Origin of the sequence: Arsukibacterium indicum (assembly GCF_019100565.1) — a bacterium.
Classification (GTDB): Bacteria; Pseudomonadota; Gammaproteobacteria; order Enterobacterales; family Alteromonadaceae; genus Alishewanella; species Alishewanella indicum.
Map to the genome: position 1 here is coordinate 1 of NZ_JAHRID010000008.1, position 57671 is coordinate 57671.

Here is a 57671-nt window from a genome sequence, read left to right on the forward strand (position 1 = left end):
TACACCGCCAGGCTCCCAATAAAGCCAAAGAGCCCACTCAGTCGAGTGGGCTTTTTGCGTTGAAGCGCCTGTCACTTACGTTATAAATACCGGTTATTTTCTAGACAAAGCAGCCGATAACGTTAACACTGTATCGACAGTCAAAAGGAGTTGCGTGTGTCACTTGCCCAGTTGTTTAAACAGAAAACCTACTCCAGCTGGTTAATTATCCTGGCTTCATGTCTGCTGTTTGCAAATTTTATATTCTTTGTTGTCGTTATTCCCTTCACAAATATCTTAGCTAATTGGCAATTGGCAGTGCTGATAAACGTCATGTCTGTAATATTTCTGGCTGGACTTTTTTTAGGTGTGCAATACCACCGCCGCTCTTTGGCTACTACAGTGTTGCAGGTTGACCATGCGATAAAAAGATTGGAAGAGCGGCTGGAATTAACACAGCGCGTTGATTTAATGCCAGATATCCGTTTAGAAAAGATTAATGATCGACTATTAAGCTATATCCGGCGCGATCACGAAGTTCGTCATCTGGTAAGAGTGCAGGGTCTGATTGATCATGAACTGGCTATTGGTAACCGGATTTTTTTTGAAAGCAAACTGCAACACTTTTTAAGTGACGCCTCCGAAGAGGGGGCCGGCGCCCTTTTTATCATTGAGGTTTCTCACCCCGGGCATGGTGTCAGTCAGCTGAAAAAGCTGGCATGCCTTAAAGCCTGTGTAGAGGTTATCAACAGTTATTGTGAACCTTATCAGGACCGGATCCTGGCCCGATTGTCTGAAAACGACCTGGTGTTGTTAATATCCGGCATATCTGAAAAGGAAATGGCTAATCTGGCCGATACACTTGTGGTTGCAATGGGCCGGGCAAACTGTTTTGCCAACTATTTAAGCGCCGACTTTGTGCATATTGGTTATGTTGCCTATCAGCGAAACCAGACAACTTATCAATTGTTGTCAGAAGCTGATATGGCACTGCGTACCGCCCAGCTTTATGGTCACAATAGTGCTTTCGGTTTCGAGGCACAGAAAAAGCCTGCGGCGAAAGGTTCGGTGTGGTGGCGCTCTGAATTAACCAAGGCCCTGGCACAGAATCGTTTCAGTCTGAGCTTTCAGCCGGTTTTTTCCTGGCAGGATCAGGAGTTACTGCAACAAGAAGTGTTGGTAAGGCTACAAAGTACTGACGGTGAAAATATTCCGGCGGCAATATTTTTACCCATGGCCCATAGTTGCGGTTTAACATTACAAATTGATCAGCACGTGTTGTTACGCTCTGCCAGACTCGGAGCACTGGAAAGCCGCAGTGCAATCAGGTGTAGTGTTAATATCAACGTCCATTCGCTGTTAAGTAAAGATTGGCAGCAATGGCTGGAGCAATTAGTAACGTCTGGTCAGCTTGACCCGTCACAGCTGGCACTGGAGCTAACCGAGCATCATCTTATCCGCTACTACGACAAATTAAAGCCGGTGCTGGATAGAATGATTAATTCCGGCTTCTCACTGGTTGTTGATCAGGTTGGTCTTACTATAGATATCCCGCCTTATGCAGATGACCTTGCGATAGAGTCAGCGAAGCTGCACCCATCGGTCGTACGAAACATCGACCAGCATTTAGAGCAACAGTTGTTTGTAAGAGGCTTGATTTCACATTTTTCAGAAAGGGGTATCAGAGTCATTGGCACCGGTGTTGAACTGGCAACAGAATGGCAGGCACTGCAAAAACTGGGTGTGGCTGGTGGGCAGGGCTTTTATTTCAGCCAACCGCTGCCGCAGATAATAACTGGTACTGTTGCTGATTAATTAATTGCCGGTAATATAAGCCGGCAAGACCTTGTAAACCACCGGTATGAAAGAAGCTTAATCTGCTACCCGCCGTAAAATCGCCCGCAGCAATCATCTGATATAGCTTATAAAGCGCTCTGCCGGTATAAACCGGTTCCAGAGCAATGTTGTGCTTAAGCGCAAACTGACAACAAAAGTCGACATGTTCAGCCGGACACCGGGCATAGCGTACATCCGGCGCGGTAGCAACGATCCGCCAGTTGGCACTTTTTTCAGCAGAGCCTGCTAATAAAGAGCTCACCCGCTCAGATAACGACGAATCGTTAACAACAGCAAGTCCCAGCGTTAATGGTATGGTCTCTGGCTTGTGATGCTGAGCACCCGCCGTAATTAAGCCGGCAAGCGTACCACCACTGGCTGTCGCGCAAGCAACAACGTTAGCCGGTCCTGCAGGCGTTGCACTAAGATCTAAACTGGCAACACCGCGGACTCCAGCTGATGAGCTGCCTCCTTCCGGGATAATCAGACAATCCGGATGGCGCTTGGCGAGTAACTGCAGATAGTCTGGTTGTTGTCGTTGCCGGTATGTCGGCCGATCAGTTGCTATCAGTTTCATTCCCCTCGCCATACAGTACTGCAAGGTAGGATTTTGCTGATCTAAGGAATCGGCCCGTACATAGGCAGTAGCGGCAATTCCAAACTGTTCTGCAGCAGCAGCGCTGGCCGCCAGATGATTGGAGAAAGCGCCACCGAATGTAACGAAGCCCTGATATTGCTGTTGCTGAATCATCTTTATATGATATTGTAATTTCATCCATTTGTTGCCAGATATCATCGGCTCAGCAGTCTTCGGGCAATACAGCCAAAGTTCAACTCTGGCGTCCGATAGCAAGGGTTCAGCAATCCTGTACCAATTGGCAGAGAAACCTGCAATGTCACGGGTTGGCAATAACATAACGCGGGATGGCAACTTTGTCGTTGAAAGTGCCAGTATTATAAACCGATATCAGGGTTGAATAGCATTAAGATGTTAGCCAGAGTTTTGCAACAAATCAGGTTTAACCACAATAGTGCAACTGGCATTGCCGTGCTGCATATTCGTGACCATGAAGTTCAGTTGCTAATGCAGCAGGCTGCAGGCAAGCCGGCAACAGTTCTGGTGCAGCCGGTAAACCAGGGCAACTGGCAGTTAGCTTTGGAGAATATGCTGGCGAAAGTTAGTAAGTCTATGGTATTGACGTTGATACTCCCGCCGTCAATGTATCAGATCATTCAATTGGAAAAGCCGGCTATTGCTGAGCAGGAGTTATTAACCGCTTTACCCTGGCAGATTAAAGATTTGACAGAAATCGCGTTGGAAGAGCTGGTTTTAGATTACATAGATTTACCGGCAGCGCCCGGTCAGGCCGATAAAATTAACGTTGTCGTTTGCGTTAAAAGTCAGTTACAAGAGCTGGTAGCCCTGGTACACAGGGATAAACTCAACTTGCAACAGATCCTGATTGAAGAGTGGCTTGTTCATGAGTTACTTGAGTATGCTGACCACGCAGCTCTGGTACTTATGCATCAGCCCAATCAGGAAGTGTTACTTCAGGTTATCCGCCAGGGGCAGCTACAGTTTTCCAGACGGGTGCGTGGGTTCAGTAAGTTGCATCAGTATTCTGAGGCAGAATTGCAACAAGGCGTTTTTGATAATTTATTACTCGAAATTCAACGCTCTATGGATTACATCGAAAGTCAGCTTAAATTGCCGCCAGTACGCAGTATCCATTTATTATGCAGTGGCTCAGACCGGACGGATTTAGTGCCGTTATTTCACCAGGCAGGTTTTAGTCAGGTACAGGCATTGCAGCTTAGATCTGAACTGCAATGGGCTACCGCTTTGGATGTTAATGAATTCTGGCCTGCTATCGCAGCAGCGGGCAGTGCCATCGGAGAGCCGTTAGCATGAAGCAGCGGATAAATTTATATCAGGCAGGTTTAAAACCGCTGCAGGAAACCTTTGCCCTCTCATCACTGTCGGCGTTGCTTGGGCTGGTAGTAACCATCAGTTTGCTGGCCTGGGCTGGCTTACAATGGCAGCAGCGCCAGCAAATGCAAATTAATAGTCAGGCAGAACAGCAACTGCAGCAACAACAGCAGCAACTTGAGCTATTCCAGCAGGCACTGTTACAGCGCCAGCCCTCACTACTTTTAGTGGCCGAGCGGGACAAGCTCAAACGGCGGGTTGAGCAGCAAATTGCCTTACAAAACTATCTGGCGGCCCAACAGGTACGTTCCGACTATGCTTTCAGTGTGGTACTGCAACAATTGACAGATGCCGATATTGCCAGTGTCTGGTTAACTCACTTTACGTTACGGCCAGGTAGCAGTGAACTGCAGGGCCTGACCCTGGCCCCGGCTTCGGTGCCGGGCTGGTTGGAAAGTCTGCGCGATTTCGGCTATTTTAAAGGCCAACGCTTTAACGAGCTGCGCTTAACGCAACAGCCTGAGCAGCAGGCTGTAAAATTCCATCTTATTGCTGAGCAGGGAGATTGAGGATGGCGAACTGGCAGCAGCTGAATCAGCGATATCAGGCTTTACAGCTCCGTGAAAAACGGCTAATTTTTTTCGGCTCAGTCATATTGGTTTTCTGGTTGCTCCTGATGTACCTGCTTGAGCCAGCCTGGCAGCAGCAACAACAATTAACCGGCCAACAACAAAAACTGCGGCTGCAACAACAGCAGATACAGCAGCAACTTGAATTATTACAGTTACAACTGGCAGTTGATATTGAACAACCTTTGCGGGATGAAATTGCCAGTCTTGGCCAGCAGCAAACTGAACTGTCGACACAGCGACGGAATCAAAGCAGTTTATTTATCGGTGCCGAACAAATGCTGGCATTGCTGCGGGAAATTCTGGCTAAGAGTCAGCAGCTGCAATTGCGGTCACTGTCAACCTCTGCTGCAGTGCCAGTAGTGCTTACCGGCCAACTGGCTGATGAAGCTCCGCTGTTGTATCAGCACAAAACCACTCTGGTGGTAAGGGGTACTTACCAGCATGTGCAGCAGTTGTTAGGTGAGCTGGAACAATTACCCTGGTTGGTACAATGGCAGCAGCTTGATTACCAGGTTACCGATTATCCGCTGGCTGATATTAGCCTTGAATTTATTACAGTGAGCGAGAATGAAAACTTTATTCAGCTTTAACGCTTTGCTGCTACTGGCATTTGCAAGCCAGGCTGATCCTACCCGGCCGGCACCCGGCTATATTGATGTTGTTAGTAGTAACGATATGGCAGCCAGTACCGCCAGTACCATGAGTTTACAGCTGATCCATAATGGTAGCCAGGGTAGAACAGCCACGATTAATGGTCATTTTCTGAAGCCCGGAGACCAGTACCAGGGCTACACCCTGACCGATATCAGCACTAACGCTGTTGTGCTGAGCCGGGGTGATGAACAACGAATTTTGCAGTTACATAATAAAACGATAAAAAATTATGATAAATAATATCCGCTTTAATATAGGTCTTGTTGGTAGTCTTTTGTTGTTAACGGCTTGCCAGGCACTGGAGCCAAACGCCGGCGCATCGGCCGCCAAAAAAGCTTTGCAACCCGCTGAACAAACTGCAAAGCCTGCACTAAGTGTACCGGCTGCAGTAACCCAGGACCTGCTAACCAGACCGCCGGCAGCCATTGCCAGTACTGAGCCCCGCTTTAATGTGGCAGCAACTGATGTAGCTCTAGCCGATTTTTTCCATTCAATTGTCCACGATACACCTTACAGCCTGGTGGTGCATCCTAGAATCAGCGGTACCATCAGCCTGCAACTGAAGCAGGTTACCCTGGCTGAAACGCTGGCAATAGTGCAGTCTTTATATGGTTTTGATATCCGGCGACAGGGCATGGTGTATCAGGTTTATCCAGCCGGTTTACGCACTGAAACAATTACGGTTAATTATTTAATGCTGCAGCGAAATGGGTTTTCTTCAATTTCGGTTAATTCGGGGGGGGTATCGCAGGATAATTCCAACCAGAACAATAATAACCGTGGTAATCAGGGGCTGGCAAACAACAATCTGCAAAATAGCCCATTTGGCAATAACAATGGCCAGTTTCAGAATAATCAGCAGCAATTCAATGGCAGCACCATCCAAAGTGAAAGCCGCACAGATTTCTGGGATGATTTAAAAGAAGCGGTAGAAGGGGTACTGGGCGGTGGTGATCAGCGCATGGTTGTAGTAAGCCCTCAGGCGGGCCTGGTAACCGTTCGAGGTATGCCGGATGAAATTGCCGCGGTTAAAGCATTTCTGGGACAGTCAGAGCAGCAGCTGCAGCGGCAGGTAGTGCTGGAAGCAAAAATTATTGAAGTGACCTTAAGTGATGAATATCAGCAGGGCATTAACTGGCAGAATGCGCTGGCCACTATTGGCTCTACCAGTTTTAACTTTACTACCTCAGGCGTGATTCCAAATAATACAATTAGTAGTAACTTAGGTGGCGTCAGCGCTATTTCTTTTAGCAATGCTGATTTTAACGGCGTCATTAATTTGCTTGAGACTCAGGGAAATGCTCAGGTGCTGTCCAGTCCGCGCGTTACGGCAATGAATAATCAAAAAGCCGTAATTAAAGTTGGCCAGGATGAGTATTTCGTTACTGACATAACCAGCAACACCACCATTGCCGGTACTGGTGCCACAACCACTTCTCCTAATATTTCATTGCAGCCATTTTTCTCTGGTATTGCGCTGGACGTTACGCCGCAGATCGATCAGAACGGCAGCGTCATTTTACATGTGCATCCTTCAGTTACTGAAACATCAGAGCAAAGCAAAACAATCCGGTTCAGTGATGAGCAAATAGTCCTGCCGCTGGCGCAAAGTAATATCCGTGAATCTGATACCATAATTAAAGCGCAGAGTGGTGAAATTGTGGTTATTGGTGGCTTGATGCAAACCGTTACCAGTGACAGTGAGTCACGCACACCAGTACTGGGAGCAATACCCTTGCTGGGCCAGCTGTTTACCAGTAAAAATAAAACCGAGCGCAAAAAAGAGCTGGTTATCCTTTTAAAACCAACGGTAGTTGGCAACGGGGTTTGGCAGCAGCAACTGCAGCAGTCAGAAAAATTAATCACTGACTGGTATCCAGAGCAATAAGCGTATGTATGCCGCCCACTTTAATCTGGCCGCAGCGCCGTTTTCACTAACCCCTGATACCCGCTTCTATGTTGGCCTGCCCCAACATGAAGCGGCCCTGGCGGTATTGAATACGGCATTAAGTGCCGGCGAGGGCTTTATTAAAGTAACCGGCGAAGTGGGCACCGGCAAAACGTTATTGTGCCGGTTACTGCTGAAGCAGGCGCCAGCCGACTGGCAGTTAGCCTATCTGCCGGATCCCAGCGTTACTCCAACCGAATTACGCTGGGCACTGGCCGCAGAGCTGGGCCTGAAATATTCAGCAAACATTGATGCCAGCCAGTTGTTGCAATTATTGCAGCGGCAACTGATCCTGTTGGCGCAAAGCGGCAAACAAATTATTTTGGTGATAGATGAAGCACAGGCGTTGCCTGACGATACCCTGGAATCACTGCGGTTACTAACCAATTTAGAAACAGAGCGCCGTAAATTATTGCAGGTGGTATTATTTGGCCAACCAGAATTAGATGACCGTCTGGCCAGTCAGCAATTCCGTCAGTTACGGCAACGTATCTCCTTTGCTTACAAACTACCGGTTATGTCAGCAGCGCAAATTCGTTATTATCTCAGGCACAGACTACAGACAGCAGGGGCCACGCCGGCGCTGTTTAATCGTTTTGCGTTACTGGCAATAAACCGGTATAGCCGGGGCATACCGAGGCTGGTTAATTTGCTTGCCCATAAAGGGCTGATGCTGGCGTATGGTGAAGGTAAAAGCAGGGTAACCGGCCGGCATATTCGGTTTGCCGCACAGGATACCGATGATACCCGTCGTGCTGCGCCGCGCTATTTGTGGTTATTAACCAGCGCCGCCTTGTTTAGTGCTGCCTGCGCTGCCTGGGTATGGCGATGAGTGTTATTAATAAAATGCTTCAGGATCTGGAGCAACGCCAGCCATCGCTTTCGACAGTAAGTGGCAGGCAAAAGGTGCCGCAGCCGGCCTCAGGCAGTAAAACAAGGTTGCTCTTGCTGACGCTGCCAGTGCTGTTAGTTTTACTTGGCGGCCTGTGGTTCAGCCAGCGTCCGCAATTGCAGGCGCAACCGGTCATTGGTGCAGACCAGCCGGCAGTCGTTACAGCTGAACCTGCTGAGCTTGCTGGCGGGCAGAGCGACCAGCAAAACAAAGCTGAGGCCGGGCCGGCTACTATTGTGGCCGCACTTTCGGCGGCATCTGCCGGGGAGCATTCTGCGACAACTCATCAGGAAGAGTTTGCTTTGGCAGAGAATGCTGTCGTTGACGTGGCGGCAGTTATCGCCAGCGAACCAGCAGCACAAAGCATGCCTGAGCTACCGAACCAGCCTGACACGTCGCAGACTCAATTGACAGCACCACCGCAGGTGTTGGTTACAGAGCAGCAGCCGGCGTTAACTGCCAGCGCCAAGCCAAAGGTTACCGTCGATAAGCAGCCACTAAGCGTCGCGGCACAGCAGCACAATATGCAATTGCGGGCCAATGCCAGCGAAGCGGCGGGCGACACCAGTGCTGCCATTGTTATCTGGCAGCAACTGGTTGCCCGGCAACCGGCTGAAGCAGCCGGTTATCTTAATCTGGCCAGGCTATGGCTGAAACAGCAGCAAGTTGTCAGTGCCAGCCAGGTATTATTGAAGGCCCGCCAGAATGGCGTTGTCAGTGCCGAGATTAATATGCAGCTGGCGCAGCTTGCTGTGCGTCAGGGCCAGTGGCAACAGGCACTGGAATTTTTATCTGATCAGTTTGAACTGGCGGCTGAGCCGGAATATTTTGGTTTTAAAGCTACCGTATTGCAGCAATTGCAGCAATACGAGGCCGCACTTGGCTGGTATCAGCGTCTGCAGCAGCTGCAACCTGATCAGGGACGCTGGAGCCTGGGTGCAGCGCTGGCCAGTGAGCAGCTTGGGCAGCCGCTGCAGGCACATCGGTATTATAAGCATGCCTGGCAGTACCGGCAGGCACTGTCGGCAAGCAGTCACAATTTTATCCAACAACGGCTAAAGGCAACAGAACCCTAGTATGCAAAAACCAAAGCTTAAAATGCGCCTGGGCGATTTGCTGGTGCACGAACACATTATCACCGAGGCTCAGCTGGAGCAGGCGCTGGCACGGCAGAAAAGCAGTGGCCGTAAATTAGGCGCCACCCTGATAGAAATGCAGTTTTTGTCAGAGCAACAGTTACTGCAGTTCCTGGCGCAGCAGTTGCAGGTACCATTTCTGGATATTGCTCAGCGTAAAATCGACCCGAAAGCGGCGCAATTACTGGCTGAAGTGCATGCCCGCCGCTTCCGGGCGCTGGTTATCGAGGACATGGGTGATTCTGTATTACTGGGCATGAACGATCCGGCTGATTTGGCTGTGCTGGATCAAATTGCTCCTTTACTGGCGCCGCGTGAAATTAAAATTGCCGTGGTGCGGGAAAGTCAGTTACTGGACGCTTTCGACTCTTTATACCGGCGCACCAAAGATATTGAAACCTTTGCTACTCAGTTAAAACAGGAACACAGCGGCGATACCGAAGATGCGTTACTGGCAGAAGAAAGCCGGGAAGAAACAGACAACACAATCGCCAAATTGCTACGCTCTATTTTTGAAGATGCGGTGCAGGTCAAGGCTTCGGATATTCATATCGAGCCTGATGAAAAAGTACTGCGGATCAGGCAGCGGGTAGATGGTATCTTGCAGGAAAGCACCCTGAATGAGGTCAGTATTGCTGCGGCATTGGTGCTGCGTTTAAAACTGATGGCCAGCCTGGATATCTCGGAAAAACGGCTGCCGCAGGACGGCCGGTTTCAGATTAACGTTAAACAGCATAAAATTGATATCCGGATGTCGACCATGCCGGTGCAATACGGCGAGTCTGTGGTAATGCGTTTGCTCGATCAATCTGCCGGCGTGCTGAAAATGGAAGACACCGGCATTCCCGGCCCCATGCTGGCAAGGCTGCGCCGCATTGTGCAAAGCCCGCATGGCATGATTCTGGTAACCGGCCCCACCGGCTCAGGTAAAACCACTACTCTGTATGGTTTGTTAAGTGAACTGAATCAGGCTGCCAGTAAAATAATCACGGTAGAAGATCCGGTAGAGTACCGGCTACCGCGGATTAATCAGGTACAGGTTAACCATAAAATTGGCCTGACGTTCAGTAATGTGCTGCGCACCACCTTACGGCAGGACCCCGACATTATAATGGTGGGGGAAATGCGCGATCAGGAAACTGCCGAAATGGGCCTGCGCGGCGCATTAACCGGCCACCTGGTGCTATCAACCCTGCACACCAATGATGCGGTATCCAGTACCCTGCGCTTAATTGACATGGGCGCCGCACCTTACCTCGTCGCCAGTGCGCTACGGGCTATTATTGCCCAGCGCCTGGTACGCCGGCTATGTGACTACTGTAAAAAACCGCATCAGCCTGACGAACTCGAGCAAACCTGGCTGCGCCATCATAAGGCAAACACTAACGCCAGCTACTGGCACGGTGCCGGTTGTCAGTCTTGTCATCATACCGGCTACAAAGGCCGGCTGGGTGTATTTGAACTACTGGTTATTAATAAACCGCTGGCTGACGCACTGCGCCGCTCAGATATTGAAGGTTTCAGTAATCTGGCCTACCACAGTGCAGACTTTGTCAGCCTGGGCAATATGGCGCTTGATTATGCCCAGCAAGGGGTAACAACCCTGGAAGAAGTGATCAGGGTATCTGAATATATGGAGACCGAACCACTGCCTGTTGAGCCGGCGGTAAATGCGTCTGACGCGGCAGAGGAAACCTAAACTATGGCCAGCTTTCAGTACAAAGCACGTGATGCCAGCGGCAATGCTGTCAGCGGCCAGCTCGAAGCCGGCAGTCAGGCTGCTGCTGCTGACATTCTGAAACAACGGCGTTATATTCCGCTCAGTATCGAGGCTGTTGCAGCGCCAGCCAGCACGGTCAGCTTTGAACTGTGGCAGGCTAAAGTCAGTTTAACCGAGCTGATTATCTTCTCGCGCCAGATGTACTCATTAATGAAGGCCGGTATCCCGATCATCCGGGCAATAAAAAGCCTGGCGGAAAGCACCAGCTCGCAGCGGTTACGCCAGGTGATGAACGACCTGGCTACGGAGCTTGAAAATGGCCGTAGTTTATCAGTGGCCATGGCTAACCATCCTAAGGTATTTAGCCGCTTAATCGTCAGTCTGGTGCATGTGGGTGAAAACACCGGCCGGTTGGATGAAGCCTTTTTACAGTTAACCTTTTACTTTGAACAGGAACTGGAAACCCGCAAGCAAATTAAGCAGGCTACCCGCTATCCGATATTTGTATTAATTGCTCTGGTTATCGCCATGGTGGTGCTGAATATTTTTGTTATTCCGCAATTTGCCAATATGTTTGCCCGCTTTAACGCCGAACTGCCCTGGTCAACTCAGCTACTGCTGGCCAGCTCAGCATTTTTTATTAATTTCTGGCCATTATTACTGGTATTAACCCTGGCAGCGGTTATCGCGCTCAGTTTTTATTTACAAACCCCTGCCGGCCGGTTGCGCTGGGGCCGCTGGAAGCTTAAAGTGCCAATTATCGGCAGCATTATAAACCGGGCCACGCTGGGGCGCTTTGCCCGCAGCTTCTCGATGATGCTAAAAGCCGGGGTGCCAATCACTACTGCACTTAGCCTGGTTGCCGAAGCGGTCGATAACGACTATCTTGGAGATAAGATCCGGGAAATGCGCCGCAGCATTGAACGGGGCGAGAGCCTGCTGCGGGTGGCACAGCAAAGCGGCATGTTTACTGATCTGGTGTTACAGATGGTCTCAGTAGGTGAAGAAACCGGCCAGATGGATGAAATGCTGACCGAAGTGGCGGGTTTTTATGAACGCGAAGTGGCGTTTGACTTAAAAAGCTTAACGGCGAAAATAGAACCAATATTAATTGTCATTGTTGCCGCAATGGTATTGTTGCTGGCATTAGGGATTTTCACCCCAATGTGGGATATGCTAAATGCCTATAAAGGTGGCCAGTAATTGACACAAAATAAGCTGATAACAATAAATAACGATATACTCAATTTAACAAGTGCCTGGGAGCAACCAATATGAAAAAACAAAATGGCTTTACGTTAATCGAACTAGTGATAGTAATTATTATTCTTGGCCTGCTGGCTGCAGTAGCTTTACCACGCTTTATTGATGTGACAGAAGAGGCTGAAAATGTGTCGATTGAAGCGGTAGCCGGCGGCTTTGCTTCAGGAGTTGGATTAACCCGGGCTCAATGGGAAGTGTCAGGTCGTCCGGCCGGCAGTGTAAATTATGACGGTGTTACTGTACTGGTCGATACAAACGGTTATCCCGCTGGCGGCGGCACAGCGACTGCGATGACAGCACCACAATGCTTAACTGTGTTAGATAGCATTCTGCAAAGCCCGCCACGCGCAACGGCTTCAACAACAGTAACGGATATTCAGGATGCCCGTTTATTTGTCCGGGTTAACACGACGCCTGCTAATCATGAGTGTGAATATTACCAGACAGCAGGACTAACAACCGCACCTACCGACTTTACTGGTCGTAATGGCTTTAGCTATACACCAGCAACCGGCCGTGTAATTACTTTTACTAATAAAAACTAGTTGAGGAATCATTTAATGAAACGTAGTCAAGCAGGTTTTACATTAATTGAACTAATTATCGTCATCGTGATTCTGGGTATTCTGGCCGTTACCGCGGCACCTAAGTTTTTAGATTTTGGTGGCGATGCCCGTCGTTCAACGTTAACTGGTGTGAAAGGCGCGTTAGAGTCTGCAGGCTCGTTAGTTTATGGTAAGGCAATTATCGCTGGCAAACATAATGAACCTACTGAGTCGCTGACCGATCCTGCAATTAATATTGTCTATGGTTACCCAGCAGCGACTCCTATTGCAATCAGAGCAGCTGCAGAACTGGCTGCTGACGAGTGGGATGTAGTTGTTAGTACAGGTGATGATGCTCCAGGTTTTGGCGCCGTGGGTACCAGTAGTGTTGTTATCTCGGCAGCAAACTCTACCCTTGGGACTACTGAAGCAACAGCATGCCATGCGGTTTACGTAGCATCAACAGGTCCAGCAGTAAAACCTGTAATTACAGTGTACGGCAACGGCTGCTAATAGCAGAACAGTTGTAATGAACAGAACCCAGCACTACCGCGGCTTTACCTTAGTAGAGCTTATTGTAGTGCTGGTAATAATAGGCGTGTTAGCAGTATCCCTGCTACCACGCTTTTTTGATGGCAGTGGTACTAACGAATACCTGTACCGCGACCAGGCTTTCAGCCTTATTCAGCGCCAGCAAATGCAGGCCATGCAATGCACCAACTGTCCTCCGGTTGGTTTTCGGGTGGGCAGTTTCAGTATTAACCCAGCCGGGGTTAATGCCTGCGACAATACCGCTACTCAATTATGTATCAGCGAACGGGACCGCAGCAGCATCCGGCTGGTGCCTGGTGCCTTTAATAACGACCTTTTTTTCAACAATCTGGGGCAGCCAATAAATGGAGCCGGCTTACGTCGTTGCAATAGTGCCTGCCGGGTTAATGTCCAGGGCAGTGTTAATCTGGCTATTTGTATAGAGTACGAAGGGTATATTCACCGATGTTAGCCTCAGCTGTGTTAATCCGCCGGCAACGGGGGGTAAGTCTGATTGAGCTGATTGTCGGCATTGTGGTGCTGGCAATAGCCCTTAGTTTAGTGACTGCCGTGCTGGGGCCGTTATATATTAAAAGTACTGATCCCTGGCATCAGGTGCGGGCGACAGAGCTCGGTCAGAGTATGCTTAATGATATTATGGCGCGCTCTTTTGACCAGCAAAGCCCGCGCAGTGGCAGCATGCTGCGCTGTGGCGAGAGCGGTGCGCCGGCCTGCACTGTACAAAATGGTGATGGCAGCTGGCCGGCCGATGCCGGTGAAAGCGCTGCTGATAACCGGCTACGCTTTAACGATGTCGATGATTTTAATAACTTTACCGTTGATGGTTCGGTATTAACCAATATTCTGGCGGAAGATCTGGCTGACGTTTATCGCAATTACCAGCTGCGGGTTAGTGTAAGCTATGCCGCGGCCGGAGAAATAGGCGGCATCAGCCTGGCTGCTGATCAGGTTAAGGTCATTACCGTAACTGTGCGCACGCCAACCGGCAGTGAGATACAGTTCAGCGCGTATAAGGGGAACTGGTAATGCCATATCCTCAATTACACCAGCAGCGCGGTTTTACCCTGATAGAGCTGACGCTTGTTATCGTACTGTTGTCGGTGCTGGCGCTTGGGGTTAGCAGCTACATTGGCCTGGGGGCAACCATGTATAGCGACGCCACGGAGCGCGAGCAGGTACTTAACCAAAGCCGCTTTGTGGCCGAGCGTTTGCAGCGTGAATTGCGAAATGCCGCCCCCAATAGCATCCGCAGCAGTGACGCTGCCTTACTGCGCTGTATTGAGTTTGCGCCTATTGTCGCCAGTGGCGTATATTTAAAAGCGCCGGTTGCCCCAGCCGCTGACAGTGAGTTGCAGCTGGCCATGCTTAACTGGCAGGGCAGCTATCTGAACCTGCCGTTTACCATTTACCCACGAGAACTGGCCGATATTTATGGGGCAACAGGCAGTACCATCTTGCTAAGCGGCAGCGAAACAGACGATGGCGATGGCAACAACGCCACCCGAACAGTGCAGCTTAGCAGCAGCCACAGCTTTCCGTTAGACTCTCCTGAAAGGCGGTTTTATCTGCTGGCAGCCAGCCCGGTAAGTTACTGCTTTAACGGCGTTGATGGCAGTATTCGCCGGTACAGCAATTACAGCTACAATGCTGCTCAGCAATTGCCGCCTGCCGGCGCTGCAGTGTTAATGGCCAGCGATGTGCAGCAGGTCCGCTTTGCCATAAATGATGCGGTATTAACGCGCAATAGTGTGGTCAATATGCTGCTGCAGTTCGGTCAGAGCCCGGCCAGTGATATGTTTTTTAACTATGAGGTGCATATTCCTAATGTCCCTTAAGCCGGCAGTGTGTAAACGTTATCAGCAAGGCAGCGCATTAGTGGTTGCAGTGTTTATTATTGTGGTAATGCTGGCTATAGTTTTAGCATTGTCGCGTATTTTGCTAAGCAGCAGTGACAGTGTCGTGTACGAAGTGCAGGGCAGTCGCGCTTTGTTTGCTGCCCAAAGCGGTATGGAGCTGGCCTTAACTGAACTGTTTCCGCGCAGTGGCGCCAGTAACTGCAGCAGCTGGACTTTTAATTTCAGTACCGCCGGCCTGACCGGCTGTCAGGCGCAGGTGCAATGTACAGCGCAGGCCATTGCCAGCGAGCAGCTTAATCAGTTGTACCTGCTGCAAAGCACCGCCAGCTGCAATGCGAATGAATTTATTACCAGTCGCAGTATTGAACTGGAGGTGCGGCAATGAAGTGGGTTCTGACCAGTATTTTACTTCTGCTAAGCAGTCAGGCACTGGCAATTAATTGTGAGGACATCTGGACCGAAGCGGTAAGAGTTAACAGCGCCACACCGGCAACGATTAATTTGCCAGCGGCACTCAATCCCGCCTTTCCTGAAGAACTGGAACCGATAGATTATTATTATTCTGGCACTTTTTCGAGTGGACCAGCCCGGGTCGCCAATTCAGCTAATCCAACGGCAAGACTTTTTATAGATGGCAGTCTGACAATCGAGTCGGGCTCCAGATTCAACAGCAGTAATCCGGCCGAAAACTTTATATTGATTGTTACCGGTAGTCTTGTGATAAGAGATAACGTTCAGATAAATGGTTTTATTCTTGCGGGTGGTGCGGTAACCATTGGTGCAGATACCATTATTAATGGCGCGGTAACCGCCAAAGGTTCAGTGTCGAATGCCGGGCTGGTCAATTTCCAACCCGAAGCAATTCCATCACTGATTGGCGGCGTAGTATGTGATTCAGTACTGCCACCTGCAGTATTGCGGGCTCATTACCCGCTGGACCAATGTTTTGATGAAAGCAGTAGTATATTGTCAGATCTGACAGGTACTTATCCTGCATCAGGCTTAAATCTGGCCCGGGCGACTGGTTTAGTTAATCAGGCCGTGCGCTTTAACGGTAATACCAACAGCCGGGCCGAGCTGCCTGCCGCTTTGCTGAACGGGTTGGAAAACTTTTCTGTTTCGGTATGGATTTATCCGGAAGCATCAACCGGTTTCCGGGAGATTATTTCAGGGTCAAATACCACTATTAACAACGAATTTGAACTTTATCTTACCCCGGAAAATACCATCCGTACTGGTATTAAGGGGTCTTACCACAGCTTCACAGCCAGCCCACCTACGATAGCGCTTAACAGCTGGCAGCATGTGGTATTTAGCCGCAGTGGTGACGAGGTATGCCTTTATCTGAATGCAGCTTTGGTTGGATGTACAACAGCCCAGAGTGGCAACATGGACATCAGCCGGCTGGCGCTTGGTGTGTGGTGGCAGGCTGCTAACAGTTTTGCCGATCCGTTTACCGGCCGGATGGACGAAGTGTTGATCTACCGCAATAAGTTAACCGGTAGTGAAATCAGCCGGATTTATACCTCGCAACGGGACGGATTTAATTACGACGGTAGCAGCAGAGCTGACAGTTGTCTGTCATGCCTGGCTGACGATTTTTCAGCTGCTGCGCTAAGTGACACCTGGGTAACGGCCCGCAGTAACGGTAGTTTTACCCCGCAGATAGTCAACGGCCGGCTGCGGATGACCCAGGCCGTAACTAATCAGGCAACATCGGCAACCTATCAGCGGCTATATCCGGCTGCAGATAATCTGGTTGTTATTGAATTCGACTACTGGGCTTATGGCGGCAGCGGCGCCGATGGTTTGGCCGTAGTATTATCTGACGCCACAGTAACACCGCAACCCGGCAGTTTTGGTGGTCCGCTTGGCTACGGTTATAAGCCCGGTATTCCGGGTTTTGCCGGCGGCTGGCTGGGTTTTGGTCTGGATGAATTTGGCAACTTCTCCAATGAGGGCGGTGCTGCCAGTAAGGGGCGGCGCCAGCAAAGCGTGGTGGTAAGGGGCTCTGGTGAAGGAACCACAGGTTACCGCTATCTTAAGGGTACCTGCAATGATGGCGCTACAAACCCGGCGGGTGGCTGCCTTACCCCGCGGGTGGATGGCAATGCGGCCAGCCCGCATCGGTACCGCTTTACCATAGATTCCAGAGCGCCCGGCACTACCATGGTATCAGTAGAGCGCGACCATGGTACCGGCTACATTACGCTGATTGCGCCTTTTGATGCCCGCAGCCAGCCGGGACAAGCTGCCACACCAGAGAATTTCTTTTTATCGCTGACCGGTTCAACCGGCGGCTCAACCAACATTCATGAGCTGGACAATATCAGTATCTGCGCCCTGCGCTCATCGCCGGTTGGCCAGCAGATTGACCACTTTGAATTTGACTACAGCGGCCAGGCGCTTACCTGCAAGCCGGAAAGGTTAACAGTGCGCGCCTGTGCCAATGCCAGTTGTAACCAGTTGGTGACCACGCCGGTGCGGGCCACGTTAAGCCCGGCTTCTGTCACTAACGGTGCCTGGGTTGGCGGCAATATCCTTAATTTCAGTGGTGGCACCACTACCGTAGATTTACGCCGGAATGTTGCCGGTAGTACCCTGATTGGTGTCAGCGGCTCAGTGCCAGCCACCCGGCCACTAAGCCAGACGTTATGCCGGGCCGGCGCCGGCCCGCTGACAACTGCGGCCTGTAATATCAATTTTGCCAGCGCCGGCCTGGTATTTAACATTCCTGATGGCGTTGCTAATCAGCCTGCAACCAATATTAAAGTATCAGCAGTGAGACAAAGTGACGTAACCCAGCAGTGTGCGCCGCAATTTTCCAATGTCAGCCGTAATATCCGGTTCTGGAGCAGCTATATTGACCCGGGACCAACTGCCCGGCCAGCATCCTTACCGTTGCAGGTTAATGGCAGTAACGTTGCGCTGGCAGAAGGCAGCGCTACCCCGTTATTACTGAATTTTGACAGCAACGGTGAAGCACTGATAAGTGTTAATTATGCCGATGCCGGCCAGGTGCAGCTTAATGCCCGCTATACCGGCAGTGCTGCCAATGAAGACGCTGGTCTGGTAATGAATGGGGCCGATCCCTTTGTCCGGCGTCCGGCTGGTTTGTGCATCCGCAATGACGGCCATTGTTCTGCCGCAGATGCCAGTTGCCCGGTATTTAAACGCGCTGCTGAGCCCTTTTCGCTAACGATCAGTGCCCACGCCTGGCAGGGCGGAAGTAGCAATATCTGTAGCAACCCGGTAACCCCGAATTTTCAGCATAACAATGTCAGCCTTAGCCACAGTCTGGTGGCACCTGCTGGCGTACCAGGCAGCACTGGCTTGCTGAGTTATTCGCATCAACGTGCTGTTAATAGCCAGACAACTGTCCAGCAAAGCGTATCTGAGGTGGGAGTGTTCCGGTTTAATACCGGGCTGGTTAATTATTTAACAATGTCTGATCCGGTTCCGGCCGCCACCGGCGAGCCCAGTGGCCGCTTTGTACCGGCCGACTTTGCACTTAGTGAAACAAGCAGCAGTGCCGCCTGCGGCAGTTTCAGTTATATGCAGCAGCCCTTTAATCTTAGCTTTACCCTGACCGCGCGAAATATGCTGGGCCAGCGAACCCGAAATTACTATGGTGATTTTGCCAAAAGTACCTTGTTACTGCAGGCAGAAAACGCCGATAACGGTGTCAATCTGAGCAGTCGTATCACCAGTAGCGGCTTTGGTAACTGGGCAGAGGGTGTGCAACTGTTCAGCACAAGCGAACTGCGTTTTGGCCGTCAGGCAGATGGTGCGCCGGACGGGCCTTTTACCGCGTTAACACTGGCACTAAAAGTTATCGACCCTGATAACAGCCTGGTGGCGAATCCGGATACCAATGTCAGTAATGTGGCTTGTGCCGGCGATAATAGTTGCAATGCCGCCACACTGATGCAGACAGACATCCGTTATGGCCGCATGCAAATGGCAAACGGCTATGGCCCTGAATATGACGACATGCCGGTTAATTTAACGGCTCAATATTGGCAGGGTAATGGCTTTAGCCGCAACACTGCGGATAGCTGCAGTGTAGTCAGCGCGGCCAATCTGAGTCTGAGCAACAGTCTGACCAGCGCAGTGGCAAGTGTGGCGACACTTAACGGCGGTAACATGCCACCAGCAGGTTTGCTGTTGCTGGCACCGGATGAGCCGGGTACCGTTGGCGCTACCTATCAGGTACCGGTCTGGCTGCAGTATGACTGGAATGATGATGGTAACTATACCGATTCACCACTGGCTGAGTTTATCTTTGGTCGCTATCGCGGCAACCCGCGGCAAATATACTGGCGCGAGCGTTTTTCACCATAATGTGAACCAACCGGACTGAGTAAGTACTGGCTTCGGCGCCAGATAGCGCAAGCTGGCTGATTAATTTCTGAAAAATGTCACAAAAGGCTATTTTCTTGGCATAGACTTACTTAGAATAGCCTGAGTAACTGATTTTAACTCCGGTAAGTTCAGTGCAGCCAGCCCGCCAATGGTGCTGCTGCTACGGAGTACTTGTTAATAGGATCTGGCGTCTACATGTTTAATAAATTGCGTGGCCTCTTTTCAAACGATTTATCTATCGATTTAGGTACAGCTAATACTCTGATTTATGTCAAGGATCAGGGCATAGTGCTGAATGAGCCATCAGTAGTGGCCATTCGGCAGGAGCGCGCCGGTGGCCCGAAAAGCGTTGCCGCGGTTGGTCATGCAGCAAAACGGATGCTGGGCCGTACCCCGGGCAATATTAAAGCTATCCGGCCAATGAAAGACGGTGTTATCGCCGATTTTTATGTCACCGAAAAAATGCTGCAGCACTTTATCCGTCAGGCACACAGTAACAGTTTTCTGCGGCCAAGCCCGCGGGTGCTGGTTTGTGTGCCCTGTGGTTCTACCCAGGTAGAGCGCCGGGCAATCCGCGAGTCAGCCCAGGGCGCTGGTGCCCGCGAGGTGTATCTGATTGACGAACCAATGGCCGCTGCCATTGGCGCTGGTTTACCAGTATCTGAAGCAACCGGCTCTATGGTGGTTGATATAGGTGGTGGTACCACGGAAGTGGCGATTATATCGCTAAATGGAGTGGTGTATTCTTCATCGGTGCGGATTGGTGGTGACAAATTTGATGATGCTATCGTCAACTACATTCGTCGCAATTACGGTATTCTGATTGGCGAAGCAACAGCGGAGCGGATTAAGACAGAGATTGGCTCAGCTTACCCGAGCGATGATGTGCTGGAGATTGAAGTGCGCGGTCGAAACCTGGCTGAAGGGGTGCCGCGCAGCTTTACCATGACCAGCAATGAAATTCTGGAAGCACTGCAAGAACCGCTTGCTGGTATTGTTAGTGCGGTAATGGTTGCGCTGGAACAGGCCCCACCTGAACTGGCTTCGGATATTTCTGAGCGCGGTATGGTATTAACCGGTGGTGGCGCCTTGCTGCGGGACCTTGACCGGCTGCTGATGGAAGAAACCGGCATTCCGGTTGTTGTAGCCGACGATCCGTTAACCTGTGTTGCCCGTGGCGGCGGTAAAGCGTTAGAAATGATTGATATGCATGGTGGTGATGTATTCAGCTATGAGTAATAGCACGCTGAGTGCAAGGAGTCGTGCTCTTACAAAACTGGTTATGTTATGAACGCTATTTTCAGCCGCGGCCCGTTGTTAGGATTACGTCTGTTGCTGGCGGTACTTTGCAGTGTCGGTTTAATGGTGGTAGATCGCTACACCGAGCGTTCTACCCAGCTTCGTAGTTTTCTCACTTCGGCTGTCAGCCCGTTGTTTTATGTCGCCAGTTTACCGGAAACCTTACTGTCCGGTGCAACCGAGCAGTTTATGTCGCACCAGCGCCTGCTGGATGAAAATGCCCGCTTAAAAGAAACCCTGCTACGCCAGAACGGCCAGCTGCAACTGCTTGGCTACTTACAGCAGGAAAACAGTAAGTTACGGGCACTGCTGGGCTCGGCGCCGCTAACCAATGGCCAGCGGCTGGTGGCTGAAGTACTGGCTGTGTATAGCCATCCGTTTAGTCATCAGGTGGTATTAAATAAAGGCAAAAATGACGGTGTTACTGAGCATCAGCCTTTAATTGATGAAAGCGGTGTAGTGGGGCAGATTGTCAGTGTCGGGCCTACCAGTAGCCGGGCTTTACTTATTTCTGATAACACTCATGCTCTGTCAGTGCGGGCCGAACGCACCGGCATTCGCACCGTGGCCGAAGGGCTTGGCCAATGGGATTTACTGCGGGTAATTCACTTGCCGCAAAGTGCCGACATCCGGGTTGGCGATCGCTTACTTACCTCCGGCCTGGACGGATTGTTTCCGGAAGGTTATCCGGTGGCCGAAGTCAGCCGGGTACAGCAGGATGAAAGCCAGCCTTTTATGACCGTATATGCCAAACCCTACGCCCAACTCGACAGAATTCGCCACGTGTTATTGCTGTGGCCAGGCACCCGGCTGGACGATGTGCTGAATGCTGAGGAGCCAAAGTAATGCGCAGAAACGGTGGTTTAGGCTTTATCTATCTGTCGCTGCTGGTCGCCCTGTTGCTTACCGTAATGCCAATGCCTCAGCAGGTAAAATTGTTCAGGCCTGACTGGGCATTGCTGGTCGTGCTTTACTGGACCATGGCCTTGCCAGGCCGGGTCAATATTCTTACCGCTTTTGTGCTGGGTTTTTTAACAGACGTGTTGATTGGCACCGTGCTGGGGGTAAACGCCCTGGCATTTTCAGTCGTTGCTTTTATTGTTGCAGTAAACCATTTAAAGATTCGGAACTTTTCGGTGATCCAGCAAGCCTTACTGATGGGTTTGTTCCTGGCGTTGTACCACTTGCTACTGTTCTGGCTTAGTCACTTTTTAACGGGCGTCTATTTTTTACCCGCTTATTTATGGCCGGTATTAACAGGTATGTTAGTCTGGCCCTGGTTATTCTGGTTGTTAAGGCGCTATCGGCGGCAATTTAAGATCCAGTAATTAACGTATTAACACGACAAAGATCCAACAACATGTATCCAGAAATTGCACTAGCTTCTGCTTCACCCCGGCGTCGTGAATTGCTGCAACAGATAGCCGTACCTTTTTCTCTGGTACAGGTTGATGTTGATGAAAGCCTGCATGATGGCGAAAGCCCTGTCGCTTATGTTAGCCGGCTGGCCCGTGCTAAAGCGCAGGCCGGCGCTGATCAAATCCACTTTGCGCTACCGGTGCTCGGTGCTGATACTATAGTGGTGGTTGACCAGCATATTTTAGGTAAGCCTGCCGATGAGGCGGATTTCAGCCGGATGATGCAATTGTTGTCTGGCCGTTGTCATCAGGTGTTGACAGCCGTGGCGCTGATTGGCCGTCACAATAGTGCCAGCTGCTGCGTTACTACTGACGTGAGTTTCCGGCAGCTGACTGCCGCAGATATTGCCGCTTACTGGCAAACTGGCGAGCCTCGGGACAAAGCCGGTGGTTATGGCATTCAGGGCCAGGGCGGTCGGTTTGTCAGCCATATTAGTGGCAGCTACAGTGCTGTGGTCGGTTTACCACTGTGCGAAACCGATCTTTTACTACGTAACTGGCAGGAGCAGGCATGAGTGCAGAACTACTGTTAAACGTTACGCCGACAGAAACCCGGGTGGCTCTGATTGAAAACGGTGTGCTGCAGGAGTTACATATAGAGCGCCAGGCCAAACTGGGGCTGGTTGGCAACATTTATGTGGGCAAAGTCAGCCGGGTATTGCCTGGCATGCAGGCAGCCTTTGTTGATATCGGCCTGGATAAAGCCGCTTTTTTGCATGCTTCTGATATTGTCCAGCATAACGAGAGTAACGAGCAGGACACCAAACCTGCCGTCAGCAAAGACATCCGGGTGCTGGTGCGTGAAGGTCAGCATCTGCTGGTACAGGTAGTGAAAGATCCACTGGGTACCAAAGGCGCCCGTTTAACCACCGATATTACCCTGCCGTCCCGTTATCTGGTATTTATGCCCGACTCCAATCATGTTGGCGTGTCGCAACGGCTGGAAACAGAAGCCGAGCGCAAACGGCTGAAAGATATTGTCACGGACTGCCTGGATGACAGCGGCGGCTTTATTGTCCGCACTGCGGCTGAAGGCGCCGGCAGCGATGAGTTGGTGCAGGACGCGAAGTTTTTAAAAAAGCTGTGGAGCAAAATTGTTAAACGCAAACAGAAAACCCGCAAAGAAGGCGTAGTGTATGAAGATTTAACCCTGTGCTACCGGATCCTGCGTGACTTTGTTGGCAGCGAGCTGGAGCGGGTGCGGATTGACTCTAAAATTACTTACCAGCAGCTCACTGCATTTTGTGAAGAATTTATGCCCCATATCTCGCCATTGCTGGAGTATTATCCCGGTGAGCGGCCTATTTTCGATATGTTTGATGTTGAAAACGAAATACAGCGGGCACTGGAGCGTAAAGTGCCGCTGAAAAGTGGCGGTTACCTGATCATTGATCAGACTGAAGCGATGACCACAATTGACGTTAATACCGGCGCCTTTGTCGGTCACCGCAATCTGGAAGAAACCATATTTAACACCAATACTGAAGCCACTCAGGCCATTGCCCGCCAACTACGGTTACGTAATCTGGGTGGCATCATTATTATCGACTTTATCGATATGCAAAGTACCGAGCATCAGCGGCGGGTTTATCACAGCCTGGAACTAGCGCTGTCGCGCGACCGGGCTAAAACAAACATTCATGGTTTCTCAGCACTTGGGCTGGTAGAAATGACCCGCAAACGCACGCGGGAAAGTCTGGAGCATATTCTGTGTTCGGAGTGTCCGGTATGCAAGGGCCGGGGTAGCTTAAAAACGGTTGAAACCGTCTGTTTTGAAATTCTGCGGGAAATTGTCCGGGTAAACCGGGCTTATGCTGCCGATAAATTTGCGGTGTATGTGTCGCCGGTGGTTAAAGATGCGCTAACCACTGATGAATTTCATAGCCTGGCAGAGTTGCAGGTATTTATTGGCAAGCAAATAACCATCTACGGTGAGCCGATGTATACGCAGGAGCAATTTGATGTGGTGATGATGTAGTGCAAAAAGCAACCCGGGTCTGCTTTTATTGTTTACACAAACTCTGGCTGTTACTGGCCATAGGCCTGGTGCTGCTTGCAACCCTGGTATCCATTTTACGGCTGGCACTGCCTTATGCCGACAGTTATAAACATCACCTGGAGCAGCTGCTGGCCGGCCAGCTCGGTACCCAGGTACAGATAGCAGAAGTCAGTGCCGGTTGGCAAAAGTTTGGCCCGGCCATGGTATTGCACCAGATGCAACTGGGCGGCGCGGGGCAGGGGGGCCAGCTTTCGATCAGTCAAACCCGGGTCCACTTTGATTTCTGGCAAAGTTTGCGCAATCTGCAGTTGCGGGCTGAACATTTCGAGCTCAGAGGCCTGCGCTATACCATTGACAGCAACAGCTTACTTAACCGGCCGCAAACCGACTTGCCACTTGATACTGCCCCTGTTATCAGCGCGCTGGAGCAACTATTCTTTCGCCAGCTAAATCATTTTACCTTACTCGACAGCGAACTGGTGTTAACGGCAGCGGGCAGCGACGATATTGTGATTGCCGTCCAAAAGCTGGACTGGCGTAATCAAGGCGAACGGCATCAGGGCATTGGTGAACTGGCGGTTGCTGATATTACCGGCAATACCCTTACATTCATTATCGATCTCTACGGGCCGACGTTAGATAAGGCTTTTGGTCAGATATTTCTGGAAAGCCGCAAACTGGATATTTTACCCTGGTTTGAACAGTCGTTGCCGGCAACCGGCCGCCTGGATCAGGCCGATATCAATTTTCAGGCCTGGGGTCGGGTTGATCAGGGTGAATTACAGCGCTTTCAGATTGAACTGGCTGACAACAGCTTAAGCTGGCAACGCGAAGAGCAGGCTCATCAGCTGAAGCTGGGGCCGGGGCAGCTATTGTGGTATCCAATCGCTGATGGCTGGTCATTGTATTCAGGGCCTTTAGTGATGTCTGACGGTCAGGCCAGCTGGCCGGATCTTACCGTGCAACTGCACCGCAACGCTGCCGGCTGGCATGGTCAGTTGCAACAGTTAAAGCTGGATGCGCTGGCGCCGCTCAGTCAGTTACTCAGTGATGAAGTTCCGCAATTAGCCAGGCTGACCACTACTCAGTTACAGGGCGACCTGACACAGGCGCAGTGGCAGTTTCAAAGCGCCGATAACTGGCAACTTCAGGGGGAGCTGGCTGGTTTAAGCAAAACCAGCAGCAGCGATATGCCAGGCTTAGCCAATCTTAATGGCCAGTTCTGGGCGGCGGCCAATGCCGCAGGGCTAACTCTTAATGGTCAGCACAGTGAACTGCAGTGGGCCAGCATGTTTACCGACCCTATTGCCTATCAGCAGTTACAGCTTTCTTTGCTGGCGCGGAAAAATGGCGCCGGGGTATGGCAAATTCAACTACCCGCCGTGCAGCTTACAGCAGATGATTTCAAGCTGACGGCCAGCATGCAATGGAGCCTGCAACCGCAACCCGAGCTGAGTTTATTCGCCACCCTTAGTGACGCCGATGCCAGTAACACCAGCCGCTATTTGCCACTGCGTTATCTGCCTGAAAAAACCCGTGAATACCTCAGTGGCGCTATTATTGATGGCAAGCTGCAACAGGCCAGTGTGCTGTGGCAGGGGGCCCCGGCTGACTATCCGTTTGCCGGTGGCCAGGGAATATTTCAGGTTGAGGCAAAGGTGAGCGATGCCCGGTTTGTATTTAATCCCGACTGGCCAGCCCTGGAGCAACTGCAAAGCCGCTTATGGTTTGAAAACGCTGCCATGAAAATCAGCACTGATAGTGCGACTATAGGCGGTATTGCGTTAAGTGGCGGTGTTACCGCTGAAATTGCTGATTTACTTGATGCAGAGTACCTGACAATCGACATTAACAGTGCATTAGAGCTAACCCAGGCCAGTGGGCTGATTGGTGCCTCACCGCTACGCGACAACTTAGGTAAGGTACTGCAACAGCTGGCACCCTCTGGCCCGGCTTTGGCTGACATTGTACTGCAAGTTGGGTTACGTGAGCCTTCGGTGCAGGCCAGTGGTAACGTTAGCCTCAATAAAGTAAGCCTTAATTTAATGGCGCCACAGCTGGCCATCCGTCAGTTAAGTGGCCGGGTTGCTTTTCGTGACAGTGAGATAACTGCCGACGATCTTACGTTCAACTGGCGCGGCTTGCCGGTTAGCGCCAGTTTAAGTGGGCAGCAACAGAATGAGCAGTACCTGTTTAATCTTAACGCCAACGCTACCAATGGCAGTAGCAACGTGGTTAATGCATTGTGGCCGTCAGCCGCTGCCCTGGCCAGTGGCGATCTCTCCTGGCAACTTGGCCTGGCATTGCAACTGCAGGACGATGATTTCAGTTACAGCTCAGCGCTCAGTGCTGATTTAACCAACACAGCCCTGCAGCTGCCGGAGCCATACCAGAAAACGGCCGCAAGTGCAGCAAAACTGCAACTGCAGGCTGAAGGGGGCAGTGAGCAGGGGCTGCTAACGTTGAACTATGCTGACCAGCTGTATTTTACTGCAGAACTGGACCACAGCAGCGGCCGGCTGCAGCGGGCAAACCTGAGCCTGGGCCCGGAAAATGCGGGGATCAATGGCCCGAATTTTACTGTGGACATCGATATCGACCGTGCCGCGTTTTTGCCCTGGCAGCAACTGCTGAACGAGCAGTTGTTCAGTGACAACCTAAACGAGAGCGCGCTTATGCCGCCGCTAAGCCGGGTACGCGGCCGGGTTGGCAAGTTGGATCTGGCTGGCACCGCCGCCTTAACCAATACGGTATTTGAGCTTGAGCCGGCAGCCGAAAGCTGGCATCTGCGTTTACACGGCACTGAAATCGCCAGTCGCTGGAATTTTAGTCGCAACTGGCAACAGCAGGGGCTGCAGGTTGAAATAGATTATTTGCACTTGCCGCTGCAGCAGCAGACTGGCAATACTGCACAGCAACATATGTTGCCGCAGCTGCAGGCAGAGTTGCTGACCATGGCACCGCTTAGTGTTAACTGCCGCGACTGCTCTGTCGGCAGCTATCGGTTTGGTAAGCTGGAACTCGCGGCACGGGGCCAGGGTGATCACTGGCAGCTAAGCAGATTTGACAGCCGGTATAAGAATAATCAGCTGACAATGCAGGGTAACTGGGTTCCCGATCAGCAACTTGGGGTAACAGAGCTTAGTGGTCGCTTTCAAAGTCCGGATCTGGGCTCTCTGGTAAACGAATTCCAGCTGACCAGCGGCATCAGCGGCAGCCGGGCCGATATTAATTTTGCGCTGAACTGGCCGGCCGCGCCAACTCAGTTTGAGCTGGCAAAGCTTAACGGTCAGCTCCAGTTTAATCTGGGTGAAGGGGCGTTAACTGAAGTCAGTGATCAGGGCGCGCGGCTGTTTTCTATTTTCAGCCTCGACTCGCTGGTACGTAAGTTACGGCTGGATTTTCGGGATGTATTTTCCAAAGGTTTCTTCTATAACAAAATGGCCGGCACATTGGCAATTCATCAGGGGGTGGTGCAAACCAGTGATACCAGCATAGATGGGGTGCCGGGCAATCTGGCCATTCAGGGCTATGCTGATTTAGTCTCTGAACAGCTGGACTACCAAATGTCGTTTTCACCTAAAGTGACCTCCAGCTTGCCGGTAATTATTGCCTGGATGGTTAACCCGGCCACTGGCCTGGCTGCACTGGCGCTGGACGAGGTATTCCAGTCAGCTGAAGTGATCTCACGGATTAACTTTACCGTTACCGGTACTTTCGGCCAGCCTGTGGTAACTGAAGTTAACCGGCACAGTACCGAAGTGCCGGTGCCAGTGCGCATCGCCCGGCCTGAAGCCGTTATCAATGACGAGGAGCAGCAACCCCGTGGCAACTAACTGGCGGTTATCGGCAATTCAGCTTACCAGTGGCCCCGAGCCGGCGGCGAACCTGGCTGCGGTCAGGCAACACTTGCAGCAATTACCGCAGGCAGAGCAGCACCTGGTGTTGCTGCCTGAATGCTTTGCTGTTTTTGGTGGTGGTGACAAGCTGCAGCTGGCCCATCAGGCAGCCATTGGTGAGGGCGCTATTCAGCGGGCATGCGCCCAACTGGCACGCCAGTTTTCGGTGTATCTGGTTGCCGGCAGCCAACCGACCACCACCGCAGATCCAAACCGTTTTGCGGCAAGTTGTCTGGTGTACAGCCCGCAAGGTGAGTTACTTGCCGATTATCAGAAACTGCATTTGTTTGATGTTAACGTGGCCGACAGTACCGGAAGTTATCGTGAATCGGCCACAACCCTGGCGGGACAAAAGATCAGTTTATGTCAGTTACCCGGCCTGAAACTGGGGCTGAGTATATGCTATGATGTGCGCTTTCCCGGCTTAATGCAGGCGTTGGCAGTGCAGGGCATGCAGCTACTGACGGTGCCATCGGCGTTTACCCGGCCCACCGGGGGCGCCCACTGGCATACGCTGCTAAAAGCCCGGGCGATAGAAAACCAGTGCTTTGTGCTGGCGGCTAATCAAACCGGCGTGCATGCTAATGGCCGTGAAACCTTTGGCCATAGCCTGATTATTGATCCCTGGGGTGAAGTGCTCGCTGACGCAGGTACAGACCCGGGTTGGGTCTCAGCGCTGGTCGATCTGAACCAATGCCGGCAACTGGGCCAGAAAATGCCGGTCCACCAGCATAATCGTTTTAACAGTGAGCTGAAATAATGAATGCAGTTGAACAGAATTTAATTACCGCCTCCGATCTCAGCATGGCAGATCTGGAGCACAGTCTTGGCTACTTATTTGGCCATCAGCTCGACTATGCCGATTTATATTTTCAATCCAGTGTGCATGAATCCTGGGTGCTGGAAGATGGCCTGGTAAAAGACGGTTCCTTTAATATCGAGCGCGGTGTCGGGGTGCGGGCCATCAGCGGTGAGAAAACCGGTTTTGCCTATGCAGACACTATTAGCGCTGCGGCGTTGCAGCAGGCTGCAGGCGCAGCACGCGGTATTGCCAGCCATGGCCAGCAGGGCCGGGTAAAGGCCTTTAGCAGAAGCGGCAACAGCAATATTTATCTGCCCTGTGAGCCACTGCAAAGCCTGAGCAATACCGAAAAAGTGGCATTGTTAAACCAGATTGAAGCCTTTATCCGCACGCTGGACAACCGGGCCGAGCAGGTAATGGTCAGCTTATCCGGCGTATATGAAGAAGTATTGGTAGCCGCCAGCGATGGTACCTTTGCGACTGATATCCGGCCACTGGTTCGGCTGAATTGTTCAGTTTTACTGGAGCAGGATGGCCGGCGTGAGCGTGGCAGTGCCGGCGGCGGTGGCCGCACCGATTATTTATATTTCAGCGAGCTGGTGAATGACCAGCCGCGCTGGCAACAGTACGCGCGCGATGCAGTAAGAATGGCCCAGATTAATTTAACCGCAATAGATGCGCCGGCAGGTACTATGCCGGTGGTGCTGGGCTCAGGCTGGCCCGGAGTATTGCTGCATGAAGCGGTAGGCCATGGCCTGGAAGGCGACTTTAACCGCAAGGGCTCGTCAACCTTCAGTGGCCGGATTGGCCAGCAGGTTGCGTCAAAGCTGTGTACTATTGTTGATGATGGCACCCTGGCCCAGCGGCGCGGCTCGCTTAATGTCGATGACGAAGGCGTGCCAAGTCAGCACAATGTGCTGATCGAAAAAGGTGTGCTGAAGGGTTATATTCAGGATAAACATAATGCCATGCTGATGGGGGTTAATCCTACCGGCAACGGCCGGCGCGAGTCTTTTGCTCATTTACCGATGCCGCGGATGACCAACACCTATATGCTGGCTGGTGAGCATGACCCTGCGGAAATTATTGCCAGCGTTAAAAAGGGCATTTATGCGCCGAATTTTGGTGGTGGCCAGGTAGACATCACCTCCGGTAAGTTTGTATTTTCGGCCTCAGAGGCCTATTTAATTGAAGACGGTAAAATCACCAGCCCGATTAAAGGCGCGACCTTAATTGGTAATGGTCCGGCTGCCATGCAGCAGGTATCGATGGTGGGCAACGATTTAGCACTGGATACCGGGGTAGGCGTTTGTGGTAAACAGGGCCAGAGCGTGCCGGTTGGTGTAGGTCAGCCAACCTTAAAACTGGACGCGATGACCGTTGGCGGCACCCAATAACTGAATAAAAATTAACAACAGGAAGCAACAATGGCTGCATTTGGTAGTGTTTTTATGCCACAGATGGCATTAACCCGTTTTGAACAGGGCGCCTGGAGCACCCCGCAAATTGTGCCGGCAGATAGTATCAGTCTGCACCCCGGTGCGCACGTATTGCATTATGCCAGTACCTGCTTTGAAGGGCTGAAAGCCTTTAAGCACAGTGATGGCTCAATTAATTTATTTCGGATGGAAAAAAACGTCGCCCGCTTAATTCAAAGCAGCGCTTTACTGTCATTACCACAGCCAGACAGTGCCACCTTAAGCCAGATGATCATTGACATTGTTAGTCAGTATGCCAGTGATGTACCGGAGCCGCCGGGTTCAATGTATATCCGGCCAACGCATATCGGTACTGAAGCTGCTATTGGCAAAGCGGCAGCGCCAACAGCCAGCTCGATGCTGTATGTGCTGTTATCGCCGGTAGGTGACTATTTTGCCGGTGGCAGCAAACCACTGCGGCTGTTGCTGGAGCAAAACGGCGCCCGCTGTGCGGCCCATATGGGTATGGTAAAAAGTGGTGGCAACTATGCCAGCGCGTTGCAGCCCATTTTAAAAGCCCGGGCCAGTGTTCAGGCCGATCAGGTACTGTTTTGCCCGGGTGGCGATGTGCAGGAAACCGGTGCGGCCAACTTCTTACTGATAGACGGCAATGAAATTATTACCAAGGCGCTGGATAGCAGCTTTCTGCATGGCGTAACCCGTGATTCAGTACTGACCCTGGCCCGTGATATGGGCATGACGGTATCTGAGCGCGAGCTGAGCGTAACAGAGTTACTGGAGCGCGCAGCCAAACCGGGTACCGAAGCGGCGTTATCAGGTACGGCGGCGGTACTAACCCCGGTTGGTACCTTAATTGCCGATGGCACTGAGCATAAAGTGGGTAGCGGAGAAGGTGGCCCGGTTACGTTGAAGCTGCGCCAGGCCTTAAATGATATACAGTGGGGCCGCGCCGAAGATAAGCATGGCTGGTTAACCCGTATCTAAGTTTTATTAAACGACAGCATTTAAAAAGCCAGCATATTGCTGGCTTTGTTTTTTGGTGAGAATGTGGGCAAACCGATGAAAGCAGAAACTTTAACCGTGCTCGCCATCCATGATTACCGGCCGGATCAACTGAAACAGCTCACGGAAGGCTTTCGGCGGCTGTTCTTTTTCCCGCTCTTTTTTCGCCTGGCGGATCAATAAGCGCAGTTGCTGTACTTCAATGTCCGGGTAAGCGGCCACAAACTCCGTTAAGGCCTCATCGTTAGTCAGCAGCTTATCGCGCCATTTTTCCACTTTATGAAACTGCTTGTCAGCGGCTTGCTTGGTATTGCGCATTACTGCCAATGCCTGTTCAATCTGCTCGACATCACGGGTCCGCATTAAGCGGCCAATAAACTGAATATGGCGGCGCAGTGCTTCGCGTTTTTTTGCCAGCTTATCGGCCAGCTCCAGCGCATCTAACAGCTCTTCATCCAGCGGCACTTTGGCCCGGGCAGCCGGGCTTAATGCCACCAGCTCTTCGCCCAGGGCTTGCAGGGCATGCATTTCACGTTTTATCTGGCTTTTGCTGATATGGTCGGGTTGTTCCAGCCATTTGCTATCGCCATATTTAAATTCGGTTTCGGTCATGGTGCTTCTTCATTTGCATCGTTAATAGCATAAGTTGGGCTTAGTATATCACTTAACATAGCCGGGTAAGTAGAACACTGCGAGTTGTCGTTAAACTAACTGCTAAAACCAGGCACTGCTGGCAGCAGCCTGGCGCAGTCTATGGTAAGCTTGGCACAAATAGCCCGATCAGCAAGAGTGAATATGCAAGCAACAGAACAAACCGTCTGGCAGGAAATTGCCGAAGTTAAAGATGCAGTCAGCGCTGTGCTGGCCCGCGCCAAAGCACTGGGCGCCAGCAGCGCCGAAGCTTCCATGAGCCGCACCCGGGGGTTAAGTGTCGAAACCCGCCATGGTGAGGTGGAAACGGTAGAGTTTAATCAGGACGGCGGCCTGGGCATCAGTGTCTATTTTGGCCAGCGCAAAGGCTCAGCGTCTACCGCTGATTTAAGCCCGCAGGCGCTGGAGAGGGCGGTTGCAGCTGCGGCCGACATCGCCCGTTATACCTCTGAAGATCCGCATGCCGGCGTGGCTGACAAAGACTGGCTGGAATTCAGCCCACCGGATTTGGATTTATTTTATCCCGACAGTATCAGCACAGAACTGGCAATCAGTTTATGTGCCGGCGCTGAAGAGGCCGCCTTTGCCACTGATAAACGCATTACCAACTCTGAGGGGGCGTCATTTTCATCACACCAGGGGTTAAAGGTATATGGTAACAGCCATGGCCAGCTGGTGGGATATCCCAGTTCGCGCCACAGTTTCAGCTGTGTAATGATTGGCGAGCAGGATGACGATATGCAACGCGACTACAGCTTTACCGTCGCCCGCCAGTACAGCAAATTGCTGGACCCGAAACAAATCGGCCGTGAAGCTGCGCTGGAAACCGTGGCTCGCTTAGGTGCCCGCCAGGTTCCTACTCAGAAAGTGCCGGTTATTTTCCGGGCCGACATTGCCAGCAGCCTGTTTGGTCATCTGGTGTCGGCCATCAGTGGCGGCAGCATTTACCGTAAATCCAGTTTTTTACTGAATAAAGTTGGCAAGCAGGTTATGGCATCTGGCATTACCATTGCCGAGCAACCGCATTTACCCCAGGCGCTGGCATCCAGCCCGTTCGATGCCGAGGGCGTTAAAACCCGCGATTTAGCGGTAATTGAAGGCGGCGTACTAAATACCTACTTAACTACCAGCTATTCTGCCCGCAAACTGGGCATGGCCAGTACCGGCCACGCTGGTGGTATTCATAACTGGCTGATTAGCCATGGCAATGATGATTTGGCCGCCTTATGCCGGCAAATGGGTAAAGGCCTGTTGGTAACCGAGCTGATGGGCCAGGGTGTTAATACCGTAACCGGCGATTACTCGCGCGGGGCCAGCGGCTTCTGGGTCGAGCATGGCGAAATTCAGTTTCCGGTGGCAGAAGTCACGATTGCCGGCAATCTGGCCGACATGTTTCTGAATATTGCAGCAGTAGGCAATGATGTTGACCGGCGGGGCGGGGTGCTGACCGGCTCGGTGTTAATCAGCCAGATGCAGGTGGCCGGCAGTTAACATCCGCCAGAACAGCAAAAACAAAGCCCGGTTATATAAACCGGGCTTTTTTTGTCTGAGCTTAAGTGAGAATCGACTTGCTTTAAGTCAACCGTTGCAGGCCTGGATGGCCGAATCGAGCCCCCAGGGATGAGTTCACGGCGTGTTGACGTAAGCAAATCGGTTCGTCAAATTGCATCTTTAATCTACTTTGGTTTTTAAGCCACGGCGGATTAACAAGGCCTCGGTAGTGGGCTCCTGGCCACGGAACGCTTTGTACGATTCCATAGTAGGGCGTGAGTTACCTACTTCCAGAATATTTTTCCGGTAGTGATCACCGTTTTCGCGGGTTAAACCACCACGCGATTGCACATAGGCAAATGCATCAGCGGCCAGAATTTCGCTCCACATATAGGCATAGTAACCGGCTGAATAGCCGCCACCCATTGAGTGGGAGAAAAATGGTGATTTATAACGTGGTGGTACCGCAGGTAAGTCAACACCATGCTTTTTCAATGCTGCTGCTTCAAAGGTATTCACATCCTGCAGCGGCTTATCAGCTGACAGTGAATGCCACTCCATATCTAACAATGCTGCTGACATATACTCTAAGGTGTCGTAACCCTGGTTAAAGCTGCGTGAGCGCAGAACTTTGTCCAGCAATTCTTTTGGAATCGGCTCACCGGTTTCATAATGTTTGGCATAGTTAGCTAACACTTCCGGATGTTGGGCCCAGTCTTCTTCAAAGGTTGACGGAAATTCAACAAAGTCACGCGATACTGCAGTACCGGCTAAAGTTGGGTATTTCACGTTAGAGAACATACCGTGAATACCATGGCCCAATTCATGGAAAATGGTGGTGGTATGGTCATAGCTAATCAGTGTCGGGTTACCTTCGGGCGCTCTTGGAATATTCATTACATTCACCACAACCGGCTTGGTGCCCAGCAGATGTGACTGGCCAACAAAGGAGCTCATCCAGGCGCCACCACGTTTGCCTTCACGGGCAAAGTAATCGGCATAAAAAATCGCCAGGCTGCTGCCGTCTGCGTCAAATACTTCATAAGCTTTCACGTCCGGGTGGTATACCGGTAAATCCGGCCGTGGCTCAAACCGAATGCCGTAAAACCGGTTCAGGGTGTAAAACACACCATCTTCCAGTACCCGGTTAAACTCGAAGTATTGTTTTACTTCGTTTTCGTCTAAATCGTACTTGGCCTGACGTACCAGCTCGGCATAGTATTCCCAGTCCCATGGCTGAGCTTCAAAGTCGCCGCCCTTTTGCTTGATCATGGCATTGATGTCAGCCAGCTCTTTTTTAGTGTTTTCCACCACGGCTGGTACCATACTGCCCAGCATATCAAATACCGCTTCCGGCGTTTTCGCCATTTGCGCTTCCAGGCCGTAAGTAGCCCAGTTCGGGTAGCCCAGCAGTTTTGCCCGCTCAGCCCGCAGCTGCGCTAAACGCGCAACCAATGGGGTATTGTCGTAATCACCGCTCTGGCCGCGGTAGGCAGACGCTTCCCAAACCCGTTTGCGCAGTTCACGGTTATCCAGCTGGCTTAATACTGGCTGACGCGTGGTATTGGTAATGCTCAGCAGGTATTTACCGTCATGGCCGGCCGCTTTTGCTGCATTGGCAGCCGCGGTGATCTGAGCGTCAGTTAAACCGGCCAGTTCTTCTTTGGTTTCAACCACTACCGCGATGTTTTTAGTTTCAGCCAGCAGGTTCTGTGAGAACTTGGTGGTCAGCTTTGAGTGCTCTTCGTTCAGGGCGCGGATAGCGGTTTTCTGCTCTTCAGTCAGCTCAGCACCAGCGCGAACGAAACGGTCGTAATACACTTCAGCCAGCCGGATGCTTTCAGCGTCCAGCTCCAGATTGTTACGGTTATCATAAATGGTTTTTACCCGGGCAAATAAGGCCGGATTCAGGCTGATGTTATCAGAATGGGCAGCCATTTTTGGTGCCAGTTCAGACTGAATTTTACGACGTTGCTCGTTACTGTCGGTACCGGTCAGGTTGTAAAAGACCCGGGCTACCCGGTTTAACATTTCACCGCTTTTTTCCATTGCCACTAAAGTGTTTTCAAAGGTTGCCGGCTCGGGATTGTTGGCAATGGCTTCAATTTCAGCCATGTTCAGCTTCATGCCTTCCTCAAAGGCCGGCAAAAAGTGTTCGTCTTTAATAACAGTAAAATCCGGCGCCTGGTACTGCAGGCTGCTTGGCTGGAAAAATGGGTTAGTGCTGGTCACTTCGGTATTCTCAACGGCTGAAGAGCTGGTTTCTGCCTGTGCTGGGGTAGTCTGGGCAGGGGCGGTATTGTCTGAGCAGGCGCTCAAGGCAAAAATGGCACCCATCGCTGTAGCGAGTAATGTTTTGCGCATTGTTATGTCTCCGTGGCGTGGTTGCGGCTCTGGCCGCTAGTCATTATTATCAGCTGCACCGTTTAAGGTCAGCTGTAGCTGAGGTAGTATGCCAAAACTGGCAGTTAAATGCTGATCTTTGCAGCCAATGGTAAGCAAATTAAGACAAAAGCCGGCTAAGTGCAACTTTTAGCCCGGTTGAGTGGGCGCCGCAGGCAGTTCAAAGTAAAAACAGCTGCCCTGAGGGTAGCGCTGATAGCCTATCTGGCCATCCATCTGTTCAATTAATGCTTTACTTATTGCCAGCCCTAAACCGGTGCCGCTGTGCTGCCGGGTATCCTGACTATCGGCCTGAGCAAAGCGCTGAAACAGCTGCGGTAAAAACTCGCTGCTGACGCCTTTCCCCTGATCAATAAAACTTACCCGGATCATGTCGTTATGCTCTGTCAGTTTAATTTCAACCATGCTGTCGGCAGGTGAGAATTTAACCGCATTGGCCAGTAAATTCAGGCATACCTGGCTTAAACGGATTTTATCAGCCAGCAGCAGATAAGGTTTGTTTTGGTCGTAGTCAATAACCAGCTGCTGTTTATGCTGCATGGCAGAAATCTGGGTAATGCTTTGCTGCAGCAGCGGAATAGCGGCCACTGGTTTGATATCAAACTGCATTTTGCCGCTGGCCAACCGCTCGGTGTCCAGTAAATCGTTAATAAGCTGATTCAGCTGGCCACAACTATTGTGGGCCATGGTCAGCATTTTCTGGGCCGGGCGGTTTAAGTCGCCCAGCGCCCCGCCAATCGCTAAACCCAAAGCGCCATTGATCGCGGTAAGCGGGGTACGCAATTCATGGCTTACTGTAGCTACAAACTCATTCTTTAGTTTTTCGGTACGCTTACGTCCGGTAATGTCACGGATAAGCAGCAGCTGATGATGCTGGTTAGCCGATTGCAGCTGGCTGCGTGACAAGGCCAGATCAAACTGACTGCTGTCCTGGCGCATGCCCATGCCTTCAAACTCCTGCTCCGGCTGTGAGGTGGCACTGTAAATTGTTTCAATACTCTCAGGTGTAGCCAGCAACATTGACCAGTGCAGACCCTTTAAACTATCACGTGGGTAGCCAAATAACCGGTAACACGACAGGTTGGCGTCTTCAATAATGCCTTCTTCATTGGTTACAATAATGGCATCAAGCACGTTGTCGGTTACCGCCCGTAAATAGCTTTCACTATGACTCAGTTCGCTGGCGGTAAAGCGCAGCTGCTGGCGTGAGTAAAACAACCAGCTTAATAAAACCAGCAGGCAGAAGGTGGCGAAATACAGGCCGCTTCGCAATAAAAGGCTGCGATCCGCTGCCGGATCGGTAGACCTTATCGCCATTTGCCAGTTGGCCCCCCGTATGGCCAGGTTCAGCAGCAGGCTGTCATCATAAAATAAACCTGGCTCACCAAAAAAGGTGTTGCCATATTCTGGATTGCCAGGCTCTTTGGCACGCAGCGCTATCATTACATTCTGCTCTGCAGCACTGGCAGCCAGCAGTGACCAGATGGTTTCAATATTGACAACGGTGCTGATAATCCCCCAGTAGCTATCGTCCGGGATAAACAGCGGTAACCGATAAATAAACGCCCGGCCACCCTGCACTAAGCGCACCGGCCCTACCAGCCGTGCCTGGCCGCTGCGGATAATATCTTCCACAACCGGCCATTGGTCGGGTAGGTCAGGGTAGTATAAATTTAACGCCCGCTCATTGCCCGCCAGCGGATATATGTATTGCAGCCGGCTACCCGGTGCTACCCCAATGTTGCGGATATGTTTGGCCTGTTGCACCAGGCCGGGCAGTAAAATATCCAGTTCAGCCTTGTCTACCTTGCCACCACTGGCTTTAACATAAGAGGCCAGGCCAACAGTTAAATACAATGGAATATTCAGCTCCGACTCCAGCATGGCCTTAAGCTGTCCGGCACTGGCTACTTCATGCCGAAGTTGCTGACTACGGGTAAGTTGTTGCTCGTGCTTTATAAATGTCTCGGTGGCCAGAATTGCCACACCGGCCAGAATAAGTAACGTTAACCAGTGCCAATAGCGCAGTGCGCTAAAAAAACCAACCATTAAAAAGGTTCCTTAATCACCATAAAGCTACTCTAGCCTGTCACTGCTGACTGCGCAATCACAGCTTATTAAACTGTTTGCCTAAAAAACGCACTGTCAGGGAATAGACTTACCGGTAAAGCCTGTCTATAATGCGCGCTCGCACCAAAGTGCGAAGGTTGCACCCGTAGCTCAGCTGGATAGAGCGCTGCCCTCCGGAGGCAGAGGTCTCAGGTTCGAATCCTGACGGGTGCGCCAAAACAACAAACCGCCATTTCGGCGGTTTTTTGTTTTTGCACCCTGTCTGATGAGAACCTGTTGTTCGACAAAACGGCAGGAAGGCCGTTTTGGACGTTGTTTTAGCAACGCCCGTAGGGCGAGGTACAGGAGGTACCGAGTCAATCCTGACGGGTGCGCCAAAACAATCAACCACTTAAGCGAAAGCTAGGTGGTTTTTTTGTTTAATGTGCCACGATTGTGCCAAGGTTGTGCCAACCTAAGAAAATCATTCCAGAATAAACTCCTGAATCTGACCTTTGCTCTATTGGCGAGTGCTTATGAAACTGATCAAATTTAAAGACGTAATGCTGCAAACCACTTTAGGCCGAACCACTATATACAAATACATAACTGAGGGGACCTTCCCTAGGCCAATTAAGCTAGGTGGTAGAGTAGTCGCTTGGGTAGAAAGTGAAGTGCAGGAGTGGATCCAGCAAAAGATTAAACAACCCCCAAATTGGGAGGAACAAGAAAGAGCATTAGAGAGGAACACTAACTATGGTTTTACCACGATTGAAATTCACTCATCAATGTAATGGTTTTTAAAATCGGAGGAAAGGCTCTTCAGAAGAGGCGTTATGTCATATAAAGTTACTCATATACAATTTGTAACAAGTCTTACAATTTTTGAGCTTGATATAATTAGCTGCCTAACTAAAATCATGAGAAAAATGTTGGGGTGCTAAATATGACGATACAACATCTCGCTATTAAGTCTATCGGACGGATTCAAATTGTTCCTGTGGGATCAATCATTTTTATAAAGGGGGCAAACAATTACCTCGAAGTTCACACTGACAAAGGAATCTTTTTGCATAGGGAGGCGCTACAAGCGCTTTGCGAAAAACTTGACCAAAGTAAATTTGTCCGTGTTCATCGCTCTGCCCTTATTAATATAAATCATCTGAAAGAAATTAACAGTGAGTTGGGCAGGTACTCTGTCGCTCAACTCACTAATGGTGAGGAGCTTAAAATAGGCTCCGCGTATAAAGATGAGCTTTTTACACGTTTGGGTATTCAATGAGGCTATTGACAACATCCCTCGCTAATTTCATCCCTAAGTTGCCAATGTCTGATTAATGTAAGGTATGTTTGTTGATGAAGTGATCTTATGTATCAGGCCTCCCATGAACATTGCCTGCTACATATCACTTTGCTTAGGCTCCTTTTTGAAGGAGCCTTCTTTTTCGTAATAGTGCAATACCCGATCAAATACAGAGCGCCGGGAAATCGCTTCATCTAACATATCCAGATGTTTGAGTATACCTTCTGACTCCTTATCAAGATCGTAAGCTACCTTTTCAAAGGCATCCCATACAGACTTCAGGTCATCAACCATTTTCCTTCCATGTGGGGTTAAAAAAACCACCCGACGCCGTCCATCATCGGTATCCTTTCTGAATTCGATTAGCCCGCTGCTCTCCAGAGACTTTAAAGCCTGGCTTACAGTGGGAAGTGACAAATTAACCCCCTCTGCTATTTGTTTAACACCAAGAGGGCCGTAAGTATCTAAAAGTGTTAACGGTTGAAACCAGTGCGGGTTTAAATCATCGAAGCCCAGTGTTTTGTATGTTTTCCGGGAGCTTGCATGCAGTTTCTCCAATATGCTTCGCATTCGACTCACAATTGACTTTCTTTTTTGAGTTACAGTTTGTCGCGTTTGCATTATGTTTCCTGATTACTGGAGAGCCGCAGCGTTAACAATAGGCATATAGGTCAGTCAGTGGAGCAGTGAATATCGGTGACTAAACCGCATCACTTTATATAATTTATGCCCTGTGAGCAATTTTTTGCTATTGAGAAAGCGAAAGGTGTGACTGAAAACACAGATCGTCGGTTTTGTACCAACCACTAAACAGGTAGCTAAACGTTCAGTGATTATATTGGATTAAATTATCTACGAGACGTGTCACACATGATAATAGTTTCGCCGCATTAAGTATTGGACCAAGCTTGTCGCCAAACGGTTCGCTGTCTGGAGCTGGGGTATCCAAGTGGTGTGGGCATTTGAGAGCTTGAATCAGTAACATTTCTTCGGGAGAAAACGGAACCATGAGCTGTTTAAACTGTTGGGTTTTTGAGGATGGCATGAAAAATACTATTAAAAATATTGCTATTGATAACGTGTTTACCTTTGTTTGGCTGCAGTGACCCGACTATCAGAGAATATTTAGATGATAACCATGCTCATATCGTACAGATCAGCGGCAACAGCTATAGGTTAAAAGATAAAAGAACAGCCGGTGGAATACCGGCAGCAGAGATTACGTTAAGTTGAAAGAAAGGCTGGGGTGGGTCAAATTTAGATTACCGTTTTAAGCGGTAAGTGGGTCAAAATTGGATTACCTTTGACACGCGATTGAGATCCAAATTCAAGTACTAGTTAATGTTGAAAAAGAACTCGCAAAGCTTGATCTGTCTGCCTCAGATTGATTTCAGTAATTTTATCTGTATTTAAACCTCTTAGCATTTACAAACGACTAAAGCTGATAAACATCATAGGAGATAATTATGTACCGGTTAGCGCTAGTTATTGGTTTCTGGTTGTCATTTTCAGCCTTAGCAAATTCTTTGCAGGTCGTATCTGAGTTGCCAAAAATTGATGGTAAGAAAGATCCATTCATTGCAACCCTGGCGAAGCATAAGTTCGCACAGAAGTATGATTTTGATAATACGTTCTGTGAGGTGCCAGATGTCAGTTACTATGTCGGCTATCATCATAGCGGTCTTTATATCGCAATAGAAACGAGTGACGATAGCGTTCGGTATCATAAAAGAGGCTTTTTGTATGGTGATGGATTTAAAGTCATGGTTGGCCCTAGTACAGCAACATCTAGAGCGGCAGAGTTCATTGAACTCGCCTTTTCGCCAACGAATATAAATTCAGACAAACCTCAGGAGAAATATATTTCCTCATACAACGGCGATGGTCGTGCGAGGAAATTGAGCTCGTTAACGCAGGTTGCTGCAGGTACAACAGAGCACGGTACGTTCTTCGAATCGCTGATTAGTTGGCAGGATGTATATCCATACCAGCCTGTATTTGACGGCAAATTAAATTTAAATATCTATTTTGCCAAAGGCCTTACAAGCCTTAATGGCGAGCGTGTTACCAAAGGTTTTTCGATAGTACATGATGAAGGGATTTGGGATGAGGCTATAGCCTATCGACTTCTGCGTCCTTTTGAATTAGAAGCAGACACTGACAGTGTTAAATATCACCCAAATTTTAAATTCAATAATCGTACACAGGTCACGGGAAATCCAATTTCTATCAAGCTCGCGTCTACTGCTAAACGTGATGAGTACAGTTGGGGTATCAAACACAAGTCTGGAGAGTTTATTCAAAATACTTCGGTGACTTGGCAAAAACATGATAGCGCGACTTTGCAAACAGTCGGCTTGGAACCAGGTGTTTATCAACTTGAGCTCTGTTTGCGTAACAAATGCGTGATTAATGAATTTGCTCTATTGCCAGAGTTTGACATTGAGGCAGAAACTTCGCAATTACTGGCGAAAGAAGCTTTAGACAACGGACTTAGAAATCGATTGCTGTTCCAACTAGAGGGCATTACAAGCCAGATATTGGGCCTTAAACCTTATGAAATATCTGGACAACTTATTGACGATATCCTGAGTCTGAAAACTGAGTTGTCCTCGCTGCGATCAGGTAAATCTATATCTCCTCACTTAACCAAACCTCATCGGAGAGCTTTTCGCTCACGATTGGATGGTTCTTTACAGCCGTATTCCATAAAACTTCCTGAAAATTTTGACCCTGAAAAAAAATACCCACTGATGGTGTTCTTGCATGGCAGCGGGATTGATGACCTTTCGCAGTTGAATGCATCCAGAAGTGACGGAAGTTTTATCGAAATCGCGCCCTCTGGAAGAGACAAGTTTTATGCCTACGCTTACTACCAGTCAGAAATTGATATAAATGAAGCAATCGATGATGTTTCAAGTCACTTTCTAATCGACCAGCACAACATATTTATCAGTGGGTTTTCTATGGGGGGGTATGGTGCATTACTCACGTACTACCGCAACCCTGAAAAGTTTAGTGGCGTAGCCGTATTTGCTGGTCACCCTAATTTGGCTAACGAGTGGTTAGGTAAGGCAGATTTCCCCAACTTTTTAAAAACAGACAGTCTTGAAAAATTTCGAGATAAGCCGGTTTTTATTTACCACGGCGAGGCCGACCCTGCACTTGACATCAAGCTCATGCAGCAGTTTTCGGCGAAGCTTGAAAGTATCGGTGCAAACGTCACAACATCTTTTGTTCCTGAGCGTGGTCACGTTTACCAGGATACTGAAACTCATCGACGCTTCAGTGAGTGGCTACAGGGGAATTTAGCTAGATAAAAATGAGTCTTTAGAAAACTTCATACATTTTCAAGCTGCTTGGTGAAGACTGAAATGAAGCATGTAGTTCGCGAATAGTAAGACTGTTGGCAAGAGTGGGCATAGAACTGGGCCTAAATAATTTTCTATGTACAGCCGATATGGTTAACGGCAAAAGACTTCGCTTGCGATATTGAAACTAAATCCGGTTTGCTGCCAAATCCAGCCCCAGTCAGTTTCATCACGGTTTGAAAATAGCACCATTGAGCGGCCGAGCTCAGGCGCTTGTAGTGTAAGTACTTTGGTGCCAGGTAAATGACCTCGCCGTTCTATGATGTGCACCGGTGTACTACACCCATTCAGCTGTGCATGATAGCCCCATACTGTTAACGCGATATAGCCAAGCTCTGGTGTTCCGCGGCCAAACTCCTGGCGCAGATTGGTATCGGTAATGATACTACCAGCCATATAAAGCTGGGTTAGCTTCAGTAAGTCGGCTGGCTTACCTATAATAGCGGCATCAGCAGATAGGTTTGCCAAGCGCAAACCATCCTGTATCGGTTTTCCATCCCTGGTGCCGGCGACCTCGGCATCGTCACTGGCATTCGTTACAACGCGGATTGAAGGTAACTGATAGGTTTTGCTGATGCGGTGATCAATCAACTCAGCAAAATTGCTTCCCGTAACGGCCTTTAGCACGTCTGCGAGAACAACAAAGTCGCAAGCATTATAATCAAAACGCTCTCCTGGAGCTGCCAGTGCCGGACCATAGCAATACTTAAAATCTGGTTCTGCTGCAGAAGCCCAATGATGAACGCCAGTTTCAGTGTTCAGCGCAGTTTGATCGGGATTGGCCAACCCGGATGTATGGTTCATGAGTTGACGTAATGTAACGCCCCCAACATGAGATGGTGCCGCGGGTAAGAGTTGTGCCACTGGTTGGTCGAGGTTGAGACGGCCGCGCTCAACTTCCTGTAACGTGATAAAGCCTGCCAACATTTTGGTTACCGAAGCCCAGCGCCACACCGACCCCAACTGGTGCAGGACTCCACTGCCGGGCAATACTTCGCCATAGGCAGCAGCATGTAACGTTTCATCGCCGTTCGCTATCATTACCACTCCGGCAAAATGATCGTTCTTTGTTTGTTGTTTAATAATGTTATCAATCGCAGGGGCAATGATGGTTTGCTATGCGTCGGGGCCAGCCGAAGCGCCTAGCGCTACTAGTATCAGCAGTAATCTGAGCTGTTGTTTGGCTAGCTGCATGTTACAGCCTCCATTTGCGTTGGGTTCAGGTTAAAGACAGTAGGCTAAACGCTGCGAGTTCAACAATAGTGACGTTATTCAGCAAAAGGTGATGCTAAAAACAATTTAAACCGGGAGTCAGGCTCAAATTCTGCTGCTATTGCCTTTATCACTTCAAAGCCATTGGCACCATTAGTCAATACCACCAGGCCGCGCTTTGCATCGGGATTATACAGCGCCAGAGTCCTTTCACCGTGATCACCGCCACTGTGTTCAATTAATCTCATATCGCCCCAGTCATAAATCATCCAACCTAAGCCCCAGCCCTGACGCTGAGGGCAAAAATCTGGTAAAGGTGTAGCCATACACGCTGATCTATAGCGCACAGTATGTTCTATCTTAAACTGACGTTCCCTGAGCTCAGTAGCCACTGCATTACCTTCAAAGACAGACAGCATAAACGTAGCGTACTCGCCAACAGTGGTCCGTAAGTCATCAGAGGCAGACGGTTTATTTCTTATTACGTTATAAGGGGCCTCTCCCTCTTTATATGGCACAGCGACGCGACCAATAAAATCGTTTGTCAGTGTGTAAGAGGTAAATTGCATGCCAGCTGGTTCAAACAAGTGGGTCCTGGCAAGTGTCTCGAAATCAGTATTCATCACTGCGCTTACTGCTTTCATCATCCACTCATAACCTTCCCCTGAGTATTGGGTTTGAGTATCAGGCTGAGCTATAAACTGCAGCTTACCTGCCGTTTCATAACGCCAGTTAGGAAAGCCGGTGCGGTGTCGCATTACCACTTCCGGAGTCAGGAGAGAAACTCGGTCGTCGCCTTTGACATCACTATCTACAAAATAACTGGCAAGTTTGGTATCAAGTTGCAGTTTTTGCTGGCTGATTAACCTCAACACAATTTCAGCAGTAACCGGCTTGGTTAAAGAGGCCACGTTGTACAGGGTTTGTGTATTCGCTTTGTATCCCCAGGTTTGGTAACCAAAATGCTGAATAGACTGAATTTCTCCATTTCCTATCAACGCGACCGCAACGCTTGGGACATCATGCTTTTGCAATAAGTCAGGTGCAATGGCAGCAATTTTATCCGCCGTTTGGGTCATGGTTTTAGCCTCTGTCTGCAACGACCAGGCCCAACAGAAAATGGTGAAGCATAGTGAGATGTAATTCGGGTTTTTCATCGCAGTTCCTGCAGTAGTTGTACGCTCAAGCATATCGCCAATATAGTTAGGCGCCTAATAAACATTAAATTGAAATTATTTGCAAGTAAATACTTAAAACTAAGTTTCTAAAAGTTAGTCGTGCAAGGGGGGATTAAGGTTTAAATTAACGGTAACCAATAGAGCGCCAAATTGAAATTTACAATTTTTATCTTGCAATCAACCATAATTTGCTATTAATTAGGTGCCTAACCAAATGGGGGGGTGATAGACGTACTTGCAGTTTATTTTTCATTGGGGTTGCCGAGCCAGCAAAGTGCTCGCAAACGAAAAACTATTGTTAAACAGTAATTTTGGTGAACTAAATGAGATTAACTACAGTTTTGTTAAGTAGTTTGTTACTACTTGGATGTAAGAGCGGAGACTTCAGAGAGGATTGTGGTGGCTTACCGACTATCCAAATTAATGAGAAAAGCACACCAATAAAGTTACCAATACTACACAACTTTTCGACACTACCAATTGAAGGAAATGTTGCAACCTCTCTGGAGGTCGCACTTGAAAACGCGTTACAAAAATCGGAAATATTACAATACGATATAGTGGTCAAAACTCCGTTTGGCATGTGGACAAGCCAGAATACGGAAGATGGAGTTGAAAAGTTTTATTGGGCAAGTGTTGGTAAAATGTTTACGGCTATAGCGGTTTACCAGTTAGTTGATGAAGAGCGTTTAAAACTTGATGATAGAGTCAGCATTTGGTTTCCCGACTTTCCACATGCAGAGCGCATAACTATAGAAATGTTGTTACAACATCGCACTGGCATTCCTAGCTATAACGAATTCCCTTATTTTTCCTCTTTTGTACCAGAGCCAAAACCGGATGAAATTCTAAATTTTATGCGAGAACAGAAATTCTATTATTGTCCGGGCAGTGGCTGGAATTATTCAAATACCAATTACGTAATGTTAGGTGAAATTATAAGCCGGGTTGAAGGCACAAGTTATCAAAATTCAATTAACACCCGATTTGCCAGTGAGCAAACAAGCTTTCTATCTTTAGATTATGACTCGTATCCTTCCGATGTCGCAGTTATAGCACCAATCGGTGAGCCTCAAAGATTACTAAAGCCATCAGGCCCCTATGCTGCAGGTAATATTGTCGCGTCGAGCTTGGCCATGGCTGAGGCTTTGGAAAGCTATCTGCAAAGTCAAATGGTTGATGAGGCAAGATTGAAGAGTATGGTTGACAATGTTTATCAAATGTATGACTCGCCCATGTATTACGGCGATGGAATTATGACCTATGAAGTAGGAGACGACCATTGGATTGGTCACAGCGGAGGCACTCCAGGTGCAAATGCATTATTGGTTTATTCAAAAAATTCTCAAGCTATAGTTGCTATTGCATTTACCGGCAAAGGAAGTGCGGAAAGCATTGCAAATTCGATTTTTAAAGTTCTTGAATAAAATCTATGTCAATTGTAATTCTCGAATGTAATGAGTTCTAAGTCGCAACAAGAGTTTTTAACCATGATTAACCGTTTTGCTGCGCCTCATCTTCGCCAAGAACGTTAAACGGAAACCGGAAATATCTGACGTCTTTTCACCTTTTATTTCTACCTGTTTTCTGGCGACAACAAACAAGGACGCAGGCGCGCTTATCCATGTACAGTCAATACTAAAACCCGTTGTTTCAATTTTCTGGATTAACGCATTGCCGGTAAAATGTAATGGTCCACAAGCTCAAAAGCTTGCTCCATCTCTGGAAATTGTCCGTAGTACTCGCCGGTAAATACTGCAACCAATTCTAACTTCGGGAAAATCATAATAAACTGGCCACCATTGCCCCAGGCTTCGATAGAACGTATTTTGTTGCCATTAATTTCGCGTTCTCGCATTCTCCAGAGGTAACCGAAATCTTCGCCCTTAAAGTTGCTGGTTGCATGTTTTTGGATTGATTCAATAATCCAGTTTTCAGAAATTAACCGGACCCCGTTCCACCGACCATTATTCAGAATGAGCTGGCCAATTTTAGCCATGTCCCGCGGGCGCATATTAAGGCCACCACCGGTCATCGCAAGCCCCTGGTTGTTGCGTGAATTAGTAATTGGCCAGCGCACTTCCTTAATACCCATTGGATGAAACAGAAATTTGTCGGCAAAGGCTGGAATGCGCATACCTGAAGCTCGGGTGATAATATTGCCCAGAGTAACAACGCCGCTTGTAGCATAGGAGAAAGCGCTCCCGGGATCTGACACCAGAGGCTGGTCAAGATAAAATTTAATCCAGTCATCGGTTGGGTACATCGCATCTTCATTGCCTTTGATACCGGACGTCATACTTAAAATGTGCGCGATTGAAATGGTGCTTTTTCTGGCGTCCCAGTTCTTAATCTCTCCCGAGTATTCAGGGAAATAAGCAAAAACTGACTCATCTACTGACTTGATATAGCCGTTGTCTATCGCAATTCCTGTCAGTAGAGAGGTGATGACTTTGCTGGCAGATCGTGTTGAATGAAGTTTGTCTTGATCAAAGCCATTAAAATAGGCTTCAAATACCAATTTATTGTTGCGAACAAGTAGTACGCTGCTAATGCCGGCATAGCTATCGGTAAGCAGCTTGCGGTGCATATCGTCAATTAAACTGGTATTAATGTTCTGCTTTTCGAGTGTTGAAATGTTCCACTCGTTCTGGTTGGTGTCTGAATCATAGCTGTGTTCAGACTGGCTATAACAGCCTACTAAGACGAGCACATAAATCACGGTCATGCACAGGCGTGGGAAATTCATAATGTTGCACCGCTATGGCTCAGATAAGCAGCTTTCTGCTTTTTCATATTCACAGGTCCTGGTTGATGCGTTTCATCGTAAACGTCTGATTTTCGAAGCGCAATGTGGCTTGTGACGAGCCCGTCGCCGTTTCAAACGTGATAACAACCGGTACATCAGCCAATTCAAAGGTTTTATCGTCAATCGCATGCAGTGGCGTCTGGCGAACCACTTCGCCTGCAGCGGTAAGCTCACGATAAACCAGGCGATTATCGATAATAGCCAGGCTAATCTGGTTACCGCTGTTATCTTCTGTCAGCCGGTACTGCCCCACATACAGCGACAATGCCTGTTCCGGCAACTGTTGGCGGGGACGGTGCGCAAAATCTGGCAGGCTCCTGCCGGGGTCGATTAAATGCAGGGCGATATCCTGTAGTGCGTCATCTGAGGAGGAATTGCTAAGTAAGACCACACCAACATTATTATCCGGGCGAAACGCAATAAAAGCCTGATGACCATTGCCATCACCGCCGTGATAAAAAGCATCGAAATTTTCATCCTGATAATGCTGCCAGCCCCAGTGCCTGGTTTGCTGCATTTGGTGTTTTAAAAAACGGCTTAAATCTATTGCGCTGGAGTAGAGGCCGCCGGCACCATAGGCCACTTCAGGCACTTCGATCGCAGATTCCACCGGAACTGTAGTGTGATGGCGACCCGCCAGCAACGAGTTGTCAGGTTCAAAGCCCGTGCTGGTTAGCTTAAGTGGGGTCAGAATGTCGCTTTGCAGCAGGCCTTTAAAGCTCGACTGCTCTGCAGCTGCCAATGACAGCCCAAGAATGGCCATGCCGACACTTGAGTAAGCTTTAGCAGCAGGTAATTCAGCGTTGCGGGTTAGCGTTGCCAGTAAGCGGTCGGTGCTGTTTTGCGCCAAGGTTTCAGCTGACAAATCACGGGGCAGTGCAGCAGTGTGATTAACCAGGTTTAACAGACGTGTCTGAGCACCATCGTCAATACCCTGCCAGATAGCAGCAAGCGTTGTCTGCTCTGACACCCGGTTTTCTGACACCAGATCGTCAAAAAGCGCTGCGGTAAAAAGCTTGGTCAGCGAACCAATGGCAAATTGTGTGTGCTCAGATAATGGCGTCTCGCTATTAGCATGCGTTACTCCATAACTATAGAAATAGCTGCCTGTCGGGTTAACCAGGCCAATGACAACACCGGGCCGGTGTTTATTGTCTACTGCCGAGTGAATGCTTTGTTTAACCTCGGGCGGGATTGCGGTAAGCGTTGCAACATCATAGTTCTGACATGCGGAAAGAACCAAGCATAACCCTGTTAAGTAAAGCCGTTTCATGATTTTTCCTCCTGATATTCAAGCAAATCGCCCGGTTGGCATTGCAGCACCTGACACAGCTTCTCTAAGGTATTAAACCGGATACCACGGACATGGCTATTTTTTAACAGCGATAAATTGGTTTGGGAGATGCCCACCTCGTCGGCCAGCTCTTTCATTTTCATTTTGCGCCGCGCCAGCATCACATCTAAGTTCACAATTATTGCCATCAGATAATCTCATCACTGTCGGTTTGCAGTTCAGCGCCAATGTTAAAGGCATTGGCCATTACCAGCACAAAGCAGCCGGCTAACAGCAGTCCGGCGTTAAAACCCGGATAAATCAGCAGATCATTGCCGTTGCCGGTTAGCAGGCGGATATGGCTAAAATTGAATTCTGAGTTTTGGCTGGCCCCGGGGATAAACAGATAAAAGCGGGCGAAAACTTCCAGGTACAGCACCACCGGCAGGGTTACCAGTAAATAGCCGGCTTTCTGTAAGGCCGACGCACTACGGCGTGAAAACGGCCGGCCGCAGGTAACATCGGCCACCAGTTGCCGTAAAAAATAAATAATGGCACCAACCATGCCGCCCAGCAGCAAAATAGTCAGGGCCCGGCTAAGTGCCAGGCTAAATGCGCTGGTTTCAAGCAGCAACTCACCCTTTGCGATCTGTAACCGCAGGTTTGTCTCGCTGCCGGTCAGGTTAATGCTGGCCCTGCTAGTCTCGGCCTGCTGCACCTGCCAGCTGGTAAGCAGCTGCTCGTCCAGCAGCGGTAGTGCCAGCGCAAATACCGCACTGAGCAATACCAGGGTAAGCACTAGCCACAAAGCCAGTGTCAGTAAAAGGTGTAATGGTTTGGCGCGCATAATCCTACCTGGTTTAACCGCTTACGTATAGGGCTAAACCATAGGTCGGTATTATATGTTTTGCAATAAAAATATTATGTTTTACGTAATATTTTATTGCAATGGCTGGTTGCCGCTGGCCGGTTGACAAGCATGGCTGGTTTGCAGCCGTTGGTTCAGCTGCTGGCACAGTTGTAGCGCACCGTCGCTGTCACCTGTTGCATGCAACACCTGCACCAGCCCCAGCGTGGCTTGTTCATCCAGCGGGGCCAGGCTTAACACCCGCCGGTACCAGCGCTCTGCACTCTGGTGATCAGCAACCGCCAGGTAATGATCGCCAATCATACTGCCGACTCTGGCTATCCAGGGCCGTATCTGTACTTCCTGCTCAGGGTAGCGCTCGGCCATGGCATTAAATGCCGCTTCATAGGCGTTAATGGCTTTGAGCATATCGCCAGTGGCCTGATACAGCTCACCAATATTCAGGTGTACCTGCCAGGCTTGCGGATCAGCCTGCAATGCCTGCTGATAAATATTTATCGCTTCGGCATAGCGGCCCTGAGCCGACAACACAAAACCCAGTGCTTTTAAGGTGGTGGCGTTGTCAGGTTGTAAGGCCACCGCTTGCTGTGCCAGGCTAAGGGCGCGCTGCAGCTGTTGCTGGCTGGCATCATCTGCCAGGGTGCCGGCAGCAACCTTGGCCGTCAGGGTGCTGTGCTCACCTGTTTTTTCTCCCGACCAGCGCAGGGCTTTCTGTACCAGCGCGTTAGCCAGGCCGGCATAAGCCAGGCCGGCGCCCGGGTGCAGTTCCAGATGCTGCTGATACAGGGCAATGGCCATTTCATTATCTACCAGGCGCATCTGATGATAATAATCGTCGGCCCGGGTCAGCAAATCTTTGCCAGCAACGGAGTCTGCTGGTTTGCTAATAACCGGGGTAGCAGGGCGCAGCATCAAATAGGCCATCAGGCCGGCGATTATGGTTAAGGTCAGCAGTATGGCTAGCAGCAGCAACCGGGGGCGCCGGCGTGCTGTTAATTTCGCCAAAGTGGCAGGGCCAATAGCAGAAGCAGCCAGATCTGTCGCACTGCTGACATCCGCAATTAAGCGGTAGCCGCGTTTAGGCACGGTTTCAATATAACGTGGCGCTCTGGCATCATCATCCAGAGTGGTTCTGAGCCTGGACAAGGTTCTTGCCAGCGTATCATCTGTGGCATAGCTTTCTGGCCATACCCGGCTAACCAGCTGCTCCTTGCTAACCAATTGGCCCGGTTGCTCTGCCAGAACCTGCAGCAGCTGACAGCTTTTAGGCTCCAGCCGGTGCATGGTGTGCTGCTGATCTGGCCCGCTGTGATTTTTACGAACACAGCTGCCACTGTTAAAATCAACGTACCAGTCGCCTATTACCAGTTGGGTCATACAAGTTTTGCCATAAAATTCAGTTTTATTTCAAAAGTTTAATTGCTGTCAGGTTTTTGTCAGGTTAATCGTCTGCCATTGTCAGGACTATTTCGGTAAGGGTCAATACCATTGGGCCTTTGTTAATGTTATGGAGCTAACCTTATGCTACGTCGTTTTATAAATACCCTGCCGGTGCTGCTGGCTGTGACCGGATTACTGCTAACAAGCGCTGATTATGCTCAGGCTGCAGCGGATAATACCGCGGCTAAACTATACAGCAGCGAGCAGCTACAGCAGGATTTTCAGCAACTGTACCGTGATTTACAGCGGGGCAGTTATAATTTATTTGCTCATTATCCAAAGCCGGCATACGACCAGCAGTATAAAGACTATTTGGCGCAGCTAAACAAACCCATGTCACAACTGCAGGCGCAAAAGCATTTTATGCAGTTTGTGGCGCTGGCCAATATTGCTCATACCCGAATTGACTTCCCCGTTGCCAGTTATCGTGCCTTTATCGAAGCTGATGGCAAAACCCTGCCTTTAAGTTTAAATATTAACGGCGATGAGGTAACAGTGGCAGAATATTATGGCGCAGACCCGCGGGTGCAACCCGGGCAACGGGTGCTCAGCATTAACGGCATTGCTATCAGGCAGTTTCTGCAACCGCTGCAGGCTTATCTGGCGGCCGATAATGCTACGTTGCTCGACGGCCTGACTGGCGGCCAGCTGGCGCCACTGCTCTGGTTGCATCATGGTGAACAGAGCGCTTACAGCCTTACTCTGCAGCAGCCGGGCAGTGCCGCGCCCTATCAGCTGCAGCAGGCAACGCTGAGCCAGGCTGAACAGGCACAGCATATTGCCGCCAACAGCCCGCCAGACAATGCGGCCAGCAGCGAGCCGCGTCATTATCAAATCCTGGCAGGCAACATCGGCTATTTGCAGCCCGGGCCTTTTTATAATATCTATGCAACCACTGATGCCGAAGTATGGGACACCACTGAATTTCATGCGTTTATCGACCAGGCGTTTGCCGCCTTTGTTGCAGCAAAGGTTAACAGTATTGTGATTGATCTGAGAGATAATCCTGGCGGCACCAACAGCTTCAGCGACCATATGCTGGCCTGGTTTGCCGATAAGCCGTTTCGGTTTGCCTCAGATTTCCGGGTAAAAGTATCAAACCTGTCACGGGTAGCCAACCAGGCCCGGATGCCGGAACAGGGCGAGCCTGATGCCATTACCATGCAATTGGAGCAGTTTTACCGCGATAACGAAGAAGGCACTGTAATCTCCTTTCCGCTGCAAAATTCCCAGCCGCATAGCGCTGAGCGCAATATTGCCGCGTCAGATATTAAAGTGTTTGTGCTGACAGGCCCTCACTCATACAGCAATGCAGTATCGGTGGCCGCTATTGCCCAGGACTACAACTTTGCCACTGTTATCGGTGAGCCAACAGCCGATTTAGCCACCACCTATGGTGCCATGGAAACCTTTTCCCTTAATCACACCGGTATTGTGGTGGGCTATCCTAAGGCGTTAATTATCAGGCCAAATGGCGATACCCGGCCAGCCGGTGTGATACCCGATGTGCAGTTGCCGCTGGCGGCCAACGACGAGGTGGCGCTGCAGCAAATAGTCAGTTATCTGCAGACGGTTAACTGAAACAGGAGTAAAGCCAGCGCTGTTCAGCTGGCTTTACAGCTGATAGCGTATTAATCACTTTTCCCGGGCAGGCTTATCTATTAAAGTTATTTCCAAATGGCATAAGCTTATATTATATTAGCATACACTTAATTCAGCTGGCCCGGTTACTAACATCCGGTAACCAAATACAGGGAGCAACCATTATGAGCTATCAGGTAAAAGCATTTTTAGATAATGACAGTGAAACCTTCAGTTATGTGGTTACCGATACTGCCAGTAATAAAGCGGTAATTATTGACCCGGTGCTGGATTTTGACTACAAAGCCGGCCGTACCAGCACAGCAAGTGCTGAGCAAATACTGGCTTACGTTAAACAGCATAATTTACAGGTAGAGTGGCTGCTGGAAACCCATGCCCATGCTGATCATTTATCCGCGGCGCCGTTTTTACGCAGCAAGCTGGGGGCAAAGGTGGCCATTGGTGCTGAAATTACTCAGGTACAAACCATTTTTAAAGACGTATTTAACCTGGAAAAGGAATTTTTACCAAACGGCTCGCAGTTCGACCGGCTGTTTGCCGATGGTGATACGCTGCAGGTGGGCGAATTAACCATCCGTGCTATGCATCTGCCTGGCCATACCCCGGCCGATTTAGCCTACATTATTAACGAGCAGGCCGCCTTTGTTGGCGATACCCTGTTTATGCCCGACGTAGGCACCGCCCGTTGCGATTTCCCCGGCGGCAGTGCTGCCACCTTATATGATTCTATCCAGCAACTGCTGGCGCTGCCTGATAACACTGAAATTTACATATGTCATGACTATCCGCCAGCCGGCCGGGAGCATCAATATCTGACCAGTGTCGGCCAGCAAAAACAACACAATATTCATGTTGGTGGCGGGGTTAGTAAAGCGGATTTTGTTAAACGCCGTGAAGCGCGCGATGCCACCCTGGCCATGCCGCGGCTTATTTTGCCATCGGTGCAGGTTAATATTCGTGGTGGCCAGTTGCCGCCGCCAGAAAGCAATGGCACCACCTATTTAAAAGTACCGATTAACCTGTTGTAATAACTGCTTTATCGCTGAAATACCGCCGTTCTGTCGCTAACTGCAACCAGTAACTTACTGGCTGTGCTATGTTTATTGCGGTTAATAATTAATGCCCGGAGTTTTCGCAATGAAAAAACTGCACTTTTTACTGGCACCGGTAATGCTATCGATGCTGCTTGTTTGCCTGCTGCCACCTCAGGCATTGGCCAGTGAAGAAAACCACGAGGACAACCGTCTCAGCGTTGAACGCTTATGGCAGCTGCAACGCATTGGCAGCCCGGTTGTCTCGCCTGATGGCAAACATATTGTCGCACCGGTAACCGGCTATGACGTAAAAGCCGATAAAGCGCAAACCCGCTTGTGGTTGTTCAGTGCCGATGGCACGCAGCAAACTGCGTTAACGGCAGAGGGCCTGCGGGCCAGCGAGCCAACCTTTTCACCCGACGGCAAAACTCTGGCTTTTATCAGCCAGCGGGATAAAGACGACGCCGGCCAGATTTACCTGCTGCCAATGACAGGCCCGGGTGAGGCGCAGCGCCTGACCAACGTGCCCACCGGGGTATCGGGTATTAAGTGGCTGGGAAAGCATTTGTATTTTATCAGCCGGGTGTGGCCGGATAAAAACTGGGACGAAATGGCAGCCCAGTTAAAAGCCGATAAAGATAAAAAAGTGTCAGCCATGCAGTGGAATGCATTGCCCTATTCGCATTTTGACCGTTACCTGAATGAAAACCGCCAGGCCCATGTATTTCGCATTGCCGCCAGCGGCGGAGAGGTTCAGCCGTTAACCCAGCCGCTGGGCCTGGAACTTCCTCGCTCCAGCCAGAGTGCCTCCAGCTACGATGTCGACAGCAAAGAGCAATATCTGGCCTTTAACGCCAATGGCTGGGACAACCAGGTTGACGCCAAAATTGATATCTTTTTAAGCAAGCTTGGCACTGCCGGTACTGCAAACCAGAGCGCTGAAAATATTACCAAAGATAATCAGGCACCCGACAGCAACCCGACTTTCAGCCCCGACGGCAAAAGCCTGGCTTTCAGCCGCCAGCAAATACATGGCTTTTATGCCGATACCGGCCGTTTAATGGTGTACGACCTGGCAAAAAAAACCAGCCGCACTGTTACCGGTGACTGGGACCGTTCGGTTAGTGATTTTATCTGGGCTAATGACGGCCGCGGCTTTTATGCCAGCATCGACGACGCTGCCACTCGCCGGCTGTATTACATCGATGCCAAAACCGGCAAGCCGCGCGCTATTACCAAAGACACCAGCTTTGGCCAGCCGGTACAGGCTGGTAACAGCCTGTATGCCACCAACGACAGCTTTTTATACCCGGCCCGCTTGGTAAAAGTAGATGCCCGCAATGGCAACACCAGCCGGTTGGATAGCTTTAATGATGACATTTTAAGTAAAGTTGAGCTGGGAACCTATGAGTCGGTAACCTATAAGGGCGCTGAAGGTAAAGACATTCAGATGTGGGTGCATTACCCGCCCGGCTTTGATAAAAGCAAAAAGTATCCGTTGTTTCTGTTAATTCACGGTGGCCCGCACAATGCGTTCAGCAATAGTTTCAGTTATCGCTGGAACTCGCAAACCTTTGCCTCCTGGGGCTATGTGGCGGCCTGGCCTAATTTTCATGGCTCCAGCGGTTTTGGCCAGGACTTTGCCGACGCCATTAATCCCGACTGGCGCAGCAAGCCGTTGGCCGATATTCAGGCTGCCACCAAATGGTTTGAAAACCAAAGCTGGATTGACACCGATCGGATGGTGGCCGGCGGCGCCAGTTATGGCGGCTATTTAACGTCTGTATTGCTGGGTACCGAGCACCCGTTTAAAGCGCTGCTTATTCATGCCGCGGTATATAACATGTACTCGCAAATGGCCGCTGACTTTGCCGTGCATTCCACCCGCTTTGGCGGCTTCTGGGACAAGCCTGAACTGTATACCGACATTTCGCCGCATTACCATGCCGGTAAATTTAATACCCCCACTCTGGTTATTCATGGTCAGCAGGATTTGCGGGTACCGGTGGGCCAGGGCTTCGAATTGTTCCGCACCCTGCAAAGCCGTGGTGTTGAATCGCGGATGATTTACTTTCCCGATGAAAACCACTGGATCTTAAAGCCGAATAATTCAATTTACTGGTATAACGAAGTAAAAGACTGGGTAACCCGCTTTGCCGAACCCGGCGCGAAATAAGCGTTAAGAACAAACAATAACCAGGGCGCGGCGTGCAGACATCGCGCTTTTTTTTCTGAAAATGCCGGGCGTTGGCGGTTACCCGCTAACCCGGGTTGAAGAGTGCGGCCAGCGGATTTGCTGAACATCAGCGACAAAAAAGGGGAAATAATCAGGGGTGCCAAAATGATTACCGGCTTCGACATGGCTGGGTAGGGTGAAGCCGCCAAAATCTCGAAAATCAGATAAATAACCACCAAACGGCTGCAGGGTGTAACGCCGTTGCCGGTTGGCATCACTCCAGCGCATCATACTGACCAGCACGGGCTGGCCATTATCTGCTACCGTCAACTCTACTGTCTGGCTCAGGCCCTGCTGGTTAACTGTCAGCCGGGCACTGTTGTCGCTCAGGTGGCTCCAGCTTACGCCGGTGCGCGGCAAAACGGCTGCCGGCGTCCAGAACACGGCTTCTGCCACATAGCGGCCAAAGGCGGCGCGACGCTGATCCAGGCTGGCCCCTTTGCGTGCTACCGGTAACAATTCGAACAGCCAGAAGCGGGTCCAGCTGGCGCTGTCTGAACCGGCGATGCGCCACAGGTTACGCCGGGCCTGCATTTGCCAGATAAAACCGGCCGGCGGTGCCAGTATCTGGCGGGCTTGCATGTCTAAATAATCCGGCTTCAGCCGGCTGCCCATGCCAAAGCGGCCGGTCATGGCAATATCAGCCACGGTATATAACGGCGTGCCCGGGGCAATACAAAAAGTAAAAAAGCGTTGGGCTGCCAGCGGCAGGCCATTTAGCATGGCCGGGTCAAAATAACCTGGCTCAGCTGGCTGGCGGGCCCTAAGTTCGGCAAACAGTTGCTTGTCGGCCTGGTAATCCAGCAGCCGCAAGCCAAGCAAGCCGGCAACAACCAGGATTAGCACCACTATGGTGGTTGTGATAATCAGGGGCATGATTTCTGTCATATCATCCGTCTTTTTGTTAAAAACAGGTAAAGCGTAGCAGGCGCGGGCAAGTCACGCCGCTATTGCGGTAACGTTTAGCTGTTTTTTAATCTGATTTTAATCTTGGTTTTAAATCAGATTCAGCTTCGTTTTGTAAACTGCTGCTGTTAAAACACAGGAGTAAACCACCATGAAAAACCTGACAAAATTTAGTTTGATTGCGGCATTAGTTGCCACTGGTGCGCAAGCTCACAACCATGGCCAGGCCGTGGCAGACAGTGTACTTAAACAGCAGCGCCTTGAGCTGGCTGAAAACACAGAAGGTAAGGGTTTTGGGCCGCAGTCGCCGCGTGATCTGGCAACACTTAACGGTGAAAACAACAGAATATTTGCAACCGCGCCTGATCATCAGCAAATGAACCTGTGTAATATTCATTTTCATGCGGGGGCCGAACACAAAGGGGGCGAATTTACCCGCTATCTTGGTAATGGGGATGGCGCTGGCGTAGGCACCGGTTTTGGCTATAGCGGTAAGCTGAAACCTGAATGGTTAGAACCCATCGATAGCAGCGAAGTATGTAAAGGCGATAACAACGGTTTAAAACCCGGAGACACCATTGAGTTGCATTACGTGTTCACCAGTGCCCAGATTACGCCAGGCCCCACCCTTGGTTCCTGTCTGGCAGAATCGACAATGAATCCGCAGCTGAGGGTTGAA

The 57671-nt window shown here is 50.0% G+C and carries 48 protein-coding genes and 1 tRNA gene (1 of these 49 running past the window's edge); 36 read left to right on the plus strand and 13 right to left on the minus strand.

Annotated elements, in window-relative coordinates; translation table 11 throughout:
• Nucleotides 1-312 precede the first annotated feature (312 nt).
• Nucleotides 313-1794: an EAL domain-containing protein gene (locus tag KQY15_RS15230; protein ID WP_254795757.1), complete on the plus strand. Its 1482-nt coding sequence runs from the start codon at nucleotides 313-315 to the stop codon at nucleotides 1792-1794.
• On the opposite strand, the gene KQY15_RS15235 is transcribed toward KQY15_RS15230, so the two are convergent.
• Complete coding sequence (locus KQY15_RS15235; RefSeq protein ID WP_308160253.1) at nucleotides 1748-2731, minus strand: 1-aminocyclopropane-1-carboxylate deaminase/D-cysteine desulfhydrase; 984 nt, start codon at nucleotides 2729-2731, stop codon at nucleotides 1748-1750. The genes KQY15_RS15230 and KQY15_RS15235 overlap by 47 nt on opposite strands.
• Nucleotides 2732-2803: 72 nt before the next feature.
• Here KQY15_RS15235 and KQY15_RS15240 point away from each other — a divergent pair, with 72 nt between their 5' ends.
• From KQY15_RS15240 to KQY15_RS15360, 25 genes are all read left to right on the plus strand, one after another.
• Nucleotides 2804-3727 carry a hypothetical protein gene (locus tag KQY15_RS15240; RefSeq protein ID WP_217670685.1) on the plus strand — a complete coding sequence of 308 codons (924 nt, stop codon included), beginning with the start codon at nucleotides 2804-2806 and terminating at the stop codon, nucleotides 3725-3727.
• Nucleotides 3724-4314 carry a PilN domain-containing protein gene (locus KQY15_RS15245; protein WP_217670687.1) on the plus strand — a complete coding sequence of 197 codons (591 nt, stop codon included), beginning with the start codon at nucleotides 3724-3726 and terminating at the stop codon, nucleotides 4312-4314. Before KQY15_RS15240 ends, KQY15_RS15245 begins: the two co-directional genes overlap by 4 nt.
• 2 nt (nucleotides 4315-4316) lie before the next feature.
• The gene (locus KQY15_RS15250) at nucleotides 4317-4967 is read left to right on the plus strand and encodes a hypothetical protein (RefSeq protein WP_217670689.1); all 651 of its coding nucleotides are present in this window, start codon (nucleotides 4317-4319) and stop codon (nucleotides 4965-4967) included.
• Complete coding sequence (locus KQY15_RS15255; protein WP_217670691.1) at nucleotides 4945-5271, plus strand: hypothetical protein; 327 nt, start codon at nucleotides 4945-4947, stop codon at nucleotides 5269-5271. The genes KQY15_RS15250 and KQY15_RS15255 overlap by 23 nt, the downstream gene beginning before the upstream one ends.
• Nucleotides 5261-6919: a pilus (MSHA type) biogenesis protein MshL gene (mshL, locus tag KQY15_RS15260; protein ID WP_217670693.1), complete on the plus strand. Its 1659-nt coding sequence runs from the start codon at nucleotides 5261-5263 to the stop codon at nucleotides 6917-6919. Before KQY15_RS15255 ends, mshL begins: the two co-directional genes overlap by 11 nt.
• Before the next feature lie 4 nt (nucleotides 6920-6923).
• Complete coding sequence (locus tag KQY15_RS15265; RefSeq protein WP_217670695.1) at nucleotides 6924-7811, plus strand: ExeA family protein; 888 nt, start codon at nucleotides 6924-6926, stop codon at nucleotides 7809-7811.
• On the plus strand, nucleotides 7808-8947 hold the full coding sequence (locus KQY15_RS15270; RefSeq protein WP_217670697.1) for a tetratricopeptide repeat protein: 1140 nt from the start codon (nucleotides 7808-7810) through the stop codon (nucleotides 8945-8947). Before KQY15_RS15265 ends, KQY15_RS15270 begins: the two co-directional genes overlap by 4 nt.
• 1 nt (nucleotide 8948) lies before the next feature.
• Nucleotides 8949-10706: a GspE/PulE family protein gene (locus KQY15_RS15275; protein WP_217670699.1), complete on the plus strand. Its 1758-nt coding sequence runs from the start codon at nucleotides 8949-8951 to the stop codon at nucleotides 10704-10706.
• Between the two features lie 3 nt (nucleotides 10707-10709).
• Nucleotides 10710-11930, plus strand: a complete 1221-nt coding sequence (locus KQY15_RS15280) for a type II secretion system F family protein (RefSeq protein ID WP_217670701.1) — start codon at nucleotides 10710-10712, stop codon at nucleotides 11928-11930.
• A 71-nt stretch (nucleotides 11931-12001) separates the two neighbouring features.
• Nucleotides 12002-12535 (plus strand): prepilin-type N-terminal cleavage/methylation domain-containing protein, encoded by a 534-nt coding sequence (locus tag KQY15_RS19265; protein WP_217670703.1) that lies wholly within the window; start codon nucleotides 12002-12004, stop codon nucleotides 12533-12535.
• A 15-nt stretch (nucleotides 12536-12550) separates the two neighbouring features.
• Nucleotides 12551-13048, plus strand: coding sequence for a prepilin-type N-terminal cleavage/methylation domain-containing protein (locus KQY15_RS19195; protein ID WP_217670705.1), 498 nt, complete (start codon nucleotides 12551-12553; stop codon nucleotides 13046-13048).
• 16 nt (nucleotides 13049-13064) lie between these two features.
• Nucleotides 13065-13538: a type II secretion system protein gene (locus KQY15_RS15295; RefSeq protein WP_217670707.1), complete on the plus strand. Its 474-nt coding sequence runs from the start codon at nucleotides 13065-13067 to the stop codon at nucleotides 13536-13538.
• Entirely contained in the window at nucleotides 13532-14113 is a 582-nt protein-coding gene (locus KQY15_RS15300; protein WP_217670709.1) for a type IV pilus modification PilV family protein, read from the plus strand. Before KQY15_RS15295 ends, KQY15_RS15300 begins: the two co-directional genes overlap by 7 nt.
• Complete coding sequence (locus KQY15_RS15305) at nucleotides 14113-14922, plus strand: PilW family protein (RefSeq protein ID WP_217670711.1); 810 nt, start codon at nucleotides 14113-14115, stop codon at nucleotides 14920-14922. The genes KQY15_RS15300 and KQY15_RS15305 overlap by 1 nt, the downstream gene beginning before the upstream one ends.
• The gene (locus KQY15_RS15310; RefSeq protein ID WP_217670713.1) at nucleotides 14912-15328 is read left to right on the plus strand and encodes a pilus assembly PilX N-terminal domain-containing protein; all 417 of its coding nucleotides are present in this window, start codon (nucleotides 14912-14914) and stop codon (nucleotides 15326-15328) included. Before KQY15_RS15305 ends, KQY15_RS15310 begins: the two co-directional genes overlap by 11 nt.
• On the plus strand, nucleotides 15325-19287 hold the full coding sequence (locus tag KQY15_RS15315; RefSeq protein WP_217670715.1) for a DUF6701 domain-containing protein: 3963 nt from the start codon (nucleotides 15325-15327) through the stop codon (nucleotides 19285-19287). Before KQY15_RS15310 ends, KQY15_RS15315 begins: the two co-directional genes overlap by 4 nt.
• Nucleotides 19288-19503: 216 nt before the next feature.
• Nucleotides 19504-20547 carry a rod shape-determining protein gene (locus tag KQY15_RS15320; RefSeq protein ID WP_019677307.1) on the plus strand — a complete coding sequence of 348 codons (1044 nt, stop codon included), beginning with the start codon at nucleotides 19504-19506 and terminating at the stop codon, nucleotides 20545-20547.
• Between the two features lie 48 nt (nucleotides 20548-20595).
• The gene (gene mreC / locus KQY15_RS15325) at nucleotides 20596-21453 is read left to right on the plus strand and encodes a rod shape-determining protein MreC (protein ID WP_217670717.1); all 858 of its coding nucleotides are present in this window, start codon (nucleotides 20596-20598) and stop codon (nucleotides 21451-21453) included.
• The gene (mreD, locus tag KQY15_RS15330) at nucleotides 21453-21935 is read left to right on the plus strand and encodes a rod shape-determining protein MreD (protein WP_217670719.1); all 483 of its coding nucleotides are present in this window, start codon (nucleotides 21453-21455) and stop codon (nucleotides 21933-21935) included. The genes mreC and mreD overlap by 1 nt, the downstream gene beginning before the upstream one ends.
• 32 nt (nucleotides 21936-21967) lie before the next feature.
• The gene (locus KQY15_RS15335) at nucleotides 21968-22540 is read left to right on the plus strand and encodes a Maf family protein (RefSeq protein ID WP_217670721.1); all 573 of its coding nucleotides are present in this window, start codon (nucleotides 21968-21970) and stop codon (nucleotides 22538-22540) included.
• Nucleotides 22537-24003, plus strand: coding sequence for a ribonuclease G (gene rng, locus KQY15_RS15340; RefSeq protein ID WP_217670723.1), 1467 nt, complete (start codon nucleotides 22537-22539; stop codon nucleotides 24001-24003). Before KQY15_RS15335 ends, rng begins: the two co-directional genes overlap by 4 nt.
• Nucleotides 24003-27860 carry a YhdP family protein gene (locus KQY15_RS15345; protein WP_217670725.1) on the plus strand — a complete coding sequence of 1286 codons (3858 nt, stop codon included), beginning with the start codon at nucleotides 24003-24005 and terminating at the stop codon, nucleotides 27858-27860. Before rng ends, KQY15_RS15345 begins: the two co-directional genes overlap by 1 nt.
• Entirely contained in the window at nucleotides 27850-28683 is an 834-nt protein-coding gene (locus KQY15_RS15350; RefSeq protein ID WP_217670727.1) for a carbon-nitrogen hydrolase family protein, read from the plus strand. The genes KQY15_RS15345 and KQY15_RS15350 overlap by 11 nt, the downstream gene beginning before the upstream one ends.
• Nucleotides 28683-30122: a metalloprotease TldD gene (tldD, locus tag KQY15_RS15355; protein ID WP_217670729.1), complete on the plus strand. Its 1440-nt coding sequence runs from the start codon at nucleotides 28683-28685 to the stop codon at nucleotides 30120-30122. The genes KQY15_RS15350 and tldD overlap by 1 nt, the downstream gene beginning before the upstream one ends.
• A gap of 30 nt (nucleotides 30123-30152) precedes the next feature.
• Complete coding sequence (locus KQY15_RS15360; RefSeq protein WP_217670731.1) at nucleotides 30153-31148, plus strand: branched-chain amino acid aminotransferase; 996 nt, start codon at nucleotides 30153-30155, stop codon at nucleotides 31146-31148.
• A 90-nt stretch (nucleotides 31149-31238) separates the two neighbouring features.
• On the opposite strand, the gene yjgA is transcribed toward KQY15_RS15360, so the two are convergent.
• A complete protein-coding gene (yjgA, locus tag KQY15_RS15365; protein WP_217670733.1) occupies nucleotides 31239-31778 on the minus strand; it encodes a ribosome biogenesis factor YjgA in 540 nt (179 codons plus the stop codon).
• A gap of 183 nt (nucleotides 31779-31961) precedes the next feature.
• Between yjgA and pmbA the strand changes: the two genes are divergently transcribed.
• Complete coding sequence (gene pmbA, locus KQY15_RS15370) at nucleotides 31962-33308, plus strand: metalloprotease PmbA (RefSeq protein WP_217670735.1); 1347 nt, start codon at nucleotides 31962-31964, stop codon at nucleotides 33306-33308.
• Nucleotides 33309-33488: 180 nt separating this feature from the next.
• Here the strand turns inward: pmbA and KQY15_RS15375 are convergent, their stop codons facing one another.
• Nucleotides 33489-35672, minus strand: coding sequence for a M3 family metallopeptidase (locus KQY15_RS15375; protein WP_217670737.1), 2184 nt, complete (start codon nucleotides 35670-35672; stop codon nucleotides 33489-33491).
• Nucleotides 35673-35840: 168 nt separating this feature from the next.
• Entirely contained in the window at nucleotides 35841-37760 is a 1920-nt protein-coding gene (locus tag KQY15_RS15380; protein WP_217670739.1) for an ATP-binding protein, read from the minus strand.
• 160 nt (nucleotides 37761-37920) lie between these two features.
• Here KQY15_RS15380 and KQY15_RS15385 point away from each other — a divergent pair.
• The 3 genes from KQY15_RS15385 (at nucleotide 37921) to KQY15_RS15395 (ending at nucleotide 39042) form a co-directional block, all read left to right on the plus strand.
• A tRNA-Arg gene (locus KQY15_RS15385) sits at nucleotides 37921-37997 on the plus strand.
• 299 nt (nucleotides 37998-38296) lie between these two features.
• Nucleotides 38297-38554 (plus strand): AlpA family transcriptional regulator, encoded by a 258-nt coding sequence (locus KQY15_RS15390; RefSeq protein ID WP_217670741.1) that lies wholly within the window; start codon nucleotides 38297-38299, stop codon nucleotides 38552-38554.
• Nucleotides 38555-38706: 152 nt separating this feature from the next.
• Nucleotides 38707-39042: a LytR/AlgR family response regulator transcription factor gene (locus KQY15_RS15395; protein WP_217670743.1), complete on the plus strand. Its 336-nt coding sequence runs from the start codon at nucleotides 38707-38709 to the stop codon at nucleotides 39040-39042.
• A 117-nt stretch (nucleotides 39043-39159) separates the two neighbouring features.
• Here KQY15_RS15395 and KQY15_RS15400 read toward each other — a convergent pair whose 3' ends face one another.
• Nucleotides 39160-39684, minus strand: coding sequence for a MarR family winged helix-turn-helix transcriptional regulator (locus KQY15_RS15400; RefSeq protein ID WP_217670745.1), 525 nt, complete (start codon nucleotides 39682-39684; stop codon nucleotides 39160-39162).
• Between the two features lie 845 nt (nucleotides 39685-40529).
• On the opposite strand from KQY15_RS15400, the gene KQY15_RS15405 reads away from it, so the two are divergent.
• On the plus strand, nucleotides 40530-42383 hold the full coding sequence (locus KQY15_RS15405) for a carboxylesterase family protein (RefSeq protein WP_217670747.1): 1854 nt from the start codon (nucleotides 40530-40532) through the stop codon (nucleotides 42381-42383).
• Between the two features lie 144 nt (nucleotides 42384-42527).
• Here KQY15_RS15405 and KQY15_RS15410 read toward each other — a convergent pair whose 3' ends face one another.
• Both KQY15_RS15410 and KQY15_RS15415 read right to left on the minus strand, forming a co-directional pair.
• Entirely contained in the window at nucleotides 42528-43544 is a 1017-nt protein-coding gene (locus tag KQY15_RS15410) for a serine hydrolase domain-containing protein (RefSeq protein ID WP_217670954.1), read from the minus strand.
• Between the two features lie 158 nt (nucleotides 43545-43702).
• Nucleotides 43703-44803 (minus strand): serine hydrolase domain-containing protein, encoded by a 1101-nt coding sequence (locus KQY15_RS15415; RefSeq protein ID WP_217670748.1) that lies wholly within the window; start codon nucleotides 44801-44803, stop codon nucleotides 43703-43705.
• Between the two features lie 344 nt (nucleotides 44804-45147).
• Here KQY15_RS15415 and KQY15_RS15420 point away from each other — a divergent pair, with 344 nt between their 5' ends.
• Entirely contained in the window at nucleotides 45148-46251 is a 1104-nt protein-coding gene (locus KQY15_RS15420; RefSeq protein ID WP_217670750.1) for a serine hydrolase domain-containing protein, read from the plus strand.
• A 239-nt stretch (nucleotides 46252-46490) separates the two neighbouring features.
• Here the strand turns inward: KQY15_RS15420 and KQY15_RS15425 are convergent, their stop codons facing one another.
• The 5 genes from KQY15_RS15425 to KQY15_RS15445 form a co-directional block, all read right to left on the minus strand.
• Nucleotides 46491-47573 carry a serine hydrolase domain-containing protein gene (locus KQY15_RS15425; RefSeq protein ID WP_217670752.1) on the minus strand — a complete coding sequence of 361 codons (1083 nt, stop codon included), beginning with the start codon at nucleotides 47571-47573 and terminating at the stop codon, nucleotides 46491-46493.
• Nucleotides 47574-47622: 49 nt separating this feature from the next.
• Nucleotides 47623-48906 (minus strand): serine hydrolase domain-containing protein, encoded by a 1284-nt coding sequence (locus tag KQY15_RS15430; RefSeq protein WP_217670754.1) that lies wholly within the window; start codon nucleotides 48904-48906, stop codon nucleotides 47623-47625.
• Nucleotides 48903-49115, minus strand: a complete 213-nt coding sequence (locus KQY15_RS15435) for a helix-turn-helix domain-containing protein (RefSeq protein ID WP_217670756.1) — start codon at nucleotides 49113-49115, stop codon at nucleotides 48903-48905. The genes KQY15_RS15430 and KQY15_RS15435 overlap by 4 nt, the downstream gene beginning before the upstream one ends.
• Complete coding sequence (locus KQY15_RS15440; RefSeq protein WP_217670758.1) at nucleotides 49115-49753, minus strand: DUF2975 domain-containing protein; 639 nt, start codon at nucleotides 49751-49753, stop codon at nucleotides 49115-49117. Before KQY15_RS15440 ends, KQY15_RS15435 begins: the two co-directional genes overlap by 1 nt.
• A gap of 93 nt (nucleotides 49754-49846) precedes the next feature.
• On the minus strand, nucleotides 49847-51151 hold the full coding sequence (locus KQY15_RS15445) for a winged helix-turn-helix domain-containing protein (protein WP_217670760.1): 1305 nt from the start codon (nucleotides 51149-51151) through the stop codon (nucleotides 49847-49849).
• A gap of 144 nt (nucleotides 51152-51295) precedes the next feature.
• Here KQY15_RS15445 and KQY15_RS15450 point away from each other — a divergent pair, with 144 nt between their 5' ends.
• From KQY15_RS15450 to KQY15_RS15460, 3 genes are all read left to right on the plus strand, one after another.
• Nucleotides 51296-52795 (plus strand): S41 family peptidase, encoded by a 1500-nt coding sequence (locus KQY15_RS15450; RefSeq protein WP_217670762.1) that lies wholly within the window; start codon nucleotides 51296-51298, stop codon nucleotides 52793-52795.
• A gap of 185 nt (nucleotides 52796-52980) precedes the next feature.
• Nucleotides 52981-53844: an MBL fold metallo-hydrolase gene (locus KQY15_RS15455; RefSeq protein WP_217670764.1), complete on the plus strand. Its 864-nt coding sequence runs from the start codon at nucleotides 52981-52983 to the stop codon at nucleotides 53842-53844.
• A 109-nt stretch (nucleotides 53845-53953) separates the two neighbouring features.
• Complete coding sequence (locus KQY15_RS15460; protein ID WP_217670766.1) at nucleotides 53954-56026, plus strand: S9 family peptidase; 2073 nt, start codon at nucleotides 53954-53956, stop codon at nucleotides 56024-56026.
• Between the two features lie 78 nt (nucleotides 56027-56104).
• Here the strand turns inward: KQY15_RS15460 and KQY15_RS15465 are convergent, their stop codons facing one another.
• Nucleotides 56105-56974, minus strand: a complete 870-nt coding sequence (locus tag KQY15_RS15465; RefSeq protein ID WP_254795760.1) for a DUF6544 family protein — start codon at nucleotides 56972-56974, stop codon at nucleotides 56105-56107.
• Between the two features lie 169 nt (nucleotides 56975-57143).
• On the opposite strand from KQY15_RS15465, the gene KQY15_RS15470 reads away from it, so the two are divergent.
• Nucleotides 57144-57671, plus strand: the 5' portion of a protein-coding gene (locus KQY15_RS15470; RefSeq protein ID WP_217670768.1) for a delta-class carbonic anhydrase. It continues 330 nt past the right edge of the window; the window shows 528 of its 858 coding nt (coding positions 1-528); its start codon is at nucleotides 57144-57146; the stop codon falls past the right edge of the window.

Coding starts and splice junctions, on each gene's coding strand:
- KQY15_RS15230 (WP_254795757.1), top strand. CDS start 313: ATGTCTGTAATATTTCTGGCTGGACTTTTTTTAGGTGTGCAATACCAC.
- KQY15_RS15235 (WP_308160253.1), bottom strand. CDS start 2,731: ATGTTATTGCCAACCCGTGACATTGCAGGTTTCTCTGCCAATTGGTAC.
- KQY15_RS15240 (WP_217670685.1), top strand. CDS start 2,804: ATGTTAGCCAGAGTTTTGCAACAAATCAGGTTTAACCACAATAGTGCA.
- KQY15_RS15245 (WP_217670687.1), top strand. CDS start 3,724: ATGAAGCAGCGGATAAATTTATATCAGGCAGGTTTAAAACCGCTGCAG.
- KQY15_RS15250 (WP_217670689.1), top strand. CDS start 4,317: ATGGCGAACTGGCAGCAGCTGAATCAGCGATATCAGGCTTTACAGCTC.
- KQY15_RS15255 (WP_217670691.1), top strand. CDS start 4,945: ATGAAAACTTTATTCAGCTTTAACGCTTTGCTGCTACTGGCATTTGCA.
- mshL (WP_217670693.1), top strand. CDS start 5,261: ATGATAAATAATATCCGCTTTAATATAGGTCTTGTTGGTAGTCTTTTG.
- KQY15_RS15265 (WP_217670695.1), top strand. CDS start 6,924: ATGTATGCCGCCCACTTTAATCTGGCCGCAGCGCCGTTTTCACTAACC.
- KQY15_RS15270 (WP_217670697.1), top strand. CDS start 7,808: ATGAGTGTTATTAATAAAATGCTTCAGGATCTGGAGCAACGCCAGCCA.
- KQY15_RS15275 (WP_217670699.1), top strand. CDS start 8,949: ATGCAAAAACCAAAGCTTAAAATGCGCCTGGGCGATTTGCTGGTGCAC.
- KQY15_RS15280 (WP_217670701.1), top strand. CDS start 10,710: ATGGCCAGCTTTCAGTACAAAGCACGTGATGCCAGCGGCAATGCTGTC.
- KQY15_RS19265 (WP_217670703.1), top strand. CDS start 12,002: ATGAAAAAACAAAATGGCTTTACGTTAATCGAACTAGTGATAGTAATT.
- KQY15_RS19195 (WP_217670705.1), top strand. CDS start 12,551: ATGAAACGTAGTCAAGCAGGTTTTACATTAATTGAACTAATTATCGTC.
- KQY15_RS15295 (WP_217670707.1), top strand. CDS start 13,065: ATGAACAGAACCCAGCACTACCGCGGCTTTACCTTAGTAGAGCTTATT.
- KQY15_RS15300 (WP_217670709.1), top strand. CDS start 13,532: ATGTTAGCCTCAGCTGTGTTAATCCGCCGGCAACGGGGGGTAAGTCTG.
- KQY15_RS15305 (WP_217670711.1), top strand. CDS start 14,113: ATGCCATATCCTCAATTACACCAGCAGCGCGGTTTTACCCTGATAGAG.
- KQY15_RS15310 (WP_217670713.1), top strand. CDS start 14,912: ATGTCCCTTAAGCCGGCAGTGTGTAAACGTTATCAGCAAGGCAGCGCA.
- KQY15_RS15315 (WP_217670715.1), top strand. CDS start 15,325: ATGAAGTGGGTTCTGACCAGTATTTTACTTCTGCTAAGCAGTCAGGCA.
- KQY15_RS15320 (WP_019677307.1), top strand. CDS start 19,504: ATGTTTAATAAATTGCGTGGCCTCTTTTCAAACGATTTATCTATCGAT.
- mreC (WP_217670717.1), top strand. CDS start 20,596: ATGAACGCTATTTTCAGCCGCGGCCCGTTGTTAGGATTACGTCTGTTG.
- mreD (WP_217670719.1), top strand. CDS start 21,453: ATGCGCAGAAACGGTGGTTTAGGCTTTATCTATCTGTCGCTGCTGGTC.
- KQY15_RS15335 (WP_217670721.1), top strand. CDS start 21,968: ATGTATCCAGAAATTGCACTAGCTTCTGCTTCACCCCGGCGTCGTGAA.
- rng (WP_217670723.1), top strand. CDS start 22,537: ATGAGTGCAGAACTACTGTTAAACGTTACGCCGACAGAAACCCGGGTG.
- tldD (WP_217670729.1), top strand. CDS start 28,683: ATGAATGCAGTTGAACAGAATTTAATTACCGCCTCCGATCTCAGCATG.
- KQY15_RS15360 (WP_217670731.1), top strand. CDS start 30,153: ATGGCTGCATTTGGTAGTGTTTTTATGCCACAGATGGCATTAACCCGT.
- yjgA (WP_217670733.1), bottom strand. CDS start 31,778: ATGACCGAAACCGAATTTAAATATGGCGATAGCAAATGGCTGGAACAA.
- pmbA (WP_217670735.1), top strand. CDS start 31,962: ATGCAAGCAACAGAACAAACCGTCTGGCAGGAAATTGCCGAAGTTAAA.
- KQY15_RS15375 (WP_217670737.1), bottom strand. CDS start 35,672: ATGCGCAAAACATTACTCGCTACAGCGATGGGTGCCATTTTTGCCTTG.
- KQY15_RS15380 (WP_217670739.1), bottom strand. CDS start 37,760: ATGGTTGGTTTTTTTAGCGCACTGCGCTATTGGCACTGGTTAACGTTA.
- KQY15_RS15390 (WP_217670741.1), top strand. CDS start 38,297: ATGAAACTGATCAAATTTAAAGACGTAATGCTGCAAACCACTTTAGGC.
- KQY15_RS15395 (WP_217670743.1), top strand. CDS start 38,707: ATGACGATACAACATCTCGCTATTAAGTCTATCGGACGGATTCAAATT.
- KQY15_RS15400 (WP_217670745.1), bottom strand. CDS start 39,684: ATGCAAACGCGACAAACTGTAACTCAAAAAAGAAAGTCAATTGTGAGT.
- KQY15_RS15405 (WP_217670747.1), top strand. CDS start 40,530: ATGTACCGGTTAGCGCTAGTTATTGGTTTCTGGTTGTCATTTTCAGCC.
- KQY15_RS15415 (WP_217670748.1), bottom strand. CDS start 44,803: ATGAAAAACCCGAATTACATCTCACTATGCTTCACCATTTTCTGTTGG.
- KQY15_RS15420 (WP_217670750.1), top strand. CDS start 45,148: ATGAGATTAACTACAGTTTTGTTAAGTAGTTTGTTACTACTTGGATGT.
- KQY15_RS15425 (WP_217670752.1), bottom strand. CDS start 47,573: ATGAATTTCCCACGCCTGTGCATGACCGTGATTTATGTGCTCGTCTTA.
- KQY15_RS15430 (WP_217670754.1), bottom strand. CDS start 48,906: ATGAAACGGCTTTACTTAACAGGGTTATGCTTGGTTCTTTCCGCATGT.
- KQY15_RS15435 (WP_217670756.1), bottom strand. CDS start 49,115: ATGGCAATAATTGTGAACTTAGATGTGATGCTGGCGCGGCGCAAAATG.
- KQY15_RS15440 (WP_217670758.1), bottom strand. CDS start 49,753: ATGCGCGCCAAACCATTACACCTTTTACTGACACTGGCTTTGTGGCTA.
- KQY15_RS15445 (WP_217670760.1), bottom strand. CDS start 51,151: ATGACCCAACTGGTAATAGGCGACTGGTACGTTGATTTTAACAGTGGC.
- KQY15_RS15450 (WP_217670762.1), top strand. CDS start 51,296: ATGCTACGTCGTTTTATAAATACCCTGCCGGTGCTGCTGGCTGTGACC.
- KQY15_RS15455 (WP_217670764.1), top strand. CDS start 52,981: ATGAGCTATCAGGTAAAAGCATTTTTAGATAATGACAGTGAAACCTTC.
- KQY15_RS15460 (WP_217670766.1), top strand. CDS start 53,954: ATGAAAAAACTGCACTTTTTACTGGCACCGGTAATGCTATCGATGCTG.
- KQY15_RS15465 (WP_254795760.1), bottom strand. CDS start 56,974: ATGACAGAAATCATGCCCCTGATTATCACAACCACCATAGTGGTGCTA.